General features: G+C 63.7%; 54 protein-coding genes and 1 tRNA gene (2 of these 55 only partly in view). 28 read left to right on the forward strand and 27 right to left on the reverse strand.

The genetic code is table 11. From position 1 onward, the window contains the following. From YUU_RS0118330 to YUU_RS0118375, 10 genes are all read right to left on the reverse strand, one after another. On the reverse strand, positions 1–256 hold the 5' portion of the coding sequence (locus tag YUU_RS0118330) for a YciI family protein (protein ID WP_027523709.1). Its footprint begins 32 nt before the window's first position; only the first 256 of its 288 coding nucleotides appear in the window; its start codon is at positions 254–256; its stop codon lies off the left edge, out of view. Between the two features lie 67 nt (positions 257–323). Further along, positions 324–1,298 carry a sugar ABC transporter substrate-binding protein gene (locus YUU_RS0118335; RefSeq protein WP_027523710.1) on the reverse strand — a complete coding sequence of 325 codons (975 nt, stop codon included), beginning with the start codon at positions 1,296–1,298 and terminating at the stop codon, positions 324–326. A 46-nt stretch (positions 1,299–1,344) separates the two neighbouring features. Continuing rightward, positions 1,345–2,322 (reverse strand): ABC transporter permease, encoded by a 978-nt coding sequence (locus YUU_RS0118340; RefSeq protein ID WP_027523711.1) that lies wholly within the window; start codon positions 2,320–2,322, stop codon positions 1,345–1,347. Continuing rightward, entirely contained in the window at positions 2,319–3,269 is a 951-nt protein-coding gene (locus YUU_RS0118345; RefSeq protein WP_027523712.1) for an ABC transporter permease, read from the reverse strand. Before YUU_RS0118345 ends, YUU_RS0118340 begins: the two co-directional genes overlap by 4 nt. After that, complete coding sequence (locus YUU_RS0118350; RefSeq protein ID WP_027523713.1) at positions 3,262–4,764, reverse strand: sugar ABC transporter ATP-binding protein; 1,503 nt, start codon at positions 4,762–4,764, stop codon at positions 3,262–3,264. The genes YUU_RS0118345 and YUU_RS0118350 overlap by 8 nt, the downstream gene beginning before the upstream one ends. A gap of 65 nt (positions 4,765–4,829) precedes the next feature. Continuing rightward, positions 4,830–5,714: an intradiol ring-cleavage dioxygenase gene (locus tag YUU_RS0118355; protein WP_027523714.1), complete on the reverse strand. Its 885-nt coding sequence runs from the start codon at positions 5,712–5,714 to the stop codon at positions 4,830–4,832. Between the two features lie 15 nt (positions 5,715–5,729). Beyond that, positions 5,730–6,632 carry an NAD(P)-dependent oxidoreductase gene (locus YUU_RS0118360; protein WP_027523715.1) on the reverse strand — a complete coding sequence of 301 codons (903 nt, stop codon included), beginning with the start codon at positions 6,630–6,632 and terminating at the stop codon, positions 5,730–5,732. Between the two features lie 21 nt (positions 6,633–6,653). Next, positions 6,654–8,027, reverse strand: coding sequence for an amidohydrolase family protein (locus YUU_RS0118365; protein WP_027523716.1), 1,374 nt, complete (start codon positions 8,025–8,027; stop codon positions 6,654–6,656). 4 nt (positions 8,028–8,031) lie between these two features. Then, positions 8,032–9,111, reverse strand: a complete 1,080-nt coding sequence (locus YUU_RS0118370; RefSeq protein WP_027523717.1) for a maleylacetate reductase — start codon at positions 9,109–9,111, stop codon at positions 8,032–8,034. Then, complete coding sequence (locus YUU_RS0118375; protein ID WP_027523718.1) at positions 9,108–9,431, reverse strand: Dabb family protein; 324 nt, start codon at positions 9,429–9,431, stop codon at positions 9,108–9,110. Before YUU_RS0118375 ends, YUU_RS0118370 begins: the two co-directional genes overlap by 4 nt. Before the next feature lie 107 nt (positions 9,432–9,538). On the opposite strand from YUU_RS0118375, the gene YUU_RS0118380 reads away from it, so the two are divergent. After that, complete coding sequence (locus tag YUU_RS0118380; protein ID WP_027523719.1) at positions 9,539–10,489, forward strand: LysR family transcriptional regulator; 951 nt, start codon at positions 9,539–9,541, stop codon at positions 10,487–10,489. A gap of 112 nt (positions 10,490–10,601) precedes the next feature. Here the strand turns inward: YUU_RS0118380 and YUU_RS0118385 are convergent, their stop codons facing one another. Beyond that, positions 10,602–10,946 carry a hypothetical protein gene (locus tag YUU_RS0118385; protein ID WP_027523720.1) on the reverse strand — a complete coding sequence of 115 codons (345 nt, stop codon included), beginning with the start codon at positions 10,944–10,946 and terminating at the stop codon, positions 10,602–10,604. Positions 10,947–11,271: 325 nt separating this feature from the next. After that, positions 11,272–12,498: a tetracycline resistance MFS efflux pump gene (locus YUU_RS0118390; RefSeq protein ID WP_027523721.1), complete on the reverse strand. Its 1,227-nt coding sequence runs from the start codon at positions 12,496–12,498 to the stop codon at positions 11,272–11,274. A gap of 92 nt (positions 12,499–12,590) precedes the next feature. Between YUU_RS0118390 and YUU_RS0118395 the strand changes: the two genes are divergently transcribed. Genes YUU_RS0118395 through YUU_RS0118410 form a run of 4 tightly spaced genes read left to right on the forward strand, consistent with a single transcriptional unit; the run spans position 12,591 to position 16,178 of the window. After that, positions 12,591–13,064: a MarR family winged helix-turn-helix transcriptional regulator gene (locus YUU_RS0118395; RefSeq protein ID WP_027523722.1), complete on the forward strand. Its 474-nt coding sequence runs from the start codon at positions 12,591–12,593 to the stop codon at positions 13,062–13,064. A 2-nt stretch (positions 13,065–13,066) separates the two neighbouring features. Continuing rightward, complete coding sequence (locus YUU_RS0118400; protein WP_027523723.1) at positions 13,067–15,112, forward strand: FUSC family protein; 2,046 nt, start codon at positions 13,067–13,069, stop codon at positions 15,110–15,112. Continuing rightward, entirely contained in the window at positions 15,109–15,315 is a 207-nt protein-coding gene (locus YUU_RS0118405) for a DUF1656 domain-containing protein (protein ID WP_027523724.1), read from the forward strand. Before YUU_RS0118400 ends, YUU_RS0118405 begins: the two co-directional genes overlap by 4 nt. Beyond that, a complete protein-coding gene (locus YUU_RS0118410; protein WP_027523725.1) occupies positions 15,312–16,178 on the forward strand; it encodes an HlyD family secretion protein in 867 nt (288 codons plus the stop codon). The genes YUU_RS0118405 and YUU_RS0118410 overlap by 4 nt, the downstream gene beginning before the upstream one ends. Before the next feature lie 85 nt (positions 16,179–16,263). Here YUU_RS0118410 and YUU_RS0118415 read toward each other — a convergent pair whose 3' ends face one another. Beyond that, on the reverse strand, positions 16,264–17,376 hold the full coding sequence (locus YUU_RS0118415) for an asparaginase (protein WP_027523726.1): 1,113 nt from the start codon (positions 17,374–17,376) through the stop codon (positions 16,264–16,266). A 284-nt stretch (positions 17,377–17,660) separates the two neighbouring features. On the opposite strand from YUU_RS0118415, the gene YUU_RS0118420 reads away from it, so the two are divergent. From YUU_RS0118420 to YUU_RS0118445, 4 genes are all read left to right on the forward strand, one after another. Next, complete coding sequence (locus YUU_RS0118420) at positions 17,661–19,520, forward strand: NAD(P)/FAD-dependent oxidoreductase (protein WP_027523727.1); 1,860 nt, start codon at positions 17,661–17,663, stop codon at positions 19,518–19,520. 5 nt (positions 19,521–19,525) lie between these two features. Then, positions 19,526–20,320, forward strand: coding sequence for a shikimate dehydrogenase (locus YUU_RS0118425; RefSeq protein WP_027523728.1), 795 nt, complete (start codon positions 19,526–19,528; stop codon positions 20,318–20,320). Between the two features lie 151 nt (positions 20,321–20,471). Continuing rightward, positions 20,472–21,275 (forward strand): lytic transglycosylase domain-containing protein, encoded by an 804-nt coding sequence (locus YUU_RS0118430; RefSeq protein WP_027523729.1) that lies wholly within the window; start codon positions 20,472–20,474, stop codon positions 21,273–21,275. Positions 21,276–21,766: 491 nt separating this feature from the next. Next, complete coding sequence (locus tag YUU_RS0118445) at positions 21,767–22,261, forward strand: hypothetical protein (RefSeq protein WP_027523730.1); 495 nt, start codon at positions 21,767–21,769, stop codon at positions 22,259–22,261. 154 nt (positions 22,262–22,415) lie between these two features. Here the strand turns inward: YUU_RS0118445 and YUU_RS55115 are convergent, their stop codons facing one another. Further along, positions 22,416–24,053, reverse strand: coding sequence for a winged helix-turn-helix domain-containing protein (locus YUU_RS55115; RefSeq protein ID WP_198031775.1), 1,638 nt, complete (start codon positions 24,051–24,053; stop codon positions 22,416–22,418). Positions 24,054–24,298: 245 nt separating this feature from the next. Between YUU_RS55115 and YUU_RS0118455 the strand changes: the two genes are divergently transcribed. Continuing rightward, positions 24,299–24,673, forward strand: coding sequence for a hypothetical protein (locus YUU_RS0118455; protein WP_027523732.1), 375 nt, complete (start codon positions 24,299–24,301; stop codon positions 24,671–24,673). Positions 24,674–24,856: 183 nt separating this feature from the next. Beyond that, on the forward strand, positions 24,857–25,405 hold the full coding sequence (locus YUU_RS0118460; protein ID WP_051389784.1) for a hypothetical protein: 549 nt from the start codon (positions 24,857–24,859) through the stop codon (positions 25,403–25,405). A gap of 31 nt (positions 25,406–25,436) precedes the next feature. On the opposite strand, the gene YUU_RS0118465 is transcribed toward YUU_RS0118460, so the two are convergent. From YUU_RS0118465 to YUU_RS0118475, 3 genes are all read right to left on the reverse strand, one after another. Continuing rightward, complete coding sequence (locus tag YUU_RS0118465) at positions 25,437–25,964, reverse strand: DUF3859 domain-containing protein (protein WP_084801475.1); 528 nt, start codon at positions 25,962–25,964, stop codon at positions 25,437–25,439. A gap of 165 nt (positions 25,965–26,129) precedes the next feature. After that, positions 26,130–27,725, reverse strand: coding sequence for a M14 family metallopeptidase (locus YUU_RS51095; RefSeq protein ID WP_051389785.1), 1,596 nt, complete (start codon positions 27,723–27,725; stop codon positions 26,130–26,132). 108 nt (positions 27,726–27,833) lie between these two features. Beyond that, positions 27,834–27,907, reverse strand: a tRNA-Gln gene (locus YUU_RS0118475). Between the two features lie 303 nt (positions 27,908–28,210). On the opposite strand from YUU_RS0118475, the gene YUU_RS0118480 reads away from it, so the two are divergent. From YUU_RS0118480 to YUU_RS0118505, 6 genes are all read left to right on the forward strand, one after another. Further along, the gene (locus YUU_RS0118480; protein ID WP_027523735.1) at positions 28,211–28,576 is read left to right on the forward strand and encodes a DUF1428 domain-containing protein; all 366 of its coding nucleotides are present in this window, start codon (positions 28,211–28,213) and stop codon (positions 28,574–28,576) included. Positions 28,577–28,807: 231 nt separating this feature from the next. Beyond that, positions 28,808–30,061, forward strand: a complete 1,254-nt coding sequence (locus YUU_RS0118485) for an ABC transporter substrate-binding protein (protein ID WP_027523736.1) — start codon at positions 28,808–28,810, stop codon at positions 30,059–30,061. Positions 30,062–30,124: 63 nt separating this feature from the next. Next, positions 30,125–30,988: a branched-chain amino acid ABC transporter permease gene (locus YUU_RS0118490; protein ID WP_027523737.1), complete on the forward strand. Its 864-nt coding sequence runs from the start codon at positions 30,125–30,127 to the stop codon at positions 30,986–30,988. Then, positions 30,988–31,959 (forward strand): branched-chain amino acid ABC transporter permease, encoded by a 972-nt coding sequence (locus YUU_RS0118495; RefSeq protein WP_027523738.1) that lies wholly within the window; start codon positions 30,988–30,990, stop codon positions 31,957–31,959. The genes YUU_RS0118490 and YUU_RS0118495 overlap by 1 nt, the downstream gene beginning before the upstream one ends. Continuing rightward, positions 31,949–32,713 carry an ABC transporter ATP-binding protein gene (locus YUU_RS0118500; protein WP_027523739.1) on the forward strand — a complete coding sequence of 255 codons (765 nt, stop codon included), beginning with the start codon at positions 31,949–31,951 and terminating at the stop codon, positions 32,711–32,713. Before YUU_RS0118495 ends, YUU_RS0118500 begins: the two co-directional genes overlap by 11 nt. Beyond that, positions 32,710–33,429, forward strand: a complete 720-nt coding sequence (locus tag YUU_RS0118505) for an ABC transporter ATP-binding protein (protein ID WP_027523740.1) — start codon at positions 32,710–32,712, stop codon at positions 33,427–33,429. Before YUU_RS0118500 ends, YUU_RS0118505 begins: the two co-directional genes overlap by 4 nt. A gap of 15 nt (positions 33,430–33,444) precedes the next feature. Here YUU_RS0118505 and YUU_RS0118510 read toward each other — a convergent pair whose 3' ends face one another. The 3 genes from YUU_RS0118510 to YUU_RS0118520 are packed head-to-tail and all read right to left on the reverse strand — an operon-like array spanning position 33,445 to position 38,384. Further along, positions 33,445–34,011 carry an invasion associated locus B family protein gene (locus YUU_RS0118510; RefSeq protein ID WP_027523741.1) on the reverse strand — a complete coding sequence of 189 codons (567 nt, stop codon included), beginning with the start codon at positions 34,009–34,011 and terminating at the stop codon, positions 33,445–33,447. Between the two features lie 60 nt (positions 34,012–34,071). Beyond that, positions 34,072–37,215, reverse strand: coding sequence for a multidrug efflux RND transporter permease subunit (locus tag YUU_RS0118515; RefSeq protein ID WP_027523742.1), 3,144 nt, complete (start codon positions 37,213–37,215; stop codon positions 34,072–34,074). Continuing rightward, positions 37,212–38,384: an efflux RND transporter periplasmic adaptor subunit gene (locus YUU_RS0118520; protein ID WP_027523743.1), complete on the reverse strand. Its 1,173-nt coding sequence runs from the start codon at positions 38,382–38,384 to the stop codon at positions 37,212–37,214. Before YUU_RS0118520 ends, YUU_RS0118515 begins: the two co-directional genes overlap by 4 nt. A gap of 402 nt (positions 38,385–38,786) precedes the next feature. Between YUU_RS0118520 and YUU_RS0118525 the strand changes: the two genes are divergently transcribed. From YUU_RS0118525 to YUU_RS0118550, 6 genes are all read left to right on the forward strand, one after another. Next, positions 38,787–39,026, forward strand: coding sequence for a hypothetical protein (locus YUU_RS0118525; protein WP_027523744.1), 240 nt, complete (start codon positions 38,787–38,789; stop codon positions 39,024–39,026). Positions 39,027–39,256: 230 nt separating this feature from the next. Next, the gene (locus tag YUU_RS0118530) at positions 39,257–41,665 is read left to right on the forward strand and encodes a TonB-dependent siderophore receptor (protein ID WP_027523745.1); all 2,409 of its coding nucleotides are present in this window, start codon (positions 39,257–39,259) and stop codon (positions 41,663–41,665) included. Between the two features lie 2 nt (positions 41,666–41,667). Beyond that, complete coding sequence (locus YUU_RS0118535; RefSeq protein ID WP_027523746.1) at positions 41,668–42,357, forward strand: Fe2+-dependent dioxygenase; 690 nt, start codon at positions 41,668–41,670, stop codon at positions 42,355–42,357. After that, positions 42,354–43,304 carry a tonB-system energizer ExbB gene (gene exbB / locus YUU_RS0118540; RefSeq protein WP_027523747.1) on the forward strand — a complete coding sequence of 317 codons (951 nt, stop codon included), beginning with the start codon at positions 42,354–42,356 and terminating at the stop codon, positions 43,302–43,304. The genes YUU_RS0118535 and exbB overlap by 4 nt, the downstream gene beginning before the upstream one ends. A gap of 3 nt (positions 43,305–43,307) precedes the next feature. Next, positions 43,308–43,778 (forward strand): TonB system transport protein ExbD, encoded by a 471-nt coding sequence (gene exbD / locus YUU_RS0118545; RefSeq protein WP_027523748.1) that lies wholly within the window; start codon positions 43,308–43,310, stop codon positions 43,776–43,778. 11 nt (positions 43,779–43,789) lie between these two features. Further along, positions 43,790–44,608 carry an energy transducer TonB gene (locus YUU_RS0118550; RefSeq protein WP_027523749.1) on the forward strand — a complete coding sequence of 273 codons (819 nt, stop codon included), beginning with the start codon at positions 43,790–43,792 and terminating at the stop codon, positions 44,606–44,608. On the opposite strand, the gene YUU_RS0118555 is transcribed toward YUU_RS0118550, so the two are convergent. From YUU_RS0118555 to YUU_RS51100, 7 genes are all read right to left on the reverse strand, one after another. Beyond that, positions 44,596–45,018: a hypothetical protein gene (locus YUU_RS0118555; RefSeq protein ID WP_027523750.1), complete on the reverse strand. Its 423-nt coding sequence runs from the start codon at positions 45,016–45,018 to the stop codon at positions 44,596–44,598. The two genes, YUU_RS0118550 and YUU_RS0118555, sit on opposite strands and share 13 nt — an antisense overlap. 63 nt (positions 45,019–45,081) lie before the next feature. Then, the gene (locus YUU_RS0118560; protein WP_027523751.1) at positions 45,082–45,762 is read right to left on the reverse strand and encodes a site-2 protease family protein; all 681 of its coding nucleotides are present in this window, start codon (positions 45,760–45,762) and stop codon (positions 45,082–45,084) included. A gap of 54 nt (positions 45,763–45,816) precedes the next feature. Next, on the reverse strand, positions 45,817–46,212 hold the full coding sequence (locus YUU_RS0118565) for a GFA family protein (protein ID WP_027523752.1): 396 nt from the start codon (positions 46,210–46,212) through the stop codon (positions 45,817–45,819). Positions 46,213–46,219: 7 nt separating this feature from the next. After that, positions 46,220–46,966, reverse strand: a complete 747-nt coding sequence (locus YUU_RS0118570; protein ID WP_027523753.1) for an SDR family NAD(P)-dependent oxidoreductase — start codon at positions 46,964–46,966, stop codon at positions 46,220–46,222. 70 nt (positions 46,967–47,036) lie between these two features. After that, entirely contained in the window at positions 47,037–47,768 is a 732-nt protein-coding gene (locus tag YUU_RS0118575; RefSeq protein WP_027523754.1) for an SDR family oxidoreductase, read from the reverse strand. 132 nt (positions 47,769–47,900) lie between these two features. Beyond that, positions 47,901–49,730, reverse strand: a complete 1,830-nt coding sequence (locus YUU_RS0118580; protein ID WP_027523755.1) for an IlvD/Edd family dehydratase — start codon at positions 49,728–49,730, stop codon at positions 47,901–47,903. A 149-nt stretch (positions 49,731–49,879) separates the two neighbouring features. Continuing rightward, positions 49,880–50,956, reverse strand: a complete 1,077-nt coding sequence (locus tag YUU_RS51100) for a LacI family DNA-binding transcriptional regulator (protein ID WP_051389786.1) — start codon at positions 50,954–50,956, stop codon at positions 49,880–49,882. 204 nt (positions 50,957–51,160) lie between these two features. On the opposite strand from YUU_RS51100, the gene YUU_RS0118590 reads away from it, so the two are divergent. The 5 genes from YUU_RS0118590 to denD all read left to right on the forward strand — a co-directional run. After that, positions 51,161–52,228: an ABC transporter ATP-binding protein gene (locus tag YUU_RS0118590; RefSeq protein WP_027523756.1), complete on the forward strand. Its 1,068-nt coding sequence runs from the start codon at positions 51,161–51,163 to the stop codon at positions 52,226–52,228. A 44-nt stretch (positions 52,229–52,272) separates the two neighbouring features. Beyond that, on the forward strand, positions 52,273–53,592 hold the full coding sequence (locus tag YUU_RS0118595) for an ABC transporter substrate-binding protein (RefSeq protein WP_027523757.1): 1,320 nt from the start codon (positions 52,273–52,275) through the stop codon (positions 53,590–53,592). A gap of 64 nt (positions 53,593–53,656) precedes the next feature. After that, entirely contained in the window at positions 53,657–54,613 is a 957-nt protein-coding gene (locus tag YUU_RS0118600; protein WP_027523758.1) for a carbohydrate ABC transporter permease, read from the forward strand. Further along, the gene (locus YUU_RS0118605) at positions 54,606–55,532 is read left to right on the forward strand and encodes a carbohydrate ABC transporter permease (protein WP_027523759.1); all 927 of its coding nucleotides are present in this window, start codon (positions 54,606–54,608) and stop codon (positions 55,530–55,532) included. The genes YUU_RS0118600 and YUU_RS0118605 overlap by 8 nt, the downstream gene beginning before the upstream one ends. A 67-nt stretch (positions 55,533–55,599) precedes the next feature. After that, positions 55,600–56,243 carry the 5' portion of a D-erythronate dehydrogenase gene (gene denD / locus YUU_RS0118610; protein WP_027523760.1) on the forward strand. It continues 343 nt past the right edge of the window, so only the first 644 of its 987 coding nucleotides appear in the window; the start codon lies at positions 55,600–55,602; the stop codon falls past the right edge of the window.

The raw sequence follows: 56,243 nt of genomic DNA on the forward strand, positions 1-56,243 counted from the left end.
TGACTTTCTCCCAGATGCCGGCCGCGGCAAAGGGATCGGCGCGGTTGAAGGCCTCGACCTCGGCCCGTCCGGGGGCCTCGATCAGGAACAGGCTGCCGATCATCTTCTCGCCATCGTCGGAGACGAGCGGGCCGGACATCACGATTTTGACCCCGAAGCGCGAGGTGTCGCTCAGGAACGCCTTGTGCGCGTCGTAATTGGCGAGCCGGGTCGGCAGCGCGCCGGTGCGGTCGAGGGCATGGATGGCAAACAGCATGATGTCTCCGGACAATGTCTTGGGACGGCCGTATTGAACGACCGTCCCGATTTTCGAAGCAGCGAGCCTACTTCGTGCCGAGCTTTTGCGCCTCTTCCCAGGTCGGGCAGGCCCGCTGTTCCAGCGGCACGTCGAACGGCCCGAAATTGTCCTTGGTGATGACGGTGGGTTTCAGCACGATCTCGGCAACGACGGGCTGTTCGCGCAAGTTGCGGATCGCCATCATGGTGCCGAGGCATCCCTGCGCAAAACCACTATAGTCGCCGCTTGCGAGCAGCTTGCCGGACTTGATGGCATCGATGGCTTCCTTGGTGCCGTTGATGCCGATCACCTGCGCCTTGCGATTGGCGCCATCCAGCGCCTCGATCGCGCCGACCGCCATGGCATCGTTGGCGGCGAGCACGCCGTCGATCTGCGAGTTGGACTGCATCAGGTTTTCCATCACCTGGAGCGCCTGGAGCCGCTGGTAGTTGGCGGGCTGCGAAGCAAGCAGCTTTGCGCCCGGAGTTTCCTTCAGCGCATCGTTGAAGCCCCTGATACGGTCGACATTGGTCAGCGAGCCCTTGACGCCCTCGATGATGACGATGTTGCCCTTGCCGCCGAGCGTCTTCAGCAGGTAGCGCGCGGTTTCGAGCCCGAGGCTGTAATCGTCGGCGCCGACGAAGGAGACGAACTTGCCGCCGGCAGAGCGGTCGGTGATGTTGACCACCGGGATCTTGGCGTCGTTGATCTTCTCGACACCGGGCACCATCGCCTTGTAGTCGACGGGAATGAAGACGATCGCGCTCGGCTTCTTCACCACGACGTCCTCGATCTGGCTGAGCTGCTCGGGGATCGAGTCCGGCTTGGTCGGGATGTAGTGCAGCGTTTTGGCGTTCAGCGCCTTGGCCGCGACGTCGGCGCCGACCCGCACGGTCTGAAAGTAGGGGTTGGTCTGGTTCTTGGTGAAGACCGCGATGGTCTCGCCGTCGGCACGGGCCTGCGTGGTGAACGCTGCGGCCATCAGAATCGGCAGTGCAAGGTGGCCCAATTTCGATTTCATATGATCTCCATCCCTCATTTTGGTTTGTTGGATTTTGCGTAAGAACTCATTGCGAGCGGCGGCGGGTCTGCATGTCGAGCCAGACGGCGAGAATGACGATCACGCCGGTGACGAGCGGTTGCCAGTTGGCGCTGACGGACAAGAGGTTCATGCCGTTGAGCACGAGCGTCAGGATCAGCGCGCCGACGAAGGTGCCGAATACCGTGCCGACGCCGCCGAACAGCGAGGTGCCGCCGATCAGCACGGCCGCGATCGCCGGAAGCGTCAGGCTTTCGCCGATATCGGCCTCCGCGGAATTCAGCCGCGACAGGAAGATGATCGACGCAAGCCCCGCCATGGTGCCGGAGACGGCATAGACCAGCAGCAGCCGGCGCGCGACCGGAATTCCGGAGAGTCGCGCGGCAATCGGGTTGGCACCGATCGCATAGATCTCCTGGCCCCAGATCGACCGCTGCGCAAACAGCGTCCCGATCGCGAGGAAGATCAGGAGCAAATAGACCGGAATCGGCAGGCCGAACAGATAGCCGCTGCCGATCTGCCGGAAGCCCGCGGGGAAGCCGTGAATGGTGTCGCCGGCCATGTACCAATAGGTGAGGCCGTTCAGCACCCAGAGCATGCCGTAGGTGGCGATGAAGGAGGGGATGCGCAACGCCGTCACCATGACGCCGTTGAGGAGGCCAACGACGCCACCGACCACCAGCGCGGTGAGAATCCCCAACACCGGCGAGCCGGTCTGATGGATCACCGTGCCGGCAAGGCAGGCCGACAGCGCGACATTGGCGCCGACGGAGAGATCAAGGCCAGCGGTCAGCACCACCAGCGTCAGGCCCGAGGCAATGAAGAAGGTCAGACTCGCCTGCCGCAGCACGTTGAGGACGTTGCCGAGGCTCAGGAAGGAGTCGCTGAGGACTGCGAGCACGGCGCAGATCAGCAGCGCCGCGAGCAGGCGGTAGAACACCTGGATCGCATCCTGCGACAGGAAGGAGCGGGGCGGGGAGATGGCTTCCTTGGTGATGTCGGTCATGCGCGGCTCCTGATGCCGTCCAGGAACAGCGCGACAATGACGAGGACGCCGACGCTCGCGACCTGCACCGAGGATGGCAGCGAGATCAGATTGAGCCCGTTGCGCAGGACGCCCACCGCGATCACGCCGAGCACGGTGCCGAGCAGCCAGCCATTGCCACGCTCGAAGGACGTGCCGCCAACCGCAACCGCCGCGATCGCATCGAATTCGAGACCGAGGCCTGCAGTCGGGTGGCCGGAATTCATGCGCGCGGTCATCAAGAGGCCTGCGACGCCGGCCATGGTGCCGCCGATCGCGTACACCGCGATCAAGAGGCGGTTGGGTGACAGGCCGGCATATCTCAGCGCCTCGCGATTGCCGCCGAGCGCGAAGATGTAGGTGCCGAAGCGGGTGTGATAGAGCAGGGCATGAAAGAACGCGTAAGTCACGAATGCCATCACGATCGGGACCGGCACGCCAACGAGCGTGGACGAGTAGATGTCACGCACACTGTGGGGGATGCCGACCACGCTCTGGCCGTCGGAGACGATCAGCGACAGGCCCTGCGCCATGCCGAGCGTGCCCAGCGTTGCAACGAAGGGCGGGATTCCGAGGATCGCGACCAGCCAGCCATTGACGGTGCCGAAGGCGGCGCCGACCAGGACGCCGACGGCCAGCCCAAGCAGCATCGACTTGGTCGCGAGCGACACGATGGCGACGCAGAGTGAGGTCAGCGTCAGCACCGCGCCCATCGACAGGTCCAAGCCCTCGGTCATGATGATCAGCGTCATCGGCAGCGCCAGCATGGTCAGGATCGTCGACTGCACCAGCACGTTGGAGAGGTTGGCAACCGACAGGAAGCCGGGCGCGATCGTCCCGAACAACGCGATCAGGAGCGCCAGCACGATGGCGACGCCGGGGATGCGCTGGAGCGGATTTGGTTGCGAAACGACCGTGGCCTCACGCATGGTGCATCCCCAGTCGCACGATGTTCTCCTCCGTCAGCTCATTGCGGGCCAGATGTCCGGCGATACGGCCCTCGCGCATCACGTAGGCGCGGTCGCAGACATGGCAGATCTCGACCTGCTCGGATGAGATCATCAGTGCCGCGGCGCCTTCCGCCACCAACCGGTCGATCAGCGCAAAGATCTCGGACTTTGCGCCGATGTCGATGCCGCGCGTCGGCTCGTCGAAGATGAAGAGCTTTGCGCCGGCAGCCAGCCACTTGCCGATCACAACCTTCTGCTGGTTGCCGCCGGAGAGCAGCCCGACAGTCTGCCGCGCGCTCGGAGTCGCGATCCTGAGCTGCCGGATCAGGCTGTCGGAGGTGCGCTGCGCACGACGCGGATCGAACAGGCCGCTCGGAAACAGCTTTCGCAGCGCCGAGACCACGAGATTGTCGCCGACCGAGCGGAGCAGTGCGAGGCCCTCGCTCTTGCGGCTCTCCGGGATCAGCGCGATACCGCGGCGCGCCGCAACGTCCGGCTCGCCGGAGATCGTCTTGCCGTCGAAGATGATCTCGCCGCCTGTTAAGGGATCCGCGCCGAAAATGGCGCGCGCGACCTCGCTCCGGCCCGAGCCGACGAGCCCGCAGAGGCCAACGATCTCGCCCTGGCGAACCTCGATGTCGATGTCGGAAATGCCGGTCGGCGAGGTCAGCCCCTTGACGCTGAGCAGCACCTCGCCGGGCTTGTCGGCGAAGTTGCGTGGATAGGTCATGTCGACGGTGCGGCCAACCATCATGCGGACGAGTTGGTCCGGCGTCACGTCGGCGGGCCGGACGCCGTCGATACGGCGGCCGTCACGCAGCACCGTGATACGATCGCCAAGCGCGAACACCTCGGCCATGCGGTGCGAGATATAGACGATGGCAACCCCATCGGCCTTCAGCCGCGCGATCAGCGCGAACAGGAGCTCGGTCTCGCGGTCCGAAAGCGCCGCAGTCGGCTCGTCCATGACCAGGATGCGCGCATTCTGGCTGATCGCTTTCGCAATCTCGACCATCTGCTGCTGGGCGACGCCTAGCTTGTCGACCGTGATGGAGGGATCGATATCGAAGCCGATGGTGTCGAGCACGCGCTTGGCATCGGCCAGGATCCTTCGGCGGTCGATCGTGCCGGGGATGCGGCCCTTCGGCTCGCGGCCGAGGAAGATGTTTTGCGCGATATCGAGGTGGGGAACGAGCGAGAATTCCTGGAAGATGACGGCGATGCCGAGCTTCTGCGCCTCGGTGGTCGATGAGATCGTGACCTTCTCGCCCTTGTAGTAGAACTCGCCGGCGTCGGCCCGGTAGGCACCGCACAGCACCTTCATCAGGCTCGACTTGCCGGCGCCGTTCTCGCCGAGCAGCATATGGACCTCGCCGGGAAACACGGCAAAGGACACCTCATCCAGCGCCTTGACGCCCGGAAATTCCTTGCTGATGCCGCGCAGCTCGAGCAGCGGTGTGTCGGCCTCCTCCATTGTCCGTCCTCTCCAAAAGAATCGGCTTGCCGGACTCTTGTCGGTCCTTTCAGCCGTGATCCGGCTTAAGCAGCTCTCACGCTGCTCGCAAGCTGCTTCAGGCCGAAATCATAGTTGAGATGAAAATAGTCGCCGTCCACCATGCGACCATCCGGCGCACGGCCGGCCGGGTGACGAACGAACGCGCGGATCAGGCTGTCCTTGACGCCGAACACCACGTCGGAGTCGAGGTACTTATCGCCGGCGACGAACACGTGCGTCACGAGCTGTTCGAAGCCTGGCGCGGAGATCATGAAATGCACATGCGCCGGACGCCAGGGATGCCGGCCCTGCGCCTCCAGCATTTCGCCGACCGGCCCGTCATGCGGGATCGGGTAGGCGGCGGGCTTGATCGACCAGAAATGAAAGCGGCCGTTCTGGTCAGTGTGGAAACGCGCCCGCATCGCGAGATCGCCGATCTTGTCGAGCTGCTGCACGTCGTAATAGCCGTCGTCGTCGGAATGCCAGACATCGACCAAGGCGCCGGCGAGCGGCCGGCCGTCGACGGTCGAGACGGTCCCTGTGACCAGCATCGGATCGCCTTCCATGGCACCGGAGATGTCCTCGCCGCTGGTCCTCTCCGGGGCAGCCTGCACGAAGAAGGGGCCGAGCACCGTGGTCTCGGTCGCGCCCTCCGGCACCGGATGGTTGATGGTGTCGACCAGCATGGAGACGCCGAGCGTGTCCGATAGCAGGATGAACTCCTGGCGCTTGTCGTCGCACATGTGGCCGGTACGGGTCAGGAAGTCGATGCCATACTCCCATTCCTTCTGGGTCGGCCGCACCTCGCGGACGAAGGCGTGAAGATGGCGCACCAGCGCCTCGCTGACCTGCTTGATCCGCGGATCGGTGGCGCCCTTGATCCGCTCCAGCACGGCATCGGTGATCGTGTTCTCGTTGAAGTTACGCAACGTTGCCTCCGTTGATCAGAGCTTTGGTTCGCCAAGCCCGGACAGCCGTTCCAGATGCTTGACGGTCGCGATGAAGTCGGTCTCGCCATCGCCCTGAGCAACCAGCGAGCCATAGGTCTCGCGCACCTGTGCAGCGAGCTGGAGCGGTACGCCGACGGCGTGGCCGGCGCCCAGGATGAGATCGAGATCCTTGGCCATCTGCTTGCACGAGAAGGTGGACTCGAAGTCCCGCGTCCTGAGCGGCGCAGTCTTGTACTTCACCATGGGCGAGGCGACCGCGCTGTCGTCGAGCACCTTCAGAATGTCGTGCCAGGCGATTCCGCCCTTGCGCGCGAGCGCGAGGCTCTCGGCCATCATGGCGGCCGACACCGCGATCATCAGGTTAACCGCGAGTTTTGCGTAGCGTGCTTCCTCGCCGGGCCCGAGATAGGTTTGCGCGCGGGTGAAGGTTGCGAACAGCGGCTTTGCGGCTTCGAAGACGTCCTTTGGGCCCGAAACGAAGCAGGTCAGCGCGCCCGTGTGGACGATGCTGGCGTTGCCGGAGACCGGCGCACGCAGATAGGCGACGCCGCGCGCCCGTGCGGCGGCGTCGACCTCAGCGGAGGCCTCTGCGCTGACCGTGCTGGTCTCGATCAGCACGGCTCCCGGCGCCATCGCGCCGATGAGGCCGGTTGGGCCGAGCATCGCAGCGCGTAGCGCGGCATCGTCGGGCAGGGAGGTGATCACCGCAGCCTGGCCGCTGACCGCGTCGGCCGGCGACGCCGCAACAGGGATGCCCAGTTCACGCGCGGCAGCGATACGAGCCGCACTTGGATCGAAGACGGTCACGGCATAGCCCGCCTTGGCGACGAGCGCCGACATCGGCAGGCCCATCTTGCCGATGCCGATGAAAGCAATGTTTTTCGAAGCGTCTGTCATTCTTGTTGTCCGTTGGCACCTTTAGGCGGCGCGTCCCTGTCGTTCGATTTCCTGCACCAGCCGCCGCCCGGATTGCGCGAGCATCTCCTTCTTCCGCTCCAGCCCGTCAACCAGCAGTCTGCCGTTCCGCTTCTTCCAGACGCCGCCGATCATCACCGCCTCGATGTTGGCAAGACTGGTCTGCATCACGACGGTGGCGACGGGATCGTGAACCGGAAAGAGATTGAGATCGGAGGCATTAATGACCACGAGGTCGGCCAGCTTGCCCGGTGTGAGCGAGCCGATCTGGCTGTCGCGGCCGAGCATGCGGGCGCCCTCCAGCGTGACCCAGCGCAGCGCCTCTCGCGCCGGAATTGTCGTCGTCGCCGGAATGGTGCCGCTGGCCTTGCGCGACTCGGCATTGTCGAGCGCCCGCTGCATCGATAGCGCGACACGGGCGGCGGAGAAGAGATCGCCGGCCAGCACGGATTCGAGATCAATGCCAATCGTCGGCCGGACGCCGCGCTTCAGGAGCCGGCCGGTGATCGGAAAACCGTGACCCTGGATCATCTCGTTTTCCGGCGTCACCGAGAACGACGCGCCGAGATCGACGAGGCGTTGCAGGAGGTCGTCGGAAAGGTCGTTGCCGTGAACGATGTTGACATTGGCCCCGACGAGGCCGGCTTCGATCAGCTTCTCCCAGCCGCCGGGCGTCCTGGCCGGACCGCCGCCCTGGTGCATCGAGGCGATCAGGCCAGCCTCCCGCGCCAGGCGGAAATCGTGCATGGCGACGTCGAGGGTCGAATAGTGCGGGCCGAGGACGGCAAGTCCAAGCGTGACGAGTCCGTTACGATCGGCGAGGGGGCCCGTCAGCAACCGCTCGACCTCGCGGCGCGGATGCGGGATCTCCGAGAAATGCGGCTCGCCGGGTTTTGGCTCGGGTTTCGGCGAGCCGTGGAAGAACGCGGCGCGGATACCGCTCTCGATCAGGCCGCGCACGGCGGCGTCGGTGTGGTCAGGCGTCGGATTGTTGTGGCACCAGTCGACCAGCGTCGTGGTGCCGCAATTGATCTGATTCAGTGCGCCGACGAGCGTTGCGATGTAGATGTCGTCGGGCCGGAACACGGTTGCCAGCCCCGCATGCATGCGTCGGAAATACTCGAGCAGCGTCCAGTTCGCGGCAAACCCTCGCAAGCCCGTCTGCCAGGTGTGCATATGGGCGTTGATCAGACCCGGGATGACGATGCGTCCGGTGCCGTCGATGACATCAGTCTCGGCCGTTCCGCTGCCAAGCTCGATGCCGGGGCGCACGTCAATGATCCGGCCGCCCTCGACCAGCACGTCGCCGGCACGGAGATCGCCAAGCGTATCATCCATGCTGATGATGGTTGCCGATTTGATCAGCGTGCGCCGCATCGCTTCAAGCCGCCGCTTTGGTTGCGGTCGGCGGCTCGCCCGCCCAGGCGCGCGCGATCAGGTCGCGGATGGCGTTGCGCTCGAGGGGGCGCGGATTCCAGTAGGCATTGGTGACCGCGAGATCCGCCGCCTTGTCAACGCCGCCCTCGGGCATGCCGATGTCGCGCAGGGCCAGCTTTGCATGCAGCCGCTTGGCAAGGTCGTAGAGTCCCTGCGATGCGTCGGCCGCGCCGATCGCGCGTGAGATCCGCATCATCGCATCGGGTACCGCGGGCGCGTTGTAGGCCAGCGCATGCGGCAGCACGATGGTGTGCGTCTCGGCATGCGGCAGATCGAAGGTGCCGCCGAGCGTGTGGCAAAGCTTGTGATGTAGCGCCATGCCGACGGTGCCGAGGCAGACGCCGCAGAGCCAGGCGCCATAGAGCGCCTCGGTGCGGGCCTCGCGGTCATCGCTCTTCGCGGCAATGGCGGGGAGGGCACGTGCGAGAGCGCGGATGCCTTCCTCCGCCATTAGCGAGGTCACGGGATTGGCGTCGCGCGCGTAAAGCGCTTCCACCGCATGCGCGATCGCATTGATGCCGGAGGTCGCTGCAAGGCCGACCGGCAGCGTCAAGGTCAAGTCGACATCGTAGATCACGGTCTCCGGCAGCACGGCCGCATCGCGCACCGTGGTCTTGAGGCCATTCTCGGTCTGGCCGACGATCGGCGTCATCTCCGAACCGGCATAGGTGGTTGGAATGCAGAGCTGATTGACGCCGGTGCGTAACGCCAGCGCCTTGCCGAGGCCCGTGGTCGAGCCGCCGCCGAGTGACACGACGCAGTCCGCCTCGCAGGCCTTCATCGCCGTGAGCGCCTTCGCGGTGACCTCGACCGGTGTGTGCATGGTGGCGCCGGCAAAGAGGCCGGCATAGAGCGGACCGAGTGCAGCGCCGAGGTTCTTGCCTTGCGCTTCCTGCTGCGGCGTCGTCAGCACCATCGCGCGCTTGCCGCCGAGCCGCTCGACCTCGGCCTTGGCCGCCGCAAGTGTTCCGCTGCCGAACACGACGCGGCAGGGGAGGTTTTCAAAGGTGAACGAACCGATCATGTGCCGGTCTCTTTGATGGGATAATCGACCTGGAAGCGGCCGATCCGCAAGTCGCCGAGCGCCTCGCGCACGCGCAGGTGCTCCGGATGGTTTGCATAGGCCTGCAGCGCGGCGCTGCTCGAGAATTCGGAGAACAGGACGACATCGCAGGCGTAGTCGACATCGCTGACGTCGAGGCCGACCTCGATGTGGGTGAGGCCGTCGATCAGGCCTTTGAGGCCCTCGAAAAGGGTTTTGACCTTGAGCCGGGCCGCGGAGCGCTCCGCAGGCGTCTCCCCGCGCAGCCGCCACATCACGATGTGCCTGATCGGGCCCGACATTTCCTGATTTCCTCGCCACTCATATTGCTTGTTGATGCGCATTTTGCCTTGCAGAAATCGGAAATAAAGGCCAAAAATCGTAAGTCTCTTTTCCGATTCATGCAAAAATGGACCGCCTTCTCCAGCTCGAGGTCTTCGCCAAAACGGCCGAACTCGGCAGCCTGTCCAAGGCCGCCGAAACGTTGCGGATGTCGAATGCGGCCGCGAGCCGTCATCTCAGCGCGCTGGAGGAGAGGCTCGCGGTCCGCCTGATCGAGCGCAACACGCGCCGGCAATGGTTGACGGAAGCAGGACAAGAGCTGTTGCAGCGTTGCAGCACGCTGTTGAACGAGCTCGCCGAGGCCGAAGACGCCGTCTCGGACCGTGCGCTGTCGCCGAAGGGCATGCTGCGTGTCACGAGCTCGCTGTCGTTTGCGATGATCTATCTCGCGCCGATGCTGCCGGCGTTCCGCGCGCTCTATCCAAAGCTCAACGTGCAGATCATCACCGCCAACCGCTATCCCGATTTCATCGAGGCGGGCATCGACGTCGCGATCCGCACCAGGGAGCACGAGCCGGACTCCAATATCGTCGTCCGTCGCATCGGCCAGATGCGGCGCGTGCTGGCGGCAGCACCGTCCTATCTCGCCAGGCAGGGACGGCCTGAGAATCCGGCAGATCTCGCCCGCCACGACATGCTGATCTACAACCTCGCCAACGATCCCTATTCGCTGCGGCTCAGCAAGGACAATGCGGCCCAGACCATCCGCATCGCGCCGACGCTCGACAGCAATGACGGCCAGGTGATCCGCGGCGCTGCGCTCGCAGGCCTCGGCATCCTCATCCAGCCGCTCTATATCGTGCAGGGCGACATTTCCTGCGGCCAGCTCGTACCGCTGTTGATGGATTGGGAGCTGCCCTTGCTCACCATGAACATCGCCTACCAGAACCGCGTCAGATTGCCTGCCAAGATCAGAGTGTTTTCCGACTTCCTGGTCAATCACATCCGCGAGCACTCGCCGGCGGGGATCTGGATGGACGCAAAGGAGCGCGCCCTCGATTCGTCAGGCGCGATATAAAGCACGATAAGCAGCGTCCCATCTGTGCTCGCTTGCGTGCCTGCCACAAGCGAGTGGCGCCGGTTTGGCGCCACTCCTTTGTCCGCGGCAAGCACTGATCAGCAAGCACTGATCAGAACGAGCAGCCATAAGTCGTGAGGGAGGCCTTCGTCGCATCGATGGTCTGCTTGCAAGCCGACTCCATGGTCGCCTTCGTCGACGGATTCTTGGCGAGATCGGTCCACGTCTTGCGCATCTGGTCGATCTGCGACTTGTACGTTGCGCGCTGCTCCGCAGGAATCTTGGAAGTGATGCAGGCGTCGTATTTGGTCAGAAACTCGTCGCAGACGGCGATGCCTGTGCCCTCCGCGTGGGCCGCCGTGACGCCGGCGAGCAAGGCGAGGCCCGTGATGCCCGGCAGTATCCGCCGCCAGTTCGCGCTCGAACCCGCCGCGGCCTTCGATGTTGCTTGACGCATATCTCTCATTTCCTTGTCACAACTCAGTAGTTTCGAACGCCGGCGTGCGCCCGGATTCGCCTTGTCTCCTCCGATCGATGCGCCAGACATCTCGCACCGGCAAATGGTCGGCGTTGCGGATGTAGAGCAGCTCGAGCGATGAGTATTCAGAGGCAAGACCGGGCACTATCTGCCGGCGGCGAACGAATGTTCCGTCAATCGGGCGAGATTGTGGGTGATGACGCAGTGACAATTGCGCAGGGCGCGACATCGTATGGCGAGCCGCGACAACGCAGTGTCGCGGCAAGAGAGCCGATGCACTAGGTGGTGGTGCGCAGGTCTGGGGCTAGCGCGCTCGCGGGAACGGCAGCAATTGACCAGCCAGCGTCGCGCCGCTGGCTGCGATGGCTGCCATCACAAGCGCCCAGACGACGAAGAGCCGATGACCGATCAGCACGCCGCTCAGGAGCGGTGCGGTGATGTTGGCGCCCGACATCAGCGATTGATTGAGGCCCATGATCATGCCTTGTCGATTGATCGCGGTGCTGCGCGACAGCTCCGCCGTCAGCGTGCTGCGGGCGAACATCGTGCCGACGATGATCAGCGTCAGGAATAAGGCGAGCAGGCTGTTGCTGTTTCCGATCGCGAGGCCGGAAAATCCGAGCGCCATGCACGCGAACGCCAGCAGCACGATGCCACGGTCGGATGCAAAGCGGTTCGCGCGCGTAATCAGCAGACCTTGAACGACCATGTTGATGAAGCCGGCATAGGCGAACACCCAGCCGAGCTCGCGCGCGCCGAAGGGATGTCCGTCCCACGAGAACCGCGCCGACAGGAACAGGCCGATTTGCGACAGGAACATCGAGTTGACGAAGAAAAACACGATCAGGAGACCGAGCACCCGCCACGCATGACGCATGCCGACGATCGCACGCGTCACCTTCGCTTGGGGAACACGGTGATGATAGAGCGGCTCGGAGGCGGGATGGTCGGGCGGCAGCAGGGCGACGGTTGCCAAAATGCTGATGAACGATAGTGCCGCGGCGGCCCATACCGGCGCGGTGTCACCGTAATGGACGAGAAAGCCGGAGAGCGCCGGCCCCAGCAGCAGCCCCGTTCCGATCGCTCCGCTGGTCATCCCGAGCGCCTGCTTGCGCGTCGACGGCGCGCTGTGCTCGGCCGCATAGGCATGCGCCACCGAGATATTGCCCGAGGTCAGACCGTCGATGATCCGGGCGAGAAAGACCAGGGTCAGGTTGGTTGCAAGCGCGAGCAGAGCAAAGCCGACGAACGTACCGATCTGGCTGACGAGCAGGACCTTGCGGCGGCCATAGCGGTCCGAGAGCATGCCCACCACTGGTCCGGCTACGAGCTGGCAGACGGCGTAGGCCGAGATCAGCATGCCCAGCACGAACGGTGTTGCACCGAGCCGCTGCGAGTAGAACGGGAGCAGGGGCAGGATGATCCCCAATCCCGTGGCATCCACGGCCACCACGACAAAGGTTGGCACGAGCGACAGGCTGCTCTCGCCCTGCAGCGTGTGGCCGGCCTCTGTCGTGGAACCCGCGCTCATGGTGCGTCGGTCTCGTTCGCTTTCCCGTGATCAGGTGCAATATCCCGGCCTATATAGTTGTCACCTAATAGTTTGCATCCTATCTAATTTGCATGGCTCCCTCGCAGTCGCATATCCACGCCGAGATTGGCCGGCTGATTGCGCGCCTTGGCCGCATCTGGCGTCGCGAGTCGGACCAGGCGCTGTCGGATCACGGCCTGTCCTATGCGACCGCGATTCCACTTCTGGTGCTGTCGCGGCAGGGAACTTCGGTGCGGCAGGGCGTGCTCGCCGAGGAATTGGGGATCGAAGGACCCTCGCTGGTGCGGCTGATCGATCTGCTCGCGGCCGATGGTCTCGTCGAGCGCCGCGAGGACCCGACCGACCGGCGTGCCAAAACGCTACACCTCACAGCAACAGGCGACGCCAAGGTGGAGGAGATCAACCGCGTATTGCGCCGGGTGCGGGCGAGCCTGCTCAAGGATATCGGAGCGGAGGAACTTGCGATAACCTTCGCGACGCTCCAGCGCATCGAGCAGCGCGCCAGCCGCCTGCATGACGCGAAGACTGGTTCAGAGGCGAAATAGTCATGCGCGCTGATGAGCCGTTCCTGGTCCGCCACGCGGACCTCATCTTCGCCTTGAAGACGTTTGCCGCGTCGATGCTGGCGCTCGTTATCGCCCTATGGATGGATCTGCCGCGGCCCTATTGGGCGATGGCGACCGTCTACATCACCTCGCAGCCGCTCGCCGGCGCCACCAGCTCCAAGGCATTCTTTCGCGTCATTGGGACGCTCGTTGGAGCCACGGCGACGGTGGCCATGGTGCCCAATCTCGTCGACGCGCCGGAACTGCTCTGCCTCGCCATCGCGGTTTGGGTCGGTCTTTGTCTTTACGTCTCACTGCTCGACGGCACGCCCCGCAGCTATCTCTTCATGCTGGCGGGCTATACGGTTGCGTTGATCGGCTTCCCCTCTGTCTCCGACCCCGGAAACATCTTTGACACCGCGCTTGCGCGCGTGGAGGAGATTTCGCTCGGCATCATCTGTGCGAGCCTGGTCTCGACCGTCGTGTTTCCCCGCAGCGTCGCGCCGGCCGTCGCGGCGCGTGTCGACAATTGGCTCAGGGACGCGCGCCGCCTCAGCCACGACACATTGCTCGGTCGCGGCACCGACGAAGCCCGCCGCGCGCTCCGGCTGCGCCTTGCCACCGACATCGTCGAGATCGACACGCTTGCGGTCCATCTCGGTTATGACCGCCTGGCGGACGCCGAGGCCGTGACCGGCCTTCGTGAAATCCGCGTACGGATGCTGATGCTCTTGCCGGCGATCGCCTCGATCGAGGATCGGCTGGCCGCGCTCGGCGAACGGGGTCTCCAGGCGCAGCCCGAGCTCAAGCGCCTGCTTGGGGATCTCGGCACATGGGTTTCGGAGGACGCGCGGCTGCCGCCCGAGCCGATCCGCGCCACGATCGAGGCGCGGCAGGCGGCGCTCGACGGCAACGCCTCCTGGGAGCGGATCATCACGACCAGCCTCCTGTCGCGATTGCGTGAGCTCGTCGATCTCTCCTGTGACTGCCGCGCGCTCAGCGAGGCGATCGCCGCCGGCCGCAGGATTTCCACGGTCGATCTCGTCTTCCATCCTGAGGCTGGTGCTGCAGCCGTGCGTCATCGCGACCGCGGCCTCGCGCTGTGGTCGGCGGCCGGTGCGGTCATCGCCATCCTGATCTGCTGCGCCTTCTGGATCGGGACCGGCTGGCCGGATGGCGCATCGGCGCCGATGATGGCGGCAGTGGCCTGTTGCTTCTTCGCCGCCCAGGACGATCCCGCGCGCTTCATCCGCAGCTTTGGCTTGTGGTCGCTGGTCGCGATCGTCGTGGTCGCGATCTACCTGTTCGCGCTGGTGCCCGCGATCTCCCATATCGAGGTCCTGATCGTCGCGCTGGCGCCGACCTTCCTGCTCTATGGCCTCCTGATCGCGCGGCCCGCGACGACCGGCACCGGCATGGCGCTCGCCGCCAATACGGCGACGCTGCTCGCGCTGCAATCGACCTATAGCGCGGATTTTGCCGCCTATGCCAATTCCGCGCTTGCCTTCTTCGTCGGTGTCGGCATCGCCGAGCTCGTGACCCGGATCGCGCGCGGGGTGGGAGCAGAGTGGGTCGCCAAGCGCCTGGTGCTATCGAGCTGGAAGACGCTGGCGGTCGCCGCCGAGCGCCGCGGCAAGCATGATCGCGCGGAATTCGCAGGTCTGATGCTGCACCGGATGGGATTGCTCGTGCAGCGTATCGCCTTCGTCTCGGAGGCCGACCGTCGCGACACCGAGAGCCTGGCGCAGCTCCGCATCGGGCTCAACATCATACACCTTCGTCGGGCTCGCTACGGCCTCGCTGCATCCACGCTCTTCGTTCTCGACGACATGCTGGATCAGCTCGCTGCCGCATTCCGTCACTATACCGGCGCCGGCATGCCACCAGAGCTGCTCGCGCGCATCGACACCGCGCTCGCCGCGGCCGTCGAGGATCCGAACCCGCAGGCGCGGGAGGACGCCCTGCTCGGGCTCGTCGGCATCCGGCGCGGGCTGTATCCGCAAGCACCCGCCTATCGCCCGCAGCGAGGGGAGAGCTTTGCGGCATGAGGTATGAGATCGACATTTACGGCGTGCTCGTGCCGGCGCTGCTGCTGTGGCTGATCGTGGCCTTTGCGATCAGTGCCGTCTTGCGCCGGCTGATGCAGCGCTTCGGCCTCTACCGGCTGGTCTGGCATCGCGCGCTGTTCAATTTCGCGCTGTTCGTCTGCATTCTCGGCGGCATCGTGTATCTTTCGGAGTTTCTGCCATGAAGGGGAATTTCGCCTGGCTCGGCCGGGTTGCCTTGACGCTGCTTGTCGTCGTTGCGGCGATCGCCGTCGGCCGCGGGCTTTGGGCCTACTACATGGAGGCGCCGTGGACGCGCGACGGGCGCGTCCGCGCCGACGTGGTCCAGGTAGCGCCCGACGTGTCAGGTTTCGTGACGGAGGTTCTGGTCAAGGACAACCAGAAGGTCCATCGCGGCGACGTCTTGTTTCGCATCGATCGGGAGCGCTTTGCGCTGGCGTTGCAACAGGCCGACGCCGCGCTTGCCGGCCACCGCGCCACGCTCGACCAGGCCAATGCCGACCTGAAGCGTTACAGCGCGCTCACTACCGACGCTGTTTCGCAGCAGAAGCAGGAGCAGGTGCTTGCCACGCAGTTGCAGGCCAAGGCGGCCTACGATCAGGTGGTCGCCGACCGGGCGGTGGCCCAGCTCAATCTCGATCGCAGCGACGTGCGGGCCTCGGTAAATGGCATCATCACCAACATGGACTTGCGGCCGGGCGCGTATGTGACGGCAGGAAAGGGCGTGATGGCGCTCGTTGACACCGACACGCTGCATGTCGAAGGCTATTTCGAGGAGACCAAGCTTGCGCGCATCCGCATCGGCGACAAGGTGCAGGTCCGCCTGATGGGCGAGCCCGCGAAGCTCACCGGCCACGTCGAAAGCATCGCGGCCGGGATCGAGGATCGCGACCGCGCCGCGGGCGCGAACTTGCTCGCCAACGTCAACCCGACCTTCAGCTGGGTCCGACTGGCCCAGCGCGTTCCCGTACGGATCGCGCTCGACGAGATCCCGGACAATATCGCACTGGTCGCCGGCCGCTCGGCGACCGTGGAGGTGCTGAACTAGAGCATGATCCGGAAAAGTGTGAAGCGGTTTTCCCTCGCGACAAACGCGGAACGCGTTTGCGCGGAGATCATGCTCAAACAACAAGCTACCAGGTCGCGGTGAAGGCCTTCTGAAGCTCGGCAGGCGCCGTGACGCCGCTCGCGATCAGGAGCTGGGTGAGAACGCGCGCCTTCTGCGGGTTCAGGTCCTCGGACACGACGAAGCCGTTCTTGTCGTCGTCGACCTCGACATTGCGCGTGACGAAGCCCGAGCGGACCCGCGTGGCGCGGACGACGATGATGCCCTTCTTGGCGGCCGCCTCGAGCGCGTCGAGCGCGGGCTTCGACGTGTTGCCGTCGCCGACGCCTGCCAGCACGATGCCCTTGGCGCCGTGCGAAATCGCGTCCTCGATCGGAATGGCGTCCATGTTGGCGTGGGAGTAGACGATCTCGACGCGGGGCAGAGGATCGCTTGCCGGCAGCGCATAGGTCGTGCGCTTCGCACCCGCCTGCGCCAGGAAACGAACGCCGCCGGCGGTGTCGACATAGCCGATCGGACCGTCGTTGGGCGACATGAACGTCTCGACGCTCGTGGTGTTGGTCTTGGTCACCGAGCGGGCGCTCTGGATCTTGTCGTTCAACACGGCCATGACGCCCCGCCCGCGCGAACGCGGATCGGCGGCGACCTGGAAGGCTTCATAGAGATTGCCGGGGCCATCCGCGCTGACCGCCGTAGCGGGCCGCATTGAGCCGACGATGACCACGGGCTTGTCGCCCTTGACCACGTTGTCGAGGAAGAACGCGGTCTCCTCCAGCGTATCCGTGCCGTGGGTGATGACGACCGCATCGGCCTCGTTCTTGTCGAACGCCTGCTGGATGCGCTGGGCCAGCGCAAACCAGACCTTGTCGTTCATGTCCTGCGATCCGATCGACGAAATCTGTTCGGCATTCACGCTCGCGAGCTTGTCGAGGCCCGGGACCGAGGCGACCAGTTGCTCACCGGTGATCTGGCCGGATTTGTAAGCGCCTGCTGCCCGTGGATCGGCTTGACCGGCGATGGTCCCGCCGGTCGCGAGCACGAGAACGCGCGGCAGATTGTCGGCGGCATATGCGGCCGTATTGATCGTGAATGATGATGCCGCCAGCGCGATCACCGGAATGGAGAGCATCGCGATCAGGCTTTGCCGGCGGCTTGCCGATGTCAGGGTGTCGTTCGTCATTGAAATGATCTCCCGTCAAGGCTTCGATGCCTGAATGGTCCCGCCAGCACCCATCATGTTTTCCATCCCGCGACATTTTGTCAATCGATGATTGCCTTCCGGGATCGACGCGCGTCGCGACAACGGCGGCTGCGGCATGTCGGGATACGACAGCACGACGTCCTCGAACGGGATCGATGATCCATTTGCCGGCCAAAACCGTGCCCTCGTTGCGCATCCCGGCCTTTGTGGGCTAACTGGCACGAGTTGTCGAAAGAGCAACGCCCGCCGCGGAGGAAGCATCGATGTCATTGGACAATCACAAGACCGGCGCAGCCGGCGCATCCAACATCGACATCGCGACGCTGCGGGCGCGCTATCGCGACGAGCGCGACCGGCGTTTGCGGGCCGAGGGCAAGGCGCAATATGTCGAGGTGACCGGCGAATTCGGCCACTATCTCGACGACCCCTGGGCCGACCCCGGCTTCACGCGACAGGCGATCAGCGAGGAGACGGAGGTCGTCGTTGTCGGTGGCGGTTTCGGTGGCCTGTTATGCGGCGCGCGCCTGCGCGAGGCCGGCATCGACGATTTCCGCATCGTGGAAAAGGCCGCGGATTTCGGCGGCACCTGGTACTGGAATCGCTATCCGGGGGCTGCCTGCGACACCGAGAGCTACATCTATCTGCCGCTGCTGGAAGAGACCGGCTACATGCCCGTGCGCAAATATGCACGCGCGCCCGAGATCTATGAGCACTCGCGCCGGATCGGCCATCATTTCGGCCTCTACGAGCGCGCTCTGTTTCAGACCGTCATCTCGCGGATGGAATGGCGGGAAGAGGAGGCGCGCTGGCTGGTGGAGACTGATCGCGGCGACAAGATCCGTGCGCGTTTCGTCATTCTCGCCGGTGGCCCGCTCAGCCGGCCGAAGCTGCCGGGCATTCCTGGCATCGAAATGTTCAAAGGCCACAGCTTTCACACCAGCCGCTGGGACTACGCTTACACCGGTGGCACCGCGGAAGGTGGCTTGAGCGGGCTCGCTGACAAGCGCGTCGGCATCATCGGCACTGGCGCGACCGCCGTGCAATGCGTGCCGCACCTCGGGCGCGCGGCCAAGGAACTCCACGTCTTCCAGCGCACGCCATCGGCGATCGGCGTGCGCGACGACCGTCCGACGGATGATACCTGGACCAAGAGCCTGAAGCCCGGCTGGCAGCGCGAGCGCATGGACAATTTTACGGCGGTGATATCAGGCGAGCCGTTCGAGGAGGATCTGGTGCAGGACGGCTGGACCGGTCTGCTCGGCGAAATCCTGCTCGCGCCGCGCCGTCAGCCGGAGCCGGTTACCTCGCTCGAGCAGGCGCTCAAGGTAATCGAGCAGGCCGACTACCGGAAGATGGAAGAGATCCGCGCCCGCGTCGATGCCGTGGTGAAGGACCCCGCGGCGGCCGAAGCGCTAAAGCCCTGGTACAAGGCGTTCTGCAAGCGGCCGTGCTTCCACGACGAATATCTCGACACCTTCAATCGCCCCAACGTGCATCTCGTCGATACGAAGGGCCATGGCGTCGAGCGGATCGCGGAAAACGCCGTCGTCGTCGACGGCAAGGCTTATGAACTCGACTGCCTGATCTACGCCAGCGGTTTTGAGGTCGGCACCGATTATGCCCGCCGCATGGGGTTTGAGCTCCATGGCCGCGGCGGCCTCAGCCTGACCGAGCGCTGGCGCGAGGGCGTGAAGACAATGCACGGCTTTTACAGCCGCGGCTTTCCCAACTGCTTTCTGATCGTCACCGTGCAGGCCGGCCAGAGCGCCAACTTCCCGCACATCATCGACGAGCAGTCGCGCCACATCGCCTATGTGATCAAGGAAGCACGCAAGCGCGGCGCGCGAACGCTGGAGCCGACGCTGGCTGCCGAGAATGCCTGGGTCGAGGAGGTCGTCAAGGCCGCGATCGGCCGGCAGACCTATCTCGCCGAATGCACGCCCGGCTATTACAACAACGAAGGCGTGTTCGATCCGATCGCCGCGCGCAACAGCCAGTATTGGCGCGGGCCGGTGGCGTTCCTGCGGCTGCTCGACAAGTGGCGCAAGGAGGGCAATCTGGAGGGGCTGGAATTGACTTATGTGACCGCTGCCGAGCCCGGCAGCTCTCCGGTGCCGGCTTGAGCGGCGTGCCCCCGACGCTCAGCGGCGCGACGCGGCTCTATGTCATCGTCGGCGATCCCATCGCCCAGGTGCGCTCGCCCGCAGGGCTCACGGCCGCTTTCGCCGCACGTGGTCATGACGGCATCCTCGTCCCCGTCCAGGTCGCGCCTGCCGACTTGTCCGGTTTCCTTGCGGTGGCGACGCGGCTGAAAAATCTCGACGGCATCGTCGCAACCATCCCGCATAAGTTCGCCTGCTATCAGGCCTGCGCCAGCGCCACCGACCGCGCGCATTTTCTGCGCACCGTGAACCTGATGCGCCGCCGCGCGGATGGCGGCTGGCACGGCGACATGGTGGACGGGCTTGGCTTCGTCGGAGCGGCGCGTGCCAAGGGGATCGACCCTGAGGGGATGCGCTCGCTGCTGGTCGGTGCCGGCGGAGCGGGCTCGGCGATTGCGCTCGCGCTGGTCGAGGCCGGTGTCCGCGAGATTGCCGTTCACGACGCATCAGCTGAGCGGCGCGACGTGCTGATCGAACAACTCAACAGGCTCGGCAAGGGCCGCGCGCTGGCCGGCTCAGTCGATCCCACAGGTTTCGATTTCGTGGCCAACGCCACGCCCGCCGGCATGGGCGAAGGCGATCCGCTGCCGGTCGACGTCGCAAGGCTGGCGCCGTCGACCTATTGCGGCTGTGTCATCACCAAGCCGGAGGTTTCGCCCTTCATCGCAGCGGCGCGAAAGGTCGGCTGCGTCACGGCGACCGGCACCGACATGTATCAGCAGCACCAGAGCATCATGGTGGACTTTCTGCTCGGCGGATGACCTCGAGAATGTCAAGCGTCGAGCCGCGCGTTGTTTGCGCGCGGCGGGGCTTGACGATCGGAGCTGGCGTAGGATCATGCCGTGAAGGCGGGCGAATGCCGGCCGTCGGTTGGTTGCGAGCAGGGCGCATGCCCCGAACAGAGGAACGAAAATGAACAGGGGCAGCATCATTGCAACGGCCGCGCTCGGCGCGATCGCACTGTTCGCACATCTCGGGGCGGCCGGCGCCGCGCAATGCGGCAACGGGCCCGGCGGCTTTGAAGGCTGGAAGCGCGCGTTCGGCGAGGAGGCCCGTGGCAAGGGCATCGGCGCGACCGGCATCGGCGCGTTGATGCAGACCAATTACGCGAGCGCGACCATTGCGGCCGATCGCAGCCAGCACAGTTTTTCGCTCTCGCTCGACCAATTTCTGGCCAAGCGCGGCGCCTCGACCATCGTGGCGCGCGGGCGCTCGCTGAAGCAGTCGCAGGCCGCCTTGTTCGCTTCGATCCAGCAGCGCTACGGCGTGCCGCCGGGGCCGTTGATCGCGATCTGGGGGATGGAGACCGGCTTTGGCAGCCAGCGCGGCAACCAGAACATGCTGTCCTCGATCGCGACGCTCGCCTATGACTGCCGCCGGCCGGAGTTCTTTACTGACCAGCTCTATGCTGCCCTGAAGCTGATTGATCGTGGCTCAATGTCGCCTGGGCAGCGCGGCTCCATGCATGGCGAGGTCGGCCAGACCCAGTTCATGCCCAAGAACATCCTGGCCTATGGTACCGGCAATCTCGATAACGCCGCCAATGCGCTGAGCTCGACCGCGAATTTCCTAAAGGCACATGGCTGGCGAGCAGGAGCCGGCTACCAGCCGGGCGAGCCTAACTTTGCGGCGATCGAAGCCTGGAATGCCGCCGGGGTCTACCAGAAGGCGATCGCGCTGATGGGGCGGCAGATCGATGGGGAGGGGGGGCGCTAAACATGATCCGGACCCGAAGGGCCGCGTTAGCGCAAAGTGCGCAGCGGTTTTCCGAAAAGATCATGCCAAATGAGCGCGCCCCGTCTCAATAGTGTGACGTCCGATAGGCGTCGAGCGCGTGCGCTGCAAAAACGCCGATGCTGCAAAGGGCGAGGAAGGCGGAGATCAGCTCGATCATAGCTCGTCCTCCCGCGGAGGCAGCGCGACGAGGTATTGGCCGCAGGAATAGTCCCAGATCAGGTCGAGGAAGAATTGCATGGTGGCCGTCCCTGTATGATTTTGACAGCCACCATAATGGACAGTCTGTTTCGAGCGTGTTTCGTGGGTTCGGGGAAAGGGTTTCGTCGGAACCGTTCAGGACGCCGCAGGCGGCGCGGGCCCTCGCACACCCGTTAACCACGCGATCGCAGGTTGCATCGCCGGTTGGGGAGCGCTTGCGGCTCTCCTGCAGAGATGGTCAGCTTGTTCCGGGGAAACGGCTGGAGGACAATATGAAGAAATTGCTTTTCACGATCGCGCTGCTTGCGGGATTTTCAGCGACACCTGCGCTGGCGCAGCAATCCAAGGTCGGCGACTGGACCATCGAGAAACGCTCGCAGGACACCCACTGCAACGCGAGCCGCGGCTACAAGGACAAGGACGACGAGAACCGCGACTATGTGATCGTGCTGTCCTACTCCGACAAGGCGATCGTCATCGTGATGATCTATGACGGCTGGGAGTGGGACAAGGTAGGCGAGATCTTGAAGGCCGATTTCGCCACCGACGACGCCGACATCATGAAGAGCGCCAAGTGGGAGGTCATGGACAAGACCACCGTGCGCGGCATCTTCGAATTCAACCAGTCGATCCTCGACAAGCTGTCGAAGGCGAAGCGCCTCACCGTCGATTTCGAGGATGATGATGAGGACAGCATCGAGATGCAGATCCCGCACGCGGGCGAGGTGCTAGGCGCGCTGAAGTTCTGCGAGGAGAACAGGAAGTAGGGGCGAGGGCGGATTCGTCGCGTGATGTCATCGCCTGACCTCACGGCGCCGCAAAGGCACGCGGATGATTCCGTCTAGAATGACCTCGAAGGCCGCTCCCGCGTCAAGAAAAGCCGACATTGAGTGATCACATCAGGCTCATCCGCCTGGAGCTTCACTGGGCCATTGCCCGGGTGTTGCTTTTGCGAAGTCTGTCGAGGTCCTCATCAATCGATAGAGCCATGGGCGTATTGTACGGAGTCATCCGATACGTCTGCAAAGCTGGTGTGGCCGCAACCAGTGCGGGCCACGCTGCCTCCGCCTGGACGGAGTGGCCGGTACGGACCTGTGACGACAGCCAGATCGCCTTGCAGACGCCCAGCGCAGGTGTTCGATCCATACATTCGCGCGCATATCGCAGCGCATTTTCATAATCCTGCACGGAATAGCGCAGCCTTGCCGCTACGATGGCGTAATGCGGTGGGCGTAGCGGGCTCCAGGAGACCGCCTTCTCGAAGGCTTCAATAGCTGCTTGGGTTCGACCGGCATGGTGCTGTGCGACGGCGAGGGCGAGCCAATTGTCCGGATCGCCAGGGCCGAGTTGAGTCGCCCGCTCGGCCGCGCTCACTGCTGCTTCGGGGTTCTTGCTCGAGTCGATCGCGATGGACAGCACTCGCCACGAGCTGGCAAGCAGCGGATCCAGCGCAGTCGCGTGCTCGATATCAGCGATCGCCTGCGGCAAGTCCTGACGACTGAGCCCAGGATCGTGATGGCCAAAGATCAACAATGTCTTCGCCTGTCCGAGATGCGCCCATGCGGGGGCGTAGTTCGGATCAAGGCGGACCGCCTGTTCCAGCTCCTGCCGCGCCTGGCGAAGGCCCTCAGGACTCGGCGCAATAGTCAACGCGATCGCGCGCAGCACGCGCGCGTGCGCATCAAGCGAGGCTGGCGCACGGTTCCGTAACACGGTCCGGTCCGACTCGCGCACGGTTGCACCGAGTGAGGCGCTAATCCGCGAGATCAACGCCTCGGTAACGTCGGGCAAGTCGTGCGCGGTGGGCTCGAACCGGCCGCTCCAGACGATGCTACTGTCGCCGGAAGCGATCAGTTGCACGTTGAGCTGCAGCCGGTCGCCGCGCCTCTCCGCGCTGCCGTCCACGAGGTAGCGAGCGTGGGTCATCGCAGCGATCTGCGCCGGGGACAGGTTCTTGCCGCGAAGCTCAGCTGTGGCGAGGGTTGAGACGATATGCAGGTCGGGGTTGCGCGCAAGGTCGCTGGCAATCATGTAGGCTAATCCGTTGCCGTCCGGACTGCTTTCGCCAGAGGCGTTGAGCACGCGCAAAGGCAGAACTGCAACATCGGCCACCATCCTGTCGTGTGCGTCGCGGCGCCCGGGGGTTGCCCCGGGGAGTAGAAATTGCCAGGCCAGCACGATCGCCACTACCATCATCGCAACGGCGGCGGCCAAGCTATAGAAGCTCCGCACATCGCGCGGTGCCGTGTCGGTCGCGTCGACGATCAGAAGGTAACCACGTCGTGGCATCGTCCGCACGACTTGCTGCCGGGTGTCACCGAGGGTGCGCCGGATCTCGACCACGCATTGCACAAGCGAATCGTCGGTCACCGAAACGTCCGGCCAGACTCTCGCACTTAGATCGCGCTTTGTAACCAGCTCTCCGTGCCGGCGCGCCAGTTCGAGCAAAACTGCCAGAGCCTGAGGCCGCAGCTCAACGGCTTGGCCGTGCTGGTCAAACAACTGCGCTTGATCCAAATCGAGCGTATATCCGTTCAGCCGCAGGCAGGCCATGAGCATGCCTCCCACCATCCATCTTAGCGGACCGGCAAGTGCGCCTCAAGGCAACGGCAAAACCTGATTTCGTCTTTCATCGTCCTTTTTCGTCCTGTCTCACCACAGACCTGCGCTACATTGACAATGAGGGCCGCTGCCCTGAGCCAGCGGTAACCCGAGAAGCTGCAACGCAACAAATAAACGGGCGCGGAGTGTCTCCGGAGCGAACAGCAGGGGGCAATCTCTTATTTTTTTTAAGGAGATTGCAAATGAGGAAGATATTTTCGATGGCTCCCATCACGGCGGCGACGCTGATCGTGCCGCTAGTCTGGCATTTCGTGGCGCACGCGCACGATCATAGTCGCCCCGAACTCAATAGCTGGTTCGAGAGCCTCAAAAGTGGCAAGGGGCCATGCTGTTCCGACACCGACGGCAAGGCGCTATCCGACATCGACTGGGAGGTGAGAGAGGGCCACTACCGCGTGCGCATCGAGCGCCAATGGTGGGACGTACCGGAGGCCGCCGTGATCAAGGAGCCGAACCGCGCCGGTAGGACAATGGTCTGGCCCGTCTACTATTGGGTGCTCGGCGGTAACCTGCGGCGCATCGAAATTCGTTGTTTCATGCCCGGGGTCATGATGTGACCGATTAGCGTTTTCGAACGAAAGCCTGTTCCACAACTGGTAGTCCATTGTTGCCGCTGATCCTTTGAACCCATGCGGGATTTCCGGGACTCAAGTGAAGTGGTTCACATGGTGCGTCCGTGGTCGGGCTGCGGTGCGTACGGAATTCGTGGAGGAAGTATCTCTAATCGAAGAGGTGACCCCATGAGAACCCAGTTCTTGATTGTGACCGTCGCTGCCGCCATCGGACTCGTGGCGACTAATCACGCAAATGCGTGCAGATTGCATCTTCCACCTTTTGAACTTGGGGACTTCCCGATCACCCGGCGGCACCAAGTAGCTCTGCTCGCAGCGGCCCAAGTGGAGGAGAGTACGGTAACGCCAACGCTAATGTTAGCTGGCATCCCCGGCGCCATGCTCGCGCACGATCACAATCGAGCCGATCTGTCGAAGTGGTTTGAGAGGCTCCATGACCGAAAGGGGGATTTGTGCTGCGATGGTAGCGAAGCGATGCATTTGTCGGAGGTAGACTGGGAGATTGACGGCAACCATTACCGCGTCCGCGTGCCGACAACGTCTAGGGGCTTCGAGCGCGCGATGGCCGGCGCCACTAACGTGGAAACCGAGTGGGTTTACGTACCCGACAAGGCCGTCATCGACGAACCGAACAGGGCTAACGTGACACTGGTCTGGCCGCTGTACGGCCCGATGGGTGTGAGCGTTCGCTGCTTCATGCCGGGAACGATGGCGTGAAGCGGACGGCTTGTGTTGCGATCCCGCAATCCTAATTGGCGCTTCGAGCTAGCGTGAACTCCATCTCGGCGACCTTCTGCTCGCCCACCCAGGTCTGCAGTACCCAGGTGCCGGGAACGGCTTCCCAGTCGTCGTCGAGGCTGTAGCCGTGCAGCACAGTGCTGCCGATGGCCCAGCGCTCGGTGACATCGCTGCGAGAGAAGACCTCGCCCGTGCGCGGATTGCGCATGCCGCCGGGTGGGAAGATGGTGATGCTCCGGACCGGCACGAGCGCTCCATCCGGTTCGCCCGTGAGGCGATATTCATAGCCAAAGCGAATGCCCTTGCGCGCCGGAACCGTCGTGGTGCTCGGCGTGAATTGCCAGGCGACGCGATCGATCGTTCCACTCGGCGGTCCCGCTGATTTGTCGGTGGCGAGGACCCTGGCCTCGTAGATCCCGAACTGCGGGATGTCGGCGCCCGTGACCGTCGGCAACTCGGCAGAGCCCGCTTGCGAGAAGACTGCGAGCACGAGGGCTGCCGTCCACCAAACATATCCCCTCGTACGAAGAGCCCGCATTAATGCTGTCCACGGATTGCTAGATACCGAGCCTTTGTCGGGGCGATCAGGTTTCAAGTTCGGTGGAAATCGCAGGTTCTTCGCCGAGTTGCCAGCCGATGGCGGCAATACGTGACGTTACGATGCGGCATATTGCACATTAAGCTTGCGAAGGACCTGAACGCGTTACGGCGCACGATCGAGTCGCGAAATCGACAAGACTTGTCCGTTGGTGGCTGGAACAAACTTGTTGGCGACCAGCCCGGCGTCGCTTTCAGGCTCCAGCAGTGCGACGGCAAGGCCCGATAAGGGCTGATTGAATGGAATGAAGACATCGTCCGGCGTCAAAGCGATATCGGCCTTCTCCAGCGCAAAAGTCCCCTTGATGATCGCTCCGGCACCTGTGTCGTCGCCGCGCACATCTTCCTTCGCTCCCGAAGTAACGTCGGTTGCCCGATAGTGATCGCCTGGAACCACCGCAGCAGTCGCAACGAGCTGAAAGGTCAGGCCAGCCCGCTTGATCGCGTCGATGGCCCAGGTGTTGTCACGGCTGATGAGATAGCCCGCTGGTCGGGGGCGCGTCAGCGCCGGGTCGATCTTCAGCGCCGAGACCCACGTTACCGTGACGGGTTTATCCGCACCGGTCTTGGGATCGACGAACACCATCTCACGCGATTCGGGATGTCCATGCGCGACGACGACGACGGGCTTGTCGGACGTGGTGGCCTCGATTGAAGCCTGCTTCGACAACTGCATAAATGCGCCGGGATCCTTGGCCGCTAGTTGCAGGATGGCTTCGGCCGCAACGACATGCGTCTCGACCCGCCGCGCCAGATGCGCGCGCCCAAGCCCCACACCGCGGGTTTCCAGCAGGAAGCTGACGGCATTGCGCAAGCCGGCGACGTTGCGCCCGGTATCCGGTCCGATCCCGCCCATCGCGACGGGCGAGTCGCGACGACTGCCGTCGGTCGTGTGATACCAGTCATGCGTCAGACCGTGCGTATCGAAGGCCTGCAGGATCGCCGGAAGGAAAAGCTGGGATTCGGCCTTCTCCAGGCTCGGCGGAAGATTGGGGACCGTGGCGTATTGGATCATCGCGTCGATGCGTTGGACGCCGCCGACTTTCTCGACCCAGCGGCCGCCCACGGTGAATTCGTGGCAATCCAGCACGAGTTGCGGATGGAATTGGTTGAACAGAGCGCCGATCGTCTGGATTTCCGGGGTTCGCAGCAGCGTATGATCCCGGTTGGGGTCCATGCCGTTCGCCAGTCCGCGGACAAACGCGTCAGCGCCATCCGGATTGGCGCGCGGGACGATGATGACGTCGATCGCAGCGAGGAGATCGGCGAGATCGCCGGCGCCGAGGCGCTGCGCTAGAACCAGGGCCGCTTCACCGCCGGCAGGTTCATTGCCGTGCTGCTGGCCGATGATGAGAACCACCGGCTTCGCTCCATTGCCTAACGCGTTCTGATCGCGGGAGAAGAACAGAACGGGGAAGACGCGTGCTTGCTGGGAGCGGGCGCCAATCTCCATCCGCATGGCCGGCGACTTGGCCGCGAGCGCCTCCAGGAAGGCCATCAACTCGCTATGCGAGGTGAAATCCTGCTTTCCGGGCGCAAAGGCCGGCGTGGTGTAGTGCACCTCCGCATCGGGATAGCGCGCGGCGACCTCCGGAGCCTCCTGATAGACGGATGCGGGATTGAATCCCGCAAGCGACAAGGCGGAGGAGGCCAGAAAGACTGCGGCGGCGAACGAGCCGCGGACATAGCGCCGATAAAACATTGATCACCCCCAGCGACATCGCAACTCTAAAGCAATTGCAGCAGCAGGGCGCCGGGTGATGCGCAGGACATTATCGGTGGTATCGCTGAATAAATTGAAGAATTTCGATGGCTGGGGAACCTGGATTCGAACCAAGACAAACAGAGTCAGAGTCTGTTGTGCTACCGTTACACCATTCCCCAACGGAATTGCCTAACAAATTCAATAGTTTATTGAACTGTCGGGCGGCGGCCGGAGGCGCGCGCGGCGCAAATCACGGCTCAGGCGTGGTGGGTTTCTACCCGCTCGCCTCTGGGCTTGCAAGCACTGCTGTGGAGGGGATTTTCGCTGGCGCGAAACCAGGCGATCGAAACCGCGGCCGGCGCGGGCAGCCGAGGCGGGGGTGCGCGCGACGGTTTGCCCCATCTTCAAAGCCTGATACCGCGGTCGGGACGTCGTCTCCTCAATCGTCCTCAGGGCAGGCAAATCGCAGAAGGAGACCCGTGATGCCCTATGTCGATGGTTTCGTGCTCGCCGTGCCGAAGGACAAGGTCGACGCCTACAAGGCGCTGGCGCGAACGGCATGCGAGGTCTGGATGGAGCACGGCGCGCTCGACTATATCGAGTGCCTCGGCGACGACGTTCCCTACGGTGAGGTGACCTCGTTTCCGCGCGCGGTGATGGCGAAGGAGGACGAGATCGTGGTGCTGTCCTGGATCGTCTACCGCGACCGCGAAAGCCGCGATGCCATCAACAAGAAGGTGATGGAGGATTCCCGACTGAAGAACGCCGGCATGCCCTTCGACGGCAAGCGCCTGATCTTCGGCGGCTTCGAAACCTTTATCGAGGCGCATCGCGCGGAGTCGGCCTGACCGTCGGCAAAGGTCAGGCGAAACGCGCAACGAGCGCGAAAGCGTGTTCGCGATTGCGACGGGCATAGTCCATGTGCCAATGCCGCATTGTGCAATCGCGTTTCACCTTGCCGGTTCCAGAGTGGCATGCCATCCTTCGCGCGCCAGGAAAATCAAATGGAAGCAGGCCGCTCGCCGAAGCTTCCAAGCCTTAAAAATCTGGTCGGGGAAACCCTTTGGGAGGTGTGGTTCATGGCATTGAAGCTCACTACGCGGCTGCTTTGCGCGGCCGCGATGACCGTTGTGCTTGCGGCAGGCGCGCAGGCTGAGGACAAGGTCGTCAAGATCGGAGTCATTTTGCCGATGTCCGGCAGCACGGCGTCGATCGGTGCGCATGCCAAGGCCGCGCTCGAAGTCGCGACCGACATCATCAACAACGCCCATCCCGAGCTCGACAAGCTGCCGCTTGCCAAGAACGCCGGGCTCGCAGGCCTTGGCGGCGCCAAGGTCGAGATTGTCATCGCCGACAACCAGGGCAGCCCGGCCACCGGGCAAAACCAGGCACTGCGTCTGATCACGGAAGAGAAGGTGGTCGCGATCCTCGGCGCCTACCAGTCCGGCATTACGCTGACATCGAGCGCGATTGCGGAGAAATACGGCATTCCATACCTGACGCCGGAATCGGTCGCCGCCAATCTCACCGAGCGCGGCTTCAAATGGTTTTTCCGCACCACGCCGATCGCGCCGGATTTCGTTCGCATCTACGACGAATTCTTGACCGACATGAAGGCGGCCGGAGCGAAGACTGACACGATCGCGCTGGTCCATGACAACACCGAATACGGCACCTCCGTCGCCAACACGATCACCAAAGGCTTCAAGGAGAAGGGACGCACCGGTGTCATCGACGTCGCCTATGCCGTCAACGCCACCGACTTGCAGGCGCAGGTGCTTCAGCTCAAGGAAAAGAAGCCCGACGTCGTGCTGATGATCTCCTACACGTCGGATGCGATCCTGTTTGCGAAAACCATGCAATCGCTCGACTACAAGCCGCCGATGCTGCTGGCTGACGATGCCGGCTATTCCGATCCGTCCTTCATCAAGGCGGTCGGAAAGCTCTCGCAGGGCGTGTTCAACCGCTCGTCCTGGGCCGTTGGCCCCGCCGGCTCGCCCAGCGCCGTCATCGCCGACATGTACAAGAAGAAGAGCGGCGAGGAGATGGAGGACACGGTCGGGCGCGAGATGCAGGGCTTCTTCGTGCTGGTCGACGCCATCGACCGCGCGGGCTCGACCGATCCTGCGAAAATCCAGGCGGCGCTGAAGGCGACCGACCTCAAGCCCGAGCAACTCATCATGGGCTACAAGGGCGTGAAGTTCGACGAGAAGGGGCAGAACGTGCTGGCGTCGGCCTACATCATCCAGCTTCAGGACGGCGAGAATTATGTCTCGGTGTGGCCGAAGGGCAATGCCGAGAAGGCGCCGGTGATGCCCTACAAGGGCTGGTGACGATTTCGGAGGCGGGACCGGCGGTCCCGCCTTTTTTGTCGGCTTGATAGAGCGGCGCGGCTCATGTCCTTTGTTCTCGTGCAGGTGATCGTCGGCGGGCTCCTGCTCGGTGCCGTCTACGCCCTGTTTTCCTCCGGCCTCACCCTGGTGTGGGGCATGATGAACATCGTCAATTTCGCGCATGGCGATTTCGTCATGCTCGGCATGTACGTCGCCTATGTCGTCTACACCTTGATGGGAGGCGGGCCGCTTCTCGGCGCGCCGCTGGCTGTGCTGGTGCTGGCGACGCTCGGCGTCGTCGTCTATTTCGGCCTGATCCGCGACATCATGAAGGGGCCGATGCTGGCGCAGATCCTCGGCACCTTCGGTCTGGCATTGCTTTTGCGCTATTCCGTGTTCTGGTGGTTCGGTGCCGACTTCAAGTCGCTGCCGCAGAATATCGTAGGCGGCACGTATGCGGTGGCGGGGCTGCGCCTAGAGGCGTCGCGGCTGCTTGCCGGCGTCGTCGCGCTGCTGGTTACGCTCGGCCTGCACCTGTTGCTGACGCGCACCTCACTCGGCTCGAAAATGCTCGCGGTGGCGGAGGATGCAACCGCCGCCCAGCTCATGGGTATCCGGCCCGACACGATGCAGGCGATCGCCTGGGCGATTGCGGCGGGTGCGACGGGACTTGCCGGCGCGCTGATCGCGAACTTCTTCTACATCGTGCCGACGGTGGGCGAAACGCTCGGCATCGTCGCCTTCGTCACGGTCTCGCTCGGCGGTTTCGGCAGCGTGCCAGGCGCGCTGGTTGCGGGCCTTCTGATCGGGGTCATCGAGTCGCTGTCGGGCTTCCTGATCGGCGCAGTCTACAAGGACATCGTCGTCTACATCCTGTTCCTGTTCTTCCTGTGGTTCCGGCCGCAAGGCCTGATGGGGAAGGTGTGATGCGGCGCCTGCTCTGGCTGTCGGTACTGTCAGCGGTCGCGATCGCTTATCCATTGCTGCTGTCCTCGCCGTTCCAGCAGCGCCTTGGCGCGCTGGTGCTGCTCTATGCGATCGCGGCCTCGGCCTGGAACATCGTGGGCGGCTATGCCGGGCAGGTCTCCGTCGGCCATGTCGTGTTCTTCGGCTGCGGCGCCTACGCGGCGATGGGCGCCTACGCCAAGTTCGGTCTGTCGCCGCTATTCGGCATTCCCGGTGGCATCGTGATTGCGGCGGCGCTGGCGGCCGTCATCGGCGTGCCGACGCTGCGCCTGTCTGGTCACTATTTCAGCATGGCGACGATTGCGGTGGCCGAGACGATGCGGCTGATCGTCACCAACACGGATTACCTTGGCGCGGCGGTGGGCCTATCCGGCCCGACGGTCGCCCGCAACATCTTCGATCTCTCGTTCATCTCGTCGCTGCCCTACTACTATCTCTTCCTCCTGGTTCTTGCGATCACGCTCTTCATCACCTGGTGGATGACGAACAGCCGGATGGGATTCTATCTGCGTGCGATCAAGGATTCCGAGCGTGCCGCGCGCTCGCTCGGTGCGCCCGCGAGTCGCACGAAACTTTACGCGTTCATGCTGAGCGCGGCGCTGACGAGCGTCGCCGGGGCGCTCTATGCGATGATGTTCGGTTTCGTCGACCCCGAGTCCGGCCTCGGCATCCTGATCTCCGTGAAGATCCTGATCATGGCCGCGCTCGGCGGGGCAGGGCTGCTGTTCGGTCCGCTGGTCGGCGCCGCAATCCTCGTGCCGCTGGAGGAAATCTCCAACAGCGTGCTTGGCGGCAAGGGCGCAGGCCTCACCTTCGTGGTCTATGGCGCGATCATCGTGCTGATCGCGCGCTTTCAGCCCGGCGGCATCTTGAGCCTTTTCAAGCGCCGGCCCAAGCCGGGAAGCGAAGTGGGAGCGCCTCATGCTCCTTGAAGCGCGCGGCATCACAAAGGCCTTCGGCAGCTTCAAGGCGGTCGACGATGCCTCCGTGACGCTAGAGCAGGGCGATATCCTCGGCCTGATCGGGCCGAACGGCGCCGGCAAGTCGACCTTCTTCAACTGCCTTACCGGCGATCTCAGGACGACCGCAGGCCACGTCCTGTTCGAAGGCCGCGATATCACCGATCTCGCGCCGGAGCGGCGCGCGCAGCTCGGGCTCGCGCGCACCTTCCAGGTGCCGCAGACGTTCGAGGGCATGACGGTGCTCGAGAACGTCATGATCGGCGCGTTCCTGCGTACCAAGCCTCGCGCCGAAGCCGAGGCCAAGGCGCGCGCGGTGCTGGAGCGGGTCGGGATGATCAGGCTAGCGGATGCGCCGGCGCGCTCGCTCGGCACGCCCGGCCGCAAGCGCCTGGAGATTGCCCGTGCGCTTGCCACCGAGCCGAAGCTGCTGCTGCTCGATGAAGCGATGGCGGGTCTCAATGCGCATGAGGTCAGGCTCGCAATCGATCTGGTGCGCGACATCCACCGCGCCGGCATCACGCTTGTCATCGTCGAGCACATCATGGAAGTGATCATGTCGCTGGCGAGCCGGGTGATGGTGTTTCACCAGGGCAAGGAGATCGCCCGCGGCAGCCCGCATGAGGTAACGGCGAACCCGGCGGTGATCGCGGCCTATCTCGGTACGCGTGCCGCCAAAGCGGCTGCCGGCCACACGCCGATCGAACTGATGGGCGGCCCCACATGAGCGGGCTTCTGCTTCGGATCGAGCACCTCGAAGTGCGCTATGGCGACCTGATCGGCGTGTCCGACGTATCGCTGGAAGTCCCCAAGGGCAGCATCGTCGCGCTGCTCGGCTCCAATGGCGGCGGCAAGACCACGACGCTGAACGCGATCGCAGGCCTGATCCCGGTACATTCAGGCACGATCAGCTTTCGGGGCGAGGCAATCGCGGGCCAACGGGCCTTTGCGATCGTGCGCAAGGGGCTTGCGCTGTCCCCGGAGGGCTGGCGGCTGTTCGTGCAGCAGAGCGTCGAGAACAATCTCCTGCTCGGCACGACGCCGTTGCACGACAAGTCGCGCAAGGCGGCGCTGCTCGAGCGTGTCTACGAGATCTTTCCGCGGCTCAAGGAACGCCGCAACCAGCGAGCGGGCACCATGTCGGGCGGCGAGCGGCAGATGCTCGCGGTCGGCCGCGCGCTGATGAGCGACCCGAAACTGTTGATGCTGGACGAGCCGTCGCTCGGGCTGGCGCCGGCGGTCGTGGAGTCCATGTACGAAACCTTCGGCCGCCTGCATCGCGAGGGCCTGACCATCCTGCTCGCCGAGCAGTCGATCGAGCTTGCCCTCGAAGTCTCCGATTTCGCAACCGTCTTGCAGGTGGGCAGAAGCGTCTTGTCCGGCACCGCGACGGCGCTGGCGAACGATCCGCAGGTGCAGAAGGCCTATCTGGGGGCAGGGTGAGACGGACGCGGCCCGTTACTTGATCTTGTCGTAGGCGGCCGCAAAATCGGTGAGCGGCATCGGGATGTTGATGGTCTCCTTGGACATGTTCTGGAAGGAGACCTTCAACTGCTTGCCGGATTTCAGCGCCGCAAGCAGGTCCGCGGAAATCGGCGTCGAGACGTAGCAGCCGCGATTCTCGCAGGTCTGGATCGGCAGGTCGACCGTCTTGCCCTCGTCGACCTGGAGCTTGGCGCCGACGGGGATATTGAGGCCGAGTGGCAGCTGGATCAGCGCCGTGGGTACGCGCGTGTCGGCGGGCACGCGGATGTTGATCAGCACGATGAGCTGTCCCGTCTTGGTCAGCACCGCGTTCTGCTCGATCGCGCATTCCAGCGGTGCATCGCGGCTCGCGCTGGTGCAGCGCGCGGCCCAGCCTGCTTGCGGCGCCGGCGCAACGTCGGCCTGCGGCTGCGCGGCAGGAGCCGCGGGCTGTGCGGCCTGGGGCGGAGCCGCCTTGGATTTGGTGCCCTGGGCGTGAGCGGATCCGCTCCACAGCAAGGCAACCGAAAGGAGGGCGGCAAGATTGGAGCGCATGGACATGAAATATCGCTTTGGCTTGAAAGGAGGGAAACGTGCCGGAATTGGAATTGCGACGCTTGCTTACTCGGCCGCTTCCTTGACCGCGCCGTGTTCGGTCGTCTCGGGTTCGCTCTGCTTGGAACGGCCCCAGCCGGAGAACCAGTTGGAGAGCTCGTCGAGATAGAGATAGACCACGGGCGTCGTGAACAGGGTCAGGGCCTGGCTGACGATCAAGCCGCCGACCATGGCATAGCCGAGCGGCTGGCGGATTTCGGCGCCGGTGCCGTGCCCGAGCATCAACGGCACGCCGCCGAGAAGGGCCGCCATCGTCGTCATCATGATGGGGCGGAAGCGGAGCAGCGCGGCCTGGCGGATCGATTCCGCCGGCGTCTTGTGCTCATCGCGTTCGGCCGCGATCGCGAAGTCGACCATCATGATGCCGTTCTTCTTCACGATGCCGATCAGCAGGATGATGCCGATCAGCGCGATCAGGCTGAAGTCGAACCCGGCCGCCATCAGGATCGCGAGTGCGCCGACGCCGGCCGAAGGCAGGGTCGAGAGAATCGTGATCGGGTGGATGTAGCTCTCGTAGAGAATGCCGAGGATCAGATAGACCACGACGAGGGCTGCCAGGATCAGCAGCGGCACGGTGCCGAGCGACTGCTGGAAGGCCTGCGCGGTGCCCTGGAAGCTCGAATTCAGCGTCGCCGGCGCGCCGAGATCGGCCATCGCTTTCTGCACGGCTTCCGTGGCCTGTCCCAGCGCCATGCCCTGTGCGAGGTTGAAGCTGATCGTGATCGCCGGGAATTGGCCCTGATGGCTGATCGAGAGCGGGCGCACCGGATCGGTCGTCCAGGTCGCAAACGTCGAGAGCGGCACCTGGTCGCCCGTTAGCGGCGATTTCAGGTACAGCTTGTTCAGGCTGTCGAGGTTACCCTGCATCTCCGGCAGGATCTCCAGGATCACGTGATAGCTGTTGAGCTGCGTGAAGTACTGGGTGACCTGGCGCTGGCCGAACGCGTCGTAGAGCGTGTCGTCGATCAACTGCGGCTGGATGCCGTAGCGCGAGGCGGTGTCGCGATTGATCTTGAGCTGAACCGTGGTGCCCTGGGTCTGCTGGTCGGTCGCGACATCGCGTAGCTCCGGCAGCGTCTGCATCTTGGCGAGGATTCGGGGCGCCCAGTCATTGAGTTCGCCGAGGTCGGCGTCCTGCAACGTGAATTCGAATTGGGTGCGCGTCGGCCGGCCGCCGAGTCGAACGTCCTGGGCTGCCTGCATGTAGAGGCGAGCGCCTTCAACCTTGTCGAACTTCGGACGCAGCCGCGCAATGATCTGCTGCGCCGAGGCCTCGCGCTCGTTGCGGGGCTTCAGCGTAATGAACAGGTTGCCGTTGTTGCCGGCCCGGCCGCTGCCGCCGATCGCCATGGCGACGCTGGCGACGTCGGGATCGGCCATGATGATCTTGCCGAGTTCCTCCTGCCGCCGCACCATGTCCTTGAAGGAGATGTCCTGCGAGGCTTCGGAGGTCGCCGTGATCAGGCCGACGTCCTGCTGCGGGAAGAAACCCTTCGGGATCAGAATGAACAGATAGACCGACAGGGCGAGCGTGGCGAAGAAGATCGTGAGCGTGGTGCGGCGCCAGCTCAAGGCGAGGTCGAGAATGTGTTCATAGCCGCGCAGCATCGCGTCAAAGGCGCGTTCGCTCCATTGATAGAAGCGGCCGTGCTTCACCTCGCCATGGGCGCGCAGGAAGCGCGAGGCCATCATCGGGGTCAGCGTCAGCGACACGAACATCGAGACGAAGATCGTCATCGCGAGCACGACGGCGAATTCGCGGAACAGGCGGCCGATGATGCCGCCCATCAGCAGCAGCGGGATCAGCACCGCGACCAGCGAGATGCTGATCGACACGATGGTGAAGCCGATCTCCTTGGCGCCCTTGTAGGCGGCGGCGAGGGGAGAATCGCCGTTCTCGATGTAGCGCGTGATGTTTTCGAGCATCACGATGGCGTCGTCGACGACGAATCCGACCGCGATCGTGAGGGCCATCAGCGACAGATTGTCGAGCGAATAGCCGAACACCCACATCAGGGCGCATGCGCCGAGCAGCGCCAGCGGAACCGTGACGGTGGGAATGACGGTCGCCCAGAAGCTGCGCAGGAAGATAAAGATGACCATGACCACCAGGACGATGGTCAAAAGCAGCGTGAACTGGACGTCCTCGACCGCGGCGCGGATGGTCGTGGTGCGGTCGCTGATCAGCTCGATCTTGATCGCCGGCGGGATCGCGGCCACCAGCCGGGGCAGGGTTGCCTTGATCCGGTCGACCGTCTCGATGACGTTGGCGCCGGGCTGCTTGAACACCACCAGGAACACGCCGCGCTTGCCGTTGGCCCAGGCCGCCTGCTTGGCGTCCTCGGGACCGGTGACGGCCTGGCCGATATCGCGGATTCGCAGCGGCCCGCCGTTGCGATAGGCGATGATGACGTCGTTCCAGTCCTTGGACTGGAGCAGCTGGTCGTTGGCGTAGATGGTATAGGCCCGTTTCTCGCCGTCGATATTGCCCTTGGGGCTGTCGACCGTCGTGATCGCGATCTGGCTGCGCACGTCTTCCAGCGACAGGCCCTTGGCCACCAGCTTCGCCGGATCGATCTGCACGCGAACCGACGGCTTCTGCTGGCCGCCGATGAACACCTGCGCCACGCCGGAGATCTGGCTGATCTGCTGGGCGAGCTGGGCGTCAACTGCGTCACTGACGGTGGTCAGCGGCAGCGTCTCGGACGTCGCCGACAGCAGGAGGATCGGCGAGTCCGCCGGGTTGACCTTGCGATAGGTTGGCGGCGAGGGCAGGTTTTTCGGCAACTGGCCGCTGGCCGCGTTGATGGCGCCCTGCACGTCGTTGGCGGCGCCGTCGATGCTGCGATTGAGGTCGAACTGGATGGTGATCGAGGCTGTGCCCAGATAGCTCGTCGATGTCATCTGGGCGATGCCGGGAATCTGCGCGAATTGGCGCTCCAGCGGCTGGGCGACCGAGGAGGCCATCGTCTCCGGGCTGCCGCCGGGCAGGTTCGCGGTGATCTGGATGGTCGGGAAGTCGACCTGCGGCAGCGGCGCGACCGGCAGCAGGGGGTAGGCGACGAGGCCGACAAAGAGAATGCCGGCCATCAGCAGCGATGTGCCGATGGGATAACGGATGAAAGGTGCCGAAATCCCGCCGTCGTTCATTCCTGTCGAACCTTGTTCTGGCCCGGAGTCGAACTTGCGACCGCCGTAGAGACGAGGCTTCCAGGCTGCACCTTGAACTGACCGCCGGTGATCACTTGTTGTCCCGGGCTAAGTCCTTCATCGATCACCGAGCGTCCATCGATGGAGTAGCTGACCTTGAGCTTGCGCAGTTCAGCCTTGTTCTCCTGATTGACCGTATAGGCGTAGAGACCGTTGGTCGAATGCTGGACCGCGTCGTCGGGGACCACGGTAGCGTCCTTCAGCGTCCGCACCAGAAGGCGCGTCGAGACCGATTGGCCCGGCCACAGCGTGTGGTCCTTGTTGTCGAACACCGCCTTCAGCCGAATAGTCCCGCTGCTCGTGTCGACCTGGTTATTGATGACGGCGAGCTTGCCCTCAGCGAGCGTCTTCTTGCCGTCGGTCGTCAGCGCGATCACCTTGAGCGCGCCGGCCTTCTGGCCCTCATTAATATAAGGCAACTGGTCCTCGGGCGCAGTGAAGATCACCGTGATCGGTTCGATCTGGGCAATGGAGACGATCGCCGTCTGGCTGGAGGCGTTGACGATGTTGCCGATATCGACCTGGCGCAGGCCCGCGACGCCCGTGATTGGCGACTTGACCTGGGTGTAGTCGAGCTGGGTCTGGGCATTGGAGATCGCGGCCTCGTCGGCTGCGATCTGCGCGGTGAGCTGGGCGACGGTGGAGCGCTGGGTGTCGGTCTGCTGCCGGGTCGCGAATTCACCGAGCTTGGTATAGCGCTGGAGGTCGAGATTGGCGTTGGCGAGGTTCGCCTCGTCCTGCTGCTTCTTGGCCTTGGCCTGGTCGAGCACGGCCTGGAAGGGGCGGGGATCGATCTCGACCAGAAGGTCGCCCTGGTTGACGATCTGGCCCTCGGTGAAGGCGATCTTGTCGATCTGGCCGTCCACCCGGGTCCGGACCTGCACGGTATTGAAGCCCTGAACCGTCCCGAGCCCGGTCAGATAGACCGGGAAATCAGCCTGCTGGACCGGTGCGATGGTGACAGGAACTGCGACCGGCCGCGGCGGGCCCTTCTGCGCGGTCTGGGTTTTGGCGGCGTCCGGACCATAGAAGCGTTGCCAGCCGAAGTAGCCTGCCACGGCCACGGCTGCGATGAGGGAAAACCACAGAATCGGCCGCGACTTTTTCATATCGGCTTCGTATCGGCTCGCTTGCCCAAAGGTTGAATTATGGGTCTCTGAAAGAGTTCCGGCGGCAGCCTGTATAATACACGCCAAGTTCCAGTGTAAACAACACTGTCGCTTGAGAATCCTAAACAATCGGAAAGCTTTGCATCCGATCCGGGCTGCGTGCGCACATCGTGAACAGCCGTTCTCTTGGGCAGCCTGTTGGGCACCAGCATCGATCAACGTGCAAAGGTTTCGCGATGCTCGCACGCCGCGTGCGCAATCCGAAGCGGCGCTGACGGGCCAAGACCTTCGGATGCAGTCGCGCCGTCCGAGCCAGAACGGTTCTAAATTGATTGCGCCGTGTTTCCGTTGTCAGCCCATGCGACGTCGTCCATATCAGCGCCCGCACAACGGGAGCGCACGATGGACGAACTGAACGGCAAGATGATCGCATGTCAGATTCTGATCACGGGCCTGATCGCGCGCGTCGCCAACGAGCAGGGCGATCCCTTGCGCTTCCTGACCGACTTTCGCGACGAGATCAAAGCCGTCGTGAAGGGCGTCAACATCGCCGGCATGGACAACACCGATGGCGTCCGTTCGGTCGCACAAGCGACCGTCGACGAGTTGTTCTCGCTGATGAAGCCGCCGAGCAGCGATTGATGCTGCAAACTCCGAGATCACGAGGCGCAGTTTTTCAGTTCTTTAGAACGCTTACAAACTAGCTCCTTAGAACGATTTCAAACTCCAGATTAGAATCGTTTTGATCTGGAAGTATTCAAAGCGTTCTCACGGGTTGCCCGCATTGACCACATATTTTGTGGCCGATACCAACGCCCAACGTTCATCGCGAATGACGCGCATGAGCGATCATGAAAATGGGGCGTGTGGTAATGGGGCAGGTGGTTGCACCGAAGTCGCTGCGATCGTTCGCGGCAATCGATTTCATCGACGAAAGGTTCGAAGGCGGCTCTGGCAAGGCGGCATCAGCCGTTGCCGGATTGATCGCGGTGGCATCGTTCTCGGGCGCCGCCGAGGCGCAGCAGTCGAATCTTCCCCCCGTCAGCGTCGATGCGCCAGTCGAGCGCCCGCGGCCTGCCGCCTCGAAGCCATCGCCGGAGCAGATTCGTGCGCGCAATGCGCTTCGCCGCGCGGCGCAGCGCGAGCAGGCGCAACAGACCGCAGCTGCGCCGTCCCAGAGCGCAGGCGCGCCGGACCGCGATCCCTATGCCGATCCGGCAGCTCCCTACAAGGTCGATCACGTGCAGGCCTCGGGCAAGTTTCCCGAGCCGATTCTGAACACGCCGAAGACCATCACCGTGCTCAGCAAGGAAGTGCTCGAGGACAAGAACGCCACGACGCTGAAGGAGATAGGTCGCTCCACCGCCGGCGTGACGCTGGGCTCCGGCGAGGGCGGCAACGCATTCGGCGATCGCTTCTTCATCCGCGGCTTCGATGCGCGCAACGACGTCTTCATCGACGGCATTCGCGATCCCGCCGTTAGCATCCGCGAGAACTTCTTCACCGAGCAGATCGAGATCCTGCGCGGACCGGCTTCGTCCTATGCCGGTCGTGGCACTGCGGGCGGCGCCATCAACATCGTCACGAAGCAGGCCGGCGACGCGAACTTCAAGCGGATGGATACCGAGTTCGGCACCGACATGACCAAGCGCGTTACGCTCGACGTCAACCAGGTCATCGACCCGACTTTCTCGGTCCGCACCGGCGGCCTGTTCCAGGATGCCAACGTCGCCGGCCGCAATTACGTGACCGACAATCGTTGGGGTACCTTCGTCTCGACCAAGTACACCCCGACCAACGACATCAAGATCACGACGAACTACGTCCACACCGATCTCAGCGGTTTGCCGGATTTCGGCGTGCCCTACTACAAGCAGGGCAATGTGCCGGTCACCGAGGCTGGCATTCCGCGCCAGAACTGGTACGGCTTCGTCAACCGCGACTTCCAGACCGCGCGGCAGGACTTCGGCACCGGCACGATCGAGTACAAGGTCAACGAAGCCATCACGCTGAGCAGCAAGGTTCGCGGCGAGCACTCGCTGCTGAACTATATCGGCACGCTGCCGCAGAACCCGAATACGACCAACGTCAATCCGCTGCTCTGGACGACCACGGCCAGTGCGCAGAGCCGCTACCAGAACGTGGACGTGTGGGCCAACCAGAACGAGGCCACGTTCAAGCTCGACACCGGTGGGGTCAAGCACACCGCAGTGTTCGGCGTCGAATATGCGAACGAAAACATCTCGATCGACCGTTACACCGGTCTCTCCTCGGAACTGTTCGGCGGCGGCTCAACGAGCAACGGCGCCGTCCAGAACGTCAATCTCTATTCCCCTCAGTACACTTTTCTCTCCGGCTTCGGCACGCCGTCGCTGGTTGGAAACCCGACGCGTTATGGTGTCAACACCAGCAGCGTCTACGTCATGGACACCGCGAACTGGCAGGACACCATCATCGTCAATGGCGGTGTCCGCTATGATGGCTACAGCCAAAGCTCTTCGACAAACTCGGCTTATCTCAAGCAGAATGCCGATCTCGTCAATTACAACGTAGGCCTGCTCTACAAGCCGATGTCGATCGGCAGCATCTACGCGGCCTATGCGACCTCGGCCAATCCGTTCGGGTCGGAGCTTGACGCAACCGGCACCGATTACGGTGGCGTTCCGGCTAACACGGCTATTCTGCTCGCCCCCGAGCTCAACAAGGCGGCCGAAATCGGCACCAAATGGGAACTCGCCGACCGCCATCTGCTCGTGACGGGTGCACTGTTCCAGACCACGAAGGACAACGCCCGCGAGACCGTCAACGGCCTGCTGACTTCGGGCGCGGCCTACCGCATCCAGGGCATCGACATCGAGGCCGAGGGCAAGATCACGGACCGCTGGAGCATCTTCGGCGGCCTGGTGCTGATGCAGTCGAAGGTCACGCAGAGCGGCATCGCCTCCAACATTGGCCTCCAGCTGGCTAACGTCGCCCACCAGTCGTTCAGCATGCTCACCAAGTACAAGTTCGACGACGGTTGGGAGCTCGGCGGGCAGGCGGTGTATCGTTCCAAGGTCTATGGCGGCACGTTTGCGGCCAACACCGGCAACGAACTGCCGAGCTACTGGCGCTTCGACGCGTTCGTCGAAAAGAAGATCGACAAGAACTGGACCATGAAGCTCTACGCGCAGAACCTGACCAACAAGCTCTACTATGACACGCTTTATCGCAGCGCCGTGCCGTTCGTGGCCGTCGCGCCGGGACGGGCGTTCTATCTGGTCACGACGGCCAAGTTCTGATCATGCTGACCTGCATACCCGGCGTCTTGAGCAAGGATGATGTGGCGGAGTTCCGCCGCATCATGGATGCGAGCGAGTGGGAAGACGGCCGTTCGACGGCGGGTGCGCAGTCGGCGATGGTCAAGCGCAATGAGCAATTGCCACCGGACAGCGACGTCGCGCGCAAGCTCGGCAACCGCATCATCTCGGCGCTGACGTCGAACCCGCGCTTCCTGGCGGCGGCGATCCCGCTCCAGATCTTCCCGCCGCTGTTCAACCGCTATGCGGCGAGCGGCGGGCACCATTTCGGTCTGCACGTCGACAACGCGATCCGCGGCGATCGCCTGACCGGCCTTCGCATCCGCACCGACCTGTCGGTCACGCTGTTCCTCGCCGAACCGGAGGAATATGACGGTGGCGAACTCGTGATCGAGGACACCTACGGTTCGCACGAAGTTAAGTTGCCGGCCGGCGACTGCGTGCTGTACCCCTCGACCAGCCTGCATCTCGTCACGCCGGTGACGCGGGGCGCGCGGGTGGCGTCTTTTTTCTGGCTGCAGAGCATGGTACGGGATGATCAAGCCCGCAGCCTGATCTTTGACCTCGATACCGCCGTTCAGGCGCTGGCGCAGCGGCTTGGACGCGACGACCCCGAAACGGTCAAATTGACGGGTATCTATCACAACCTCATTCGCTACTGGGCCGAAGTATGAAGACCACAACTTTCCGAGCGAGCCTTTGCCGAGCAAGCCTTGCCGCAGCCGTGATGCTCGCGGTGATCGCCCTCGCAGTCCCCGTTTCGGCACAGCAGCAGGCGGCAACGCCGCCAGCCACATCGCAGCCGGCCGCCACTCCGGCGGCGCCACCAGCCGCAGCGCCTGCGGCGACGGCTGCCCCCATGGCGCCTGCGGCCGAGGCTGCTGCGTCGACTGATGCCGGCCGCACGCTGAAATCGACTGCGCCTGTGATGAAGGAGCTGTCGCCCTGGGTGATGTTCATGTCGGCGGACATCATCGTCAAGGCGGTGATGATCGGGCTCGCCTTCGCCTCCCTCGTCACCTGGACCATCTTCATCGCGAAATCGATCGAGCTGACGCTGGCACAGGGCAGGGTGCGCGCGGCTCTGAAGAAGATCGCCGACGCACGCTCGCTGGCAGAGGCCCAGTTTGCGCTTGGTGCCAAGGAAGGCATCCTGCCGTCATTCCTTGCGGCCGCACTGCGAGAGGCGCGGGCGTCCGCGGGGATTTCCAGCGACGCCGGCATCAAGGAACGCGCCGCCTCGAGCTTTGCCGAGATCGCCCGCGCGGAGTCGCGGCGGATCCGGATCGGCATGGGCGTGCTTGCGACCATCGGCGCCACGTCGCCCTTCGTCGGCCTGTTCGGCACCGTCTGGGGCATCATGAACAGCTTCATCGGCATCTCGAAGTCGCAGACGACGAACCTTGCGGTCGTCGCGCCCGGCATCGCCGAAGCGCTGCTTGCGACCGCGATCGGCCTCGTCGCGGCGATCCCCGCCGTCATCATCTACAATCATTTCGCGCGCATGACGAAGGGCTATCTCGAGCTCGTCAGCCGCGCCTCGGGTGCGGCGGCGCGGCTGCTCTCGCGCGACCTCGACCGCAGCCACGGCAGCGTTCATTCGCGCACAGCGGCGGAGTAGGCGATGGGCGCTTCGATCGCAGACAACGATCTCGATGACGATGCGGACTTCTCCGAGACGCATGAGATCAACGTCACGCCGTTCATCGACGTCATGCTGGTGCTGCTGATCATCTTCATGGTTGCGGCGCCTTTGTCGACGGTTGATCTGCCGGTCGATCTGCCGACCTCCACTGCCACACCGCAGAAGAAGCCGGACAAGCCGACCTATGTCAGCATCAAGTCCGATTTGACGCTTGCCATCGGGGAGAACCCGGTCACGCGTGCCAACCTGGCCGCCTCGCTCGACGGCCTGTCGGACATGGGCAAGGATAAGTACGTTTTCCTGCGCGCCGATCGCACGGTACCTTATGGCGAACTGATGGGCGTGATGGAGTTGTTGCGCTCGGGTGGCTACTCCAAGGTGAAGCTGGTGACGCTTGAAGGTGTCCCGGCCTCTCCGGGGGCGCCCGCGGCAGACTCTGCGAAGCCCTAGAGGCTGTTCTTATGTCCGGTTTCGAGACCGAACCAAAACCATCCCGGCGGCTGTGGGTTCTGGCCGCGGTGGCGGCGCTTGCGCTCCACCTGGGAGGTGCGGCGTTGGCGCTCGCGCATTTGCGGACGGATGGTGGCGACGATGGTCTGGGTGCGGCCGGTGCGGAATTCGCCGTCGAGATGGCTTCGCCCGATGCGCCCGAGTCCGAACTTCCGCCCGGACCTGACACCGATGCCTCGCAGGAACAGCGGGCGATACCCGAACAAAAGGCCGAGGTGAAGGAAACGGAGCTTCCCAAGGACCAGCACCAGGACGTCGACGATGCCGACCGGATCGTCACCGACAACAACGCGAAAAAGCCGGACGACGAGAGCCAGAAGGTAGCGGCCATCGAGACCCCGGCTGCCGAGGCATCGCCGCAATCGGTAGCCACGGCGCGGCAGAAGCTCGATGAGGCTGCGCGCGAGGCCGAGAAGGCCGTGGCGCCGGTGCTCGGGATCGGCAAGGACATCCTGAAGCTGACTGCCGACTGGAACCGCAAGATCAGTGCGCATTTCAAGCTGCACCAGGTCTACCCGGAGGGGAAGGAGCCCAAGTCCCAGAAGGTCAAGGTCACCCTGGTCCTCAACCGCAAAGGCAACGTGCTTTCGGTCGATGTGGTGGAGTCCTCGGGAGACGATGCCTTCGATGCGGCGGCGGTCTCGATGGTCCGTCGCTCGGATCCCGTGCCGCAACCGCCGGCAGGACTGACGGATGAAAAGTTCGAGCGCACGCTCGACGTCACCTTCCCGCCGCGCGAGACGAAGAAGAAATCGGCTCAGCGCCAGTAATAGCGGATCGCGACGTAGACCACGACCAGGCAGGCGAAGATCAGCGCCACCGGCAGCGGCCGCTTCTCGGTTCCGCCGAACGCCGTCACCCCGAACGTGCCGGCTTTCTTCGGCTTGGGCGGCGGGCGGCGGAAGGCGGTAACATTGTCCTTCACGGGCTCGCTGGCCCGGGGACGAACATCAGGCGGAGTTCCGGCTCCGCCCATTTCGGCATAGTACGCCTTGTAGACCGAGGTGATGGTGGCCTCGGTGGCCTCGTCCTCATTCGTCTGCTCCAGCAGCTTCTTGTAGCTCGCGAGGAACTCCTGGGCTTCCGGAGGCAGCGCAGACAACCCGTTAAGCTTGGCCATCATCTTCCAGGTGGCGAAATCGGCGCGGGCGCGGGTGTCGGCTCGTCGCGCGATCAGCATGTCGGCAGCTTTGACCAAGTTGGCCTCGGGCCCTTCGGGTTCTCTGGGTTCGTCCTGGTTCAACTACGCGTTGCCGGTCAGGAAGAGAACGGCCTTAATCACATATCCGGTCAACGTTCCCAGTATTGCCGAGATAACATCAAGATTTAGACCGAACTGCGAACCCGCAAGGGGGAGCAGGATCAGGATGGCGATCAGGATCAGCATCCCGAACGGCTCGAGCCGGGCCAGCGGCAGAGCGAGCGGCCGCGGGAGGAGCCCGACCGCAACCCGGCCGCCGTCCAGCGGCGGTATCGGCATCATGTTGAAGACGGCCAGCACCGCATTGATCAGAAGCGAATTCCTGAGGTTGTCGAAGATCCATTGCGCCGAACCTGCCGGCGCGAAAGGCAGGGCGTGGAGTGCCAGGCCCGCCAGCAGCGCGAGCAGGATGTTGGTCGCGGGGCCGGCCAGCGCCACCCAGACCATGTCGAGCTTCGGATTGTTGAGATTGCGAAAGTTCACCGGTACCGGCTTGGCATAGCCGAACAGGAACGGCGAATGCGCAAACAGCAGCATCGCCGGCAGGAGCAGGGTGCCGAACGGATCGATATGCCGGAGCGGGTTGAAGCTGACCCGGCCGAGCTTCCAGGCGGTATCGTCGCCAAGACGGTGCGCCACGAAGCCATGCGCGGCCTCGTGGAAGGTGATGGCGATCACCAGCGGCAGCACCCAGACGGAGAGGTCGTAGAGGGAGATGTTCACGCGCGCCGCCTTGGTTCATGCATCCGGCGCACGCTAGCATGGATTCGGTGACCTTCAGGCTACCGGGATCGTTCCCTCGTACTGCGTCAGGCCGTCGTCGATGCAGACCCAGCCCATCTTCTCCGACACCCAGATGTGTTCGGTCGGGGCAAAGGCATTGCGATCGTCGAAAGTGGCCAGCGCGACACCGGTCGCAGTGCCGTTGGTGCGGCGGGAGAACAGCCGCGTGCCGCAGGACTTGCAGAACACGCGCTCGATGGCCGGAGATGTCGGATAGAACGCGGTCTCGCCCTCGACTGTCAGCGCGCGCGGCTCGAACAGCGCGCGGGCATAGAACGGCGAGCCCATCGCCTTCTGGCAGAGGCGGCAATGGCAGACGCGGACGTTAAGCGGCTCGCCCTCCGTCTTGAAGCGAACCGCGCCGCACAGGCATCCGCCTTCTCTGGTCATGACGCCCTCAATAGGTGGCGCGCCCGCCGGAGATATCGAACACCGCACCGGTCGAAAACCCGCAGTCTTCCGATGCGAGCCAGGCGACCATCGCGGCGAGTTCCTCCACCAGCACGAAGCGGCCCTTCGGGATCTTCGACAGCATGAAATCGATGTGCTGCTGCGTCAGCTGTTCAAAGATCGCGGTCTTCGCGGCCGCCGGCGTCACGGCGTTCACCAGGATGTCGTGCGCGGCAAGCTCCTTGCCGAGTGACTTCGTCAGCGCGATCAGGCCGGCCTTGGAGGCCGAGTAGTGCGCCGCGTTCGGATTGCCTTCCTTGCCTGCGATGGATGCGATGTTCACGATCCGCCCGTATTTCTGCTTGAGCATCGTCGGCACGATCGCCTTGCAGCAGATGAAGGGGCCGTCGAGGTTGATGCGCAGCACCTTGCGCCATTCCTCGAGGTCGGTCTCCCAGACCGTCTTGTTGATGCCGGCGATGCCGGCATTGTTGACGAGGATATCGATCCTGCCGAAGGCGGCGAGGGTCGCATCATGGGCCTGCTCGACTGCGGCCGTGTCGGCGACGTCGACCTTGAAGACGCGAACGTCGCCGCCGATTTCCTTGGCTGTCTTCTCGGCTAGACCTGAGTCGAAATCCCAGATCGCGACCTTGGCACCGGAGGCGACGAAGCGTTCGGCGATGGCGCGGCCAAAGCCCTGCGCACCGCCGGTGACGATCGCGCAGCGGCCGTTGAGGTCGATCTTGTTCATGCAAAACTCCTTCCTCGCACTCTCATGGTGAGGAGCGCGCCCCTGGCGCGCGCCCCGGGATGAGGATTAGTCAGAGCATGAAGCCGCCGTCGACGACGAGATCGACGCCGGTGGTGAATGCGCTTTCGTCACTGCCAAGATAGACCGCCATGGCCGCGATTTCCTCTGCGGTGCCGAGCCGGCCCATCTTCTGGCGGGCGATGAACATCTCTTTGCCCTGTGGGCCAACGGCGGCGGCGCGGTCGAGCATCGAGGGCGTCTCGACGGTGCCGGGGCAGATACTGTTGCAGCGGATGCCTTGCGTGATGAAGTCGAGCGCAACCGCGCGCGTGAGCAACGACACCGCCGCCTTGGACGCGCTGTAGACGTAACGGTTGGCCGGCGGCCTCAGCGCTGCGCACGACGAGATGTTGACGATGCTGCCGCCACCACCCGCTATCATCGCCGGCAGAAACGCCTTGACGGTCCGGTGCATGGATTTGACGTTGAGGTCGAACGAGAAGTCCCAGTCTTCTTCCGAACAGTCCAAAATGGTGCCGTTGTGCACGAAACCCGCCGCATTGAGCAGGATGTCGATCTTGCCGGTGCGCTTGGCGAAGGCGTTGACGTCGGCGGTATTGCGAACGTCGAGCCTTGCCGTCTCGGCGACGCCGTCCTTGCCCAGAGTGGCGATGCCACCTTCATTGATGTCGGTGGCGATGACGGTTGCGCCTTCACGCGCGAATGCGATTGCGCATGCGCGCCCGATGCCGGCCGCCGCGGCGGTGACAACGGCGCGCTTTCCCTTGAGGCGGTCTGCCATTTTCTTGTTCTCCTCACCTTGAAACTGTCTATTTCATCGTCATTGCGGGCGAAGCGAAGCAATCCAGAATCTCACCTCGGAGACAGTCTGGACTGCTTCGTCGCTTCGCTCCTCGCAATGACGACGTGGCTGCTAGTGGTTGTCCCGCGCCACGCCAAACGTGCCGGCGACGTTCTGGTAGCGCGTGGCGAGCTCCATGCAGGCGCCGGTCGACTGCTGGCCGACGGTGTTGCGATAGATCTCCTGCCAGGGCGTCTGGTTCGGCGGATGCTTGAAGCCGCCACTGGCCTTCAGCTCGACGTGGCGCTTCTTCACCTCATCATCCGAAATCAGGATATTGGCGCTGCCCTTGTTGAGGTCGATACGCACCTTGTCGCCGGTTCTCAGGATCGCAAGCCCGCCGTCGGCGGCCGCTTCCGGCGAGGCGTTGAGGATCGAGGGCGAGCCCGAGGTGCCGGACTGCCGGCCGTCGCCGATGCAGGGGAGGGCGAGGATGCCGCGTTTGATCAGCGCCGCCGGCGGTTGCATGTTCACGACCTCCGCGCCGCCGGGATAGCCGATCGGTCCGGCGCCGCGGATGAACAGCACGCAACGCTCGTCGATGTCGAGCGAGGGATCGTCGATCCGCTCGTGATAGTCCTCCGGCCCCTCGAACACGATCGCACGTCCCTCGAACGCGTTCAGGTCTTTCGGATTGCTGAGGTAGCGGTCGCGAAACTCCTTGGAGATCACGCTGGTCTTCATGATCGCGGAATCGAAGAGGTTGCCGCGCAGAACCAGGAAGCCGGCGTCCTGCACCATCGGCTTGTCGTAAGCCCAGATCACGTCCTGGTCGGGCTTGGGCGCATTTGCGCAGTTCTCGCCGATGCCGCGGCCGTTGACGGTGAGTGCGTCCTCGTGGATGCGCTTGTGCTTCATCAGCTCGCGCACCACGGTGGGCACGCCGCCGGAGCGGTGAAACTCCTCGCCGAGATAGAAGCCGGCCGGCTGCAGGTTGACCAGCAGCGGCACGTCGTGGCCGTGCTTCTGCCAGTCGTCGATCGTGAGCTCGACGCCGATGTGGCGCGCGAGCGCGTTGATGTGGATCGGTGCATTGGTCGAGCCGCCGATCGCCGAATTCACCACGATGCAGTTCTCGAACGCCTTGCGGGTCAGGAAGTCCGAGGGTTTCAGATCCTCGCAGACCATCTCGACGATGCGCTTGCCCGTCTCGTAGGCGATCTGGCCGCGCTCGCGATAGGGCGCGGGAATCGCCGCGCAGCCCGGCAGCGAGAAACCGAGGGCTTCCGCGAGCGAATTCATGGTCGAGGCCGTGCCCATGGTGTTGCAATGGCCGACCGACGGTGCGGACGAGGCCACGATCTCCATGAACTCCTCGTAGTCGATCTCGCCGGCGGCGAGCCGCTCGCGGGACTTCCAGACGATGGTGCCGGAGCCGGTGCGCTCGCCGTCATGCCAGCCGTTCAGCATCGGGCCGCCCGACAGCACGATCGCCGGCAGGTTGACGGTCGCCGCCGCCATCATGCAGGCCGGCGTCGTCTTGTCGCAGCCGGTGGTCAGAACCACGCCGTCCAGGGGATAGCCGAACAGCACCTCGACGAGACCGAGATAGGCGAGGTTGCGGTCGAGCGCCGCGGTCGGCCGCTTGCCGGTTTCCTGGATCGGATGGGTCGGAAACTCCAGCGCGATGCCGCCAGCCATGCGGATGCCCTCGCGGACGCGGTGCGCGAGCTCGATGTGGTGGCGGTTGCAGGGGGAGAGGTCGTTGCCGGTCTGGGCGATGCCGATGATCGGCTTGCCGGACTGGAGTTCCTCGCGGGTGAGACCGAAATTCAGGTAGCGCTCCATGTAGAGCGCGGTCATGCCGGGGTTATGCGGGTTGTCGAACCATTCCTGGGAGCGAAGGCGCCGGCGGCTGCCATCGGTTGTGGGCGCGTGCCCGTTGGTTGGTTTCTTTGTCATTGGTATCTCCTAGAATGGGAACGCACAGGCGTTGGTCTGCGTGTCGGCTTGTGCGATGCCCAACAGCGCAAGCCTGCATTCCGCAGCTCGCCTGATGGCGGTCGTTTCCTCACAAGTGCGATACTAGTCATGGGTCCTTGGTAACGCTATCATTTTGTTCGCCCTGCCGCCATGCCGGAAAGCGCCGGCTGGCTGTCGGCGCGCTGCGCCAGCGAGCTTTGCCGCTCGATCACCTTGAAGCCGAGATCGAGCACCGGCTGTTCCGGGCGGCGGCCTTCGATCGCCTCGATCAGCATCGTGGCCGCGGCCCGGCCCATCTCGTAGCGGTTGGTGCGCACGCTGGTGAGCGTAGGGACCGCGCTCGCCATGAATTCGAGGTCGTTGAAGCCGACGATGGCGATCTGATCGGGGACAATGATGTCCCGGCGCCGGCATTCGAAGAGTACGCCGAGGGCAAGGTCGTCGTTGGCGCAAAACACCGCGTCGATATTCGGCTCCCGCCCGAGCAGGTCGGCAAACAGCGTTCCCCCCAGCGTCACCGAGGTCGGTGTGGCCGTCGTGACCAGGAGGTGCTGGTCGAACAGGCCGGCGTCCTTCATCGCCGAGACATAGCCATCCAGCCGCCGCTGCACCCGCGGGTCCATCCGCGCCCCGACGAAGCCGATCCGGCGACAGCCCTGCGCGAACAGGTGCGCGATCGCCGCGCGCGCCGCCTCATAGTGCGAAAAGCCGATCATCATGTCGACCGGGGCGGGCCCAAGCTCCATGATCTGCACGATCGGGCAATCGGCCGCCTCCAGCATCGCGCGCGATTCGGCCGTCTGGTCGATGCCGGTGACGATCAGCCCTGCCGGCTTCTGCGCCAGGAACAGGCGGAGAAGTCTTTCCTCCTGGAGGATGCTGTAGCGCGTGTTGGAGAGCTGGATCGAGTAGCGGCCGCCTTCGGAGGCATCATAGATGCCGCGCAGCACGTCGGAGAACACGTTGTTGGTGAGGGAAGGGATCAGGACGGCGATCACTTCCGTGCGCTGCGAGGCCAATGCACGTGCCGCGAGATTCGGCACGTAGCCGAGCTCGCGTGCGGCGCTCTCGACTCGCGCCCGCTTGGCGACCGACAGCGCCTCGGGATTCCTGAAAAAGCGGGACGCGGTGATAGGGCTCACTCCGGCGAGCTCGGCGACCTCCGCAAGTCGGATCTTGCCCGATTTGGTGCGTTTTCGTCCCATTTGTTGCTCATAGCACAGCCCTCCCTGCAAACAAAGGAACGTTGACAGCGCTACCAGCTAAGACTAACCAAAGACAAATTGCCAAAACCGCGCAAACTGCGGACAATGCTGCCTGTACGATGGGGCCTCGTTGGGTGGAGCCTCAGAAGAAAAGGCGGTAGCGGTGCTCGATGGGCGCTGCGGACCAGTGAGGAGGGAGCTTAGATGTCGTCTGTGCACATCCGCGACGTGCGGAAATCGTTCGGCAATTTTGAAGTCCTGCACGGCGTGACGATTCCTATCGAGGACGGCCAGTTCGTCGTTCTCGTTGGCCCCTCCGGCTGCGGCAAGTCGACGCTGCTGCGCATGCTTGCAGGGCTCGAGAACATCACCTCAGGCACGATCTCGATCGGCGAGCGCGTCGTCAACAATGTCCAGCCCAAGGAGCGGGACATTGCGATGGTGTTCCAGAACTACGCGCTCTATCCGCACATGACCGTCGCCGACAACATGGGCTTCTCGCTCAAGCTGCGCAGCGCGGGCTCTGACGAGATCAACAAGCGCGTCAAGCGCGCCGCCGAGATCCTCGCGCTCACGCCGTTGCTCGATCGCTATCCGCGCCAGCTCTCCGGCGGCCAGCGCCAGCGCGTTGCCATGGGCCGCGCCATCGTGCGCGATCCGCAGGTGTTCCTGTTCGACGAGCCCTTGTCGAACCTCGATGCCAAGCTGCGCGTCGCGATGCGCACCGAGATCAAGGAGCTGCACCAGCGGCTCAAGACCACGACCGTCTACGTCACCCACGACCAGATCGAGGCCATGACCATGGCCGACAAGATCGTCGTCATGCACGACGGCATCGTCGAGCAGATGGGCACGCCGCTCGAACTCTACGACAAGCCCGAAAATCAGTTCGTCGCGGGCTTCATCGGCTCGCCGGCGATGAACTTCCTGAAAGGCCATGTGCGCTCGAACGGGGTGGCGACCTTCGAGGGTCCGAACGGCGTCAAGCTGCCGCTCAAGACCGCGCCCACCGCGTCCGACGGGCAGCCCGCGGTCTATGGCGTGCGGCCCGAGCATTTCACGATCGCCGACGACGGGGCGGAAGCCGAGATCGTCGTGGTCGAGCCGACGGGTTCGGAGACGCAGGTGTTCGCAAAGCTCGGCGGCGAGCAGGTGGTCGCCGTGTTCCGCGAGCGGCACCAGTTCAATCCTGGCGACAAGGTCCGGCTGAAGCCGGATCCGTCGCTGGTTCATCTGTTCGACGAGGGGACAGGAAAACGGCTGAACGCGTAAGGCAGGCTTCAACAAACTAAAAAAAGTTTCATTGGGAGGACGACATGCAAGACTTTACCCGCCGGGCATTGCTTCAAGGCGGAACGGCGCTGGCTGCAACCGGCGCATTGACTGGGCCTGCACTGTTCGAATTCGCGAAAGCCTGGGCGGCGGACTCGCCGTGGAAGGCCGAGCCGGGTGCCAAGCTGACCGTGATGCGCTGGAAGCGCTTCGTGCCGGCGGAAGACGATGCATTCAACGCGATCGTCGCGGCGTTCAAGGCGGCGACGGGCACCGAAATGAACGTGTTCAGCGAATCCTTCGAAGACGTGCAGCCGAAGGCGTCCGTTGCCGCCAACACCGGCTCCGGTCTTGACATCGCCTGGGGCCTCCACACGCTGCCGCAGCTCTTTCCCACCAAAGTGCTGAAGATGAACGACGTCGCCGACTACCTCGGCAAGAAATACGGCGGCTGGACGGATGCGGCGGCCAAGACCTGCAAGCTTGGCGACGACTGGCTGGGCATTCCGGTTACGACCAATGGCGGCTATATGACGTACCGTAAGTCGGCGACCGACAAGGCGGGCTTCAAGGAGTTTCCGAAGGACTTCCCAAGTTTCCTTGAAATGTGCAAAGCGCTCAAGGCGAACAACACGCCGGCCGGCTTTGCGCTCGGACACGCCAGCGGTGACGCCAATGCCTGGCTGCACTGGATCCTCTGGGGGCATGGAGCCTACACGGTCGACCAGAGCGACAAGATCATCATCAATTCGCCGGAGACAATGAAGGCGCTGGAGTACTGCAAGGCGCTCTATGAAACCTTCATTCCCGGGACCCCGTCCTGGAACGACTCCTCCAACAACAAGGCGTACCTGGCCGGCGAGCTCTATTGCACCCTCAACGGCATTTCGATCTACGTCGCCGCCAAGACCGATCCGTCCAAGAAGGACATCGCCGAAGACACCTATCACGCGCTGCACCCGATCGGTCCCGTCGGGAAGCCGTCTGAGTTGCAGCTTGTATTTCCGATTCTCGCCTTCAACTTCACAAAATATCCGAATGCGGCAAAGGCGTTCATCGCGTTCATGATGGAGAAGGAGCAGTACGAGAAGTGGATGGACGGTGCGCAGGGGTATCTGACGCAGACCCTGAACGCCTATGAGTCTGCGCCTGTGTGGACGGCGGATCCCAAGAATGCGGTGTTCGCCCAGGCATCCAAGCGCACGCTGCCGGCGTCCGGCATCGGTACGGTGGGCGAGAAGGCCGCAACCGCAATCGCCGACTTCATCGTCGTTGACATGTTTGCCAACTATTGCACCGGCACGAAGGACGCAAAGGGCGCGGTTGCGGAAGCAGAACGGCAATTGAAGCGCATCTATCGCTGATGATCTCGACGCGGGCGGCTATCTGGCCGCCCGCTCATTCGCACACTGATCAAGGATATCGGGCATGGCTGATGTCGTAGTTGCTTCCCAAGCCAAGCCTCAGTTTCGAGAGGCCAGCGCCTGGGACCAGCTTAAGTACAACCGCAACTGGCTCGGCTTCTGGTTCATGCTGCCGGCCATGGCCTTCCTGATCTTCTTCCTGGCCTATCCGCTGGGGCTCGGCATCTGGCTGTCCTTCACCGACACCCGCATCGGCCGGGTCGGCCAGTTCATCGGCATCGAGAATTATCAATGGCTGTGGGACGACGCCATCTTCTGGCTGTCGGTGTTCAACACGCTGCTCTACACCATCGTCGCCAGCGCCCTCAAATTCGCGATCGGGCTCTATCTCGCGCTGCTCTTGAACGAGAACATGCCGTTCAAGGCGATGCTGCGCGCGATGGTCCTGATCCCCTTCATCGTGCCGACGGTGCTCTCGGCGCTGGCGTTCTGGTGGATCTTCGATTCCCAGTTCTCGATCATCTCGTGGTCGCTGAAGCATCTCGGCCTGATCAGCCAGAACATCAATTTCCTCGGCGATACGACTTGGGCACGCATTTGCGTGATCTTCGCCAATATCTGGCGCGGCGTGCCGTTCGTGGCGATCACGCTGCTCGCCGGCCTGCAGACGGTGTCGCCCTCGCTCTATGAAGCTGCAACGCTGGATGGCGCCACGCGCTGGCAGAATTTCCGGTACATCACCTATCCGCTGCTGACGCCGATCATCGCGGTCGTGATGACCTTCTCGGTGCTGTTCACCTTCACCGACTTCCAGCTGATCTGGGCGATGACCCGCGGCGGCCCGGTCAATGCCACTCATCTGATGGCGACGCTGTCCTATCAGCGCGCGATCATCGCCGGGCAGCTCGGCGAAGGCGCGGCGATATCGAGTGCAATGATTCCGTTCCTGCTCGCAGCGATCATGGTCTCATGGTTCGGGCTGCAGCGTCGCAAGTGGCAGCAGGGAGAGAGCAATGACTGACCTGCCCACCAGATCCATCGATCTCAAAAATGTGCTGTCGGGCTCGGCGCCAACGGCCGATCACAGCGAGGGCATGAGCTATCTGCAGTCGGTGCCACGGCGGATCGTGACGCTGTATCTGCCGCTCACGATCATCGTCGTGGTCTTGCTGTTTCCGTTCTACTGGATGGCGCTGACCTCGGTGAAACCGGACGAGCAGTTGCTCGATCTCGACAGGTACAATCCGTTCTGGACCTGGAATCCGACCTTCAAGCATTTCCACAAGCTTCTGTTCGAGAGCTACTATCCGCACTGGCTCTGGAACACGATGTATGTGGCGATCTGCGCCACGGTGCTCTCGATCATTGCATCGGTGCTGGCGGCCTATGCCATCGTGCGCTTGCGCTACAAGGGGGCCAATCTCGTCGGCGGCCTGATTTTCCTCGCTTACCTCGTGCCGCCGTCGATCCTGTTCATCCCGCTCGCCACCGTCGTGTTCCAGTACGGCCTGTTCGACTCGCCGATGGCGCTGATCCTGACCTATCCGACCATCCTGATCCCATTCTCGACCTGGCTGTTGATGGGCTATTTCAAGACCATCCCGTTCGAGCTCGAGGAGTGCGCGCTGATCGATGGGGCGAGCCGTTGGCAGATCCTGATCAAGATCGTGCTGCCGCTGGCAATCCCCGGCCTGATCTCGGCCTTCATCTTCTGCTTCACGCTGTGCTGGAACGAGTTCATCTACGCGCTGACCTTCCTGCAATCGACCAGCAACAAGACGGTGCCGGTCGCGATCGTCAACGAGTTCGTGGATGGCGACATCTACCGCTGGGGCTCGCTGATGGCGGGGGCGCTGGCGGGATCGCTGCCGCTGGTTATCCTTTACGCCTTCTTCGTGGAGCATTATGTGTCGGCGATGACCGGCGCCGTGAAGGAATGATTGCGGGCCCGCGTCACGAGCGTTTCCCGAACGGGCGCGCTCAAGACCAATAAAAAGGAGTAGGCTCTTGCACATTCTGGTTCTCGGCGCTGCCGGCATGGTCGGCCGCAAATTGTGCGAACGGCTGCTGCGCGACGGCCGGCTCGGCAAGAGCGACATCACCAAGCTGACCATGCATGACGTGGTCGAGCCGAAGAAGCCCGAGAAGGCCGGCTTTGCCGTCGAGACGGTGTCCGGCGATTTTGCCGTTCCCGGAGCCGCCGAGAAGCTGATCGCGGGGCGCCCCGACGTGATCTTCCATCTGGCCGCCATCGTCTCCGGCGAGGCCGAGCTCGATTTCGACAAGGGCTATCGCATCAATCTCGACGGCACGCGGATGCTGCTCGACGCCATCCGCCTCACTGGCGGTGGCTACAAGCCGCGCGTGGTCTTTACCTCGTCGATTGCGGTGTTCGGCGCCCCGTTCCCTGATGCGATCGGCGACGAGTTCTTCCACACGCCGCTGCTCAGCTACGGCACCCAGAAGGCGATCGGTGAACTGCTGCTCGCCGACTATTCCCGCCGCGGCTTCCTCGACGGCATCGGCATCCGCCTGCCGACCATCTGCATCCGGCCCGGCCTGCCCAACAAAGCGGCATCCGGCTTCTTCTCCAACATTTTGCGCGAGCCGCTGGCCGGCAAGGAAGCGATCCTGCCGGTCTCCGAGGACGT

Origin of the sequence: Bradyrhizobium sp. Ec3.3, assembly GCF_000472925.1 — a bacterium.
Taxonomy (GTDB): domain Bacteria; phylum Pseudomonadota; class Alphaproteobacteria; order Rhizobiales; family Xanthobacteraceae; genus Bradyrhizobium.

Bases quoted from the DNA above. Each gene is read 5' to 3' on its own strand.
- YUU_RS0118380 (WP_027523719.1), top strand. From the start codon at position 9,539: ATGGACCGCCTTCTCCAGCTCGAGGTCTTCGCCAAAACGGCCGAACTC.
- YUU_RS0118455 (WP_027523732.1), top strand. From the start codon at position 24,299: ATGAGGAAGATATTTTCGATGGCTCCCATCACGGCGGCGACGCTGATC.
- YUU_RS0118370 (WP_027523717.1), bottom strand. From the start codon at position 9,111: ATGATCGGTTCGTTCACCTTTGAAAACCTCCCCTGCCGCGTCGTGTTC.
- YUU_RS0118580 (WP_027523755.1), bottom strand. From the start codon at position 49,730: ATGACAAAGAAACCAACCAACGGGCACGCGCCCACAACCGATGGCAGC.
- YUU_RS51100 (WP_051389786.1), bottom strand. From the start codon at position 50,956: ATGGGACGAAAACGCACCAAATCGGGCAAGATCCGACTTGCGGAGGTC.
- exbB (WP_027523747.1), top strand. From the start codon at position 42,354: ATGAAGACCACAACTTTCCGAGCGAGCCTTTGCCGAGCAAGCCTTGCC.
- YUU_RS0118510 (WP_027523741.1), bottom strand. From the start codon at position 34,011: ATGTCCATGCGCTCCAATCTTGCCGCCCTCCTTTCGGTTGCCTTGCTG.
- YUU_RS55115 (WP_198031775.1), bottom strand. From the start codon at position 24,053: ATGCTCATGGCCTGCCTGCGGCTGAACGGATATACGCTCGATTTGGAT.
- YUU_RS0118505 (WP_027523740.1), top strand. From the start codon at position 32,710: ATGAGCGGGCTTCTGCTTCGGATCGAGCACCTCGAAGTGCGCTATGGC.
- YUU_RS0118460 (WP_051389784.1), top strand. From the start codon at position 24,857: ATGAGAACCCAGTTCTTGATTGTGACCGTCGCTGCCGCCATCGGACTC.
- YUU_RS0118480 (WP_027523735.1), top strand. From the start codon at position 28,211: ATGCCCTATGTCGATGGTTTCGTGCTCGCCGTGCCGAAGGACAAGGTC.
- YUU_RS0118575 (WP_027523754.1), bottom strand. From the start codon at position 47,768: ATGGCAGACCGCCTCAAGGGAAAGCGCGCCGTTGTCACCGCCGCGGCG.
- YUU_RS0118400 (WP_027523723.1), top strand. From the start codon at position 13,067: ATGCGCGCTGATGAGCCGTTCCTGGTCCGCCACGCGGACCTCATCTTC.
- YUU_RS0118465 (WP_084801475.1), bottom strand. From the start codon at position 25,964: ATGCGGGCTCTTCGTACGAGGGGATATGTTTGGTGGACGGCAGCCCTC.
- YUU_RS0118350 (WP_027523713.1), bottom strand. From the start codon at position 4,764: ATGGAGGAGGCCGACACACCGCTGCTCGAGCTGCGCGGCATCAGCAAG.
- YUU_RS0118565 (WP_027523752.1), bottom strand. From the start codon at position 46,212: ATGACCAGAGAAGGCGGATGCCTGTGCGGCGCGGTTCGCTTCAAGACG.
- YUU_RS0118385 (WP_027523720.1), bottom strand. From the start codon at position 10,946: ATGCGTCAAGCAACATCGAAGGCCGCGGCGGGTTCGAGCGCGAACTGG.
- YUU_RS0118345 (WP_027523712.1), bottom strand. From the start codon at position 3,269: ATGCGTGAGGCCACGGTCGTTTCGCAACCAAATCCGCTCCAGCGCATC.
- YUU_RS0118535 (WP_027523746.1), top strand. From the start codon at position 41,668: ATGCTGACCTGCATACCCGGCGTCTTGAGCAAGGATGATGTGGCGGAG.
- YUU_RS0118515 (WP_027523742.1), bottom strand. From the start codon at position 37,215: ATGAACGACGGCGGGATTTCGGCACCTTTCATCCGTTATCCCATCGGC.
- YUU_RS0118335 (WP_027523710.1), bottom strand. From the start codon at position 1,298: ATGAAATCGAAATTGGGCCACCTTGCACTGCCGATTCTGATGGCCGCA.
- YUU_RS0118375 (WP_027523718.1), bottom strand. From the start codon at position 9,431: ATGTCGGGCCCGATCAGGCACATCGTGATGTGGCGGCTGCGCGGGGAG.
- YUU_RS0118390 (WP_027523721.1), bottom strand. From the start codon at position 12,498: ATGAGCGCGGGTTCCACGACAGAGGCCGGCCACACGCTGCAGGGCGAG.
- YUU_RS0118600 (WP_027523758.1), top strand. From the start codon at position 53,657: ATGGCTGATGTCGTAGTTGCTTCCCAAGCCAAGCCTCAGTTTCGAGAG.
- YUU_RS0118360 (WP_027523715.1), bottom strand. From the start codon at position 6,632: ATGACAGACGCTTCGAAAAACATTGCTTTCATCGGCATCGGCAAGATG.
- YUU_RS0118570 (WP_027523753.1), bottom strand. From the start codon at position 46,966: ATGAACAAGATCGACCTCAACGGCCGCTGCGCGATCGTCACCGGCGGT.
- YUU_RS0118365 (WP_027523716.1), bottom strand. From the start codon at position 8,027: ATGCGGCGCACGCTGATCAAATCGGCAACCATCATCAGCATGGATGAT.
- YUU_RS0118430 (WP_027523729.1), top strand. From the start codon at position 20,472: ATGAACAGGGGCAGCATCATTGCAACGGCCGCGCTCGGCGCGATCGCA.
- YUU_RS0118405 (WP_027523724.1), top strand. From the start codon at position 15,109: ATGAGGTATGAGATCGACATTTACGGCGTGCTCGTGCCGGCGCTGCTG.
- YUU_RS0118530 (WP_027523745.1), top strand. From the start codon at position 39,257: ATGGGGCAGGTGGTTGCACCGAAGTCGCTGCGATCGTTCGCGGCAATC.
- YUU_RS0118445 (WP_027523730.1), top strand. From the start codon at position 21,767: ATGAAGAAATTGCTTTTCACGATCGCGCTGCTTGCGGGATTTTCAGCG.
- YUU_RS0118495 (WP_027523738.1), top strand. From the start codon at position 30,988: ATGCGGCGCCTGCTCTGGCTGTCGGTACTGTCAGCGGTCGCGATCGCT.
- YUU_RS51095 (WP_051389785.1), bottom strand. From the start codon at position 27,725: ATGTTTTATCGGCGCTATGTCCGCGGCTCGTTCGCCGCCGCAGTCTTT.
- YUU_RS0118525 (WP_027523744.1), top strand. From the start codon at position 38,787: ATGGACGAACTGAACGGCAAGATGATCGCATGTCAGATTCTGATCACG.
- YUU_RS0118410 (WP_027523725.1), top strand. From the start codon at position 15,312: ATGAAGGGGAATTTCGCCTGGCTCGGCCGGGTTGCCTTGACGCTGCTT.
- YUU_RS0118420 (WP_027523727.1), top strand. From the start codon at position 17,661: ATGTCATTGGACAATCACAAGACCGGCGCAGCCGGCGCATCCAACATC.
- YUU_RS0118340 (WP_027523711.1), bottom strand. From the start codon at position 2,322: ATGACCGACATCACCAAGGAAGCCATCTCCCCGCCCCGCTCCTTCCTG.
- YUU_RS0118590 (WP_027523756.1), top strand. From the start codon at position 51,161: ATGTCGTCTGTGCACATCCGCGACGTGCGGAAATCGTTCGGCAATTTT.
- YUU_RS0118605 (WP_027523759.1), top strand. From the start codon at position 54,606: ATGACTGACCTGCCCACCAGATCCATCGATCTCAAAAATGTGCTGTCG.
- YUU_RS0118500 (WP_027523739.1), top strand. From the start codon at position 31,949: ATGCTCCTTGAAGCGCGCGGCATCACAAAGGCCTTCGGCAGCTTCAAG.
- YUU_RS0118485 (WP_027523736.1), top strand. From the start codon at position 28,808: ATGGCATTGAAGCTCACTACGCGGCTGCTTTGCGCGGCCGCGATGACC.
- YUU_RS0118395 (WP_027523722.1), top strand. From the start codon at position 12,591: ATGGCTCCCTCGCAGTCGCATATCCACGCCGAGATTGGCCGGCTGATT.
- YUU_RS0118490 (WP_027523737.1), top strand. From the start codon at position 30,125: ATGTCCTTTGTTCTCGTGCAGGTGATCGTCGGCGGGCTCCTGCTCGGT.
- YUU_RS0118595 (WP_027523757.1), top strand. From the start codon at position 52,273: ATGCAAGACTTTACCCGCCGGGCATTGCTTCAAGGCGGAACGGCGCTG.
- YUU_RS0118520 (WP_027523743.1), bottom strand. From the start codon at position 38,384: ATGAAAAAGTCGCGGCCGATTCTGTGGTTTTCCCTCATCGCAGCCGTG.
- YUU_RS0118415 (WP_027523726.1), bottom strand. From the start codon at position 17,376: ATGACGAACGACACCCTGACATCGGCAAGCCGCCGGCAAAGCCTGATC.
- exbD (WP_027523748.1), top strand. From the start codon at position 43,308: ATGGGCGCTTCGATCGCAGACAACGATCTCGATGACGATGCGGACTTC.
- YUU_RS0118550 (WP_027523749.1), top strand. From the start codon at position 43,790: ATGTCCGGTTTCGAGACCGAACCAAAACCATCCCGGCGGCTGTGGGTT.
- YUU_RS0118555 (WP_027523750.1), bottom strand. From the start codon at position 45,018: ATGCTGATCGCGCGACGAGCCGACACCCGCGCCCGCGCCGATTTCGCC.